Annotated in this window: 52 protein-coding genes and 1 tRNA gene (2 of these 53 only partly in view); 28 read left to right on the top strand and 25 right to left on the bottom strand. The window is 70.7% G+C overall.

The genetic code is table 11. From position 1 onward, the window contains the following. Both QOL69_RS11310 and QOL69_RS11305 read right to left on the bottom strand, forming a co-directional pair. Positions 1 to 362: the 5' portion of a type IV pilin N-terminal domain-containing protein gene (locus QOL69_RS11310; protein WP_283404239.1), read on the bottom strand. It extends 82 nt beyond the left edge of the window; the window shows 362 of its 444 coding nt (coding positions 1–362); its start codon is at positions 360 to 362; its stop codon lies off the left edge, out of view. Positions 363 to 462: 100 nt separating this feature from the next. Further along, positions 463 to 1,791, bottom strand: coding sequence for a DUF7094 domain-containing protein (locus tag QOL69_RS11305; RefSeq protein WP_283403243.1), 1,329 nt, complete (start codon positions 1,789 to 1,791; stop codon positions 463 to 465). Positions 1,792 to 1,990: 199 nt separating this feature from the next. On the opposite strand from QOL69_RS11305, the gene QOL69_RS11300 reads away from it, so the two are divergent. The 6 genes from QOL69_RS11300 to QOL69_RS11275 all read left to right on the top strand — a co-directional run bounded on the left by QOL69_RS11300 (position 1,991) and on the right by QOL69_RS11275 (position 7,382). Then, positions 1,991 to 3,277 (top strand): helix-turn-helix transcriptional regulator, encoded by a 1,287-nt coding sequence (locus tag QOL69_RS11300; RefSeq protein WP_283403242.1) that lies wholly within the window; start codon positions 1,991 to 1,993, stop codon positions 3,275 to 3,277. Between the two features lie 104 nt (positions 3,278 to 3,381). Beyond that, positions 3,382 to 4,170 carry an electron transfer flavoprotein subunit beta/FixA family protein gene (locus tag QOL69_RS11295; RefSeq protein WP_283403241.1) on the top strand — a complete coding sequence of 263 codons (789 nt, stop codon included), beginning with the start codon at positions 3,382 to 3,384 and terminating at the stop codon, positions 4,168 to 4,170. After that, positions 4,167 to 5,114 carry an electron transfer flavoprotein subunit alpha/FixB family protein gene (locus QOL69_RS11290; protein WP_283403240.1) on the top strand — a complete coding sequence of 316 codons (948 nt, stop codon included), beginning with the start codon at positions 4,167 to 4,169 and terminating at the stop codon, positions 5,112 to 5,114. The genes QOL69_RS11295 and QOL69_RS11290 overlap by 4 nt, the downstream gene beginning before the upstream one ends. Positions 5,115 to 5,239: 125 nt before the next feature. Beyond that, positions 5,240 to 6,226 (top strand): replication factor C small subunit, encoded by a 987-nt coding sequence (locus QOL69_RS11285; protein ID WP_283403239.1) that lies wholly within the window; start codon positions 5,240 to 5,242, stop codon positions 6,224 to 6,226. Positions 6,227 to 6,642: 416 nt separating this feature from the next. Beyond that, the gene (locus QOL69_RS11280; protein ID WP_283403238.1) at positions 6,643 to 7,173 is read left to right on the top strand and encodes a metallophosphoesterase; all 531 of its coding nucleotides are present in this window, start codon (positions 6,643 to 6,645) and stop codon (positions 7,171 to 7,173) included. Between the two features lie 86 nt (positions 7,174 to 7,259). Next, positions 7,260 to 7,382: a hypothetical protein gene (locus tag QOL69_RS11275; RefSeq protein ID WP_283403237.1), complete on the top strand. Its 123-nt coding sequence runs from the start codon at positions 7,260 to 7,262 to the stop codon at positions 7,380 to 7,382. A 17-nt stretch (positions 7,383 to 7,399) separates the two neighbouring features. Here the strand turns inward: QOL69_RS11275 and QOL69_RS11270 are convergent, their stop codons facing one another. The 3 genes from QOL69_RS11270 to QOL69_RS11260 form a co-directional block, all read right to left on the bottom strand. Continuing rightward, the gene (locus QOL69_RS11270; protein ID WP_283403236.1) at positions 7,400 to 8,197 is read right to left on the bottom strand and encodes a helix-turn-helix transcriptional regulator; all 798 of its coding nucleotides are present in this window, start codon (positions 8,195 to 8,197) and stop codon (positions 7,400 to 7,402) included. 90 nt (positions 8,198 to 8,287) lie between these two features. Continuing rightward, positions 8,288 to 8,536 (bottom strand): hypothetical protein, encoded by a 249-nt coding sequence (locus tag QOL69_RS11265; protein WP_048076968.1) that lies wholly within the window; start codon positions 8,534 to 8,536, stop codon positions 8,288 to 8,290. 351 nt (positions 8,537 to 8,887) lie between these two features. Then, positions 8,888 to 11,092, bottom strand: a complete 2,205-nt coding sequence (locus tag QOL69_RS11260; protein WP_283403235.1) for a caspase family protein — start codon at positions 11,090 to 11,092, stop codon at positions 8,888 to 8,890. A gap of 149 nt (positions 11,093 to 11,241) precedes the next feature. On the opposite strand from QOL69_RS11260, the gene QOL69_RS11255 reads away from it, so the two are divergent. The 3 genes from QOL69_RS11255 to QOL69_RS11245 all read left to right on the top strand — a co-directional run bounded on the left by QOL69_RS11255 (position 11,242) and on the right by QOL69_RS11245 (position 14,412). Continuing rightward, entirely contained in the window at positions 11,242 to 12,198 is a 957-nt protein-coding gene (locus QOL69_RS11255; protein WP_283403234.1) for a succinylglutamate desuccinylase/aspartoacylase family protein, read from the top strand. Further along, the gene (locus tag QOL69_RS11250; RefSeq protein WP_283403233.1) at positions 12,198 to 13,433 is read left to right on the top strand and encodes a pyridoxal-phosphate dependent enzyme; all 1,236 of its coding nucleotides are present in this window, start codon (positions 12,198 to 12,200) and stop codon (positions 13,431 to 13,433) included. Before QOL69_RS11255 ends, QOL69_RS11250 begins: the two co-directional genes overlap by 1 nt. A gap of 82 nt (positions 13,434 to 13,515) precedes the next feature. Then, positions 13,516 to 14,412: a ketopantoate reductase family protein gene (locus QOL69_RS11245; protein WP_283403232.1), complete on the top strand. Its 897-nt coding sequence runs from the start codon at positions 13,516 to 13,518 to the stop codon at positions 14,410 to 14,412. 102 nt (positions 14,413 to 14,514) lie between these two features. Here the strand turns inward: QOL69_RS11245 and QOL69_RS11240 are convergent, their stop codons facing one another. Beyond that, positions 14,515 to 14,736: a DUF7556 family protein gene (locus QOL69_RS11240; protein WP_283403231.1), complete on the bottom strand. Its 222-nt coding sequence runs from the start codon at positions 14,734 to 14,736 to the stop codon at positions 14,515 to 14,517. Positions 14,737 to 15,010: 274 nt separating this feature from the next. Between QOL69_RS11240 and QOL69_RS11235 the strand changes: the two genes are divergently transcribed. Genes QOL69_RS11235 through QOL69_RS11225 form a run of 3 tightly spaced genes read left to right on the top strand, consistent with a single transcriptional unit; the run spans position 15,011 to position 18,278 of the window. Continuing rightward, entirely contained in the window at positions 15,011 to 15,859 is an 849-nt protein-coding gene (locus QOL69_RS11235; protein ID WP_283403230.1) for a CBS domain-containing protein, read from the top strand. Continuing rightward, positions 15,860 to 17,650, top strand: coding sequence for a glycine--tRNA ligase (glyS, locus tag QOL69_RS11230; protein WP_283403229.1), 1,791 nt, complete (start codon positions 15,860 to 15,862; stop codon positions 17,648 to 17,650). Between the two features lie 4 nt (positions 17,651 to 17,654). After that, positions 17,655 to 18,278, top strand: a complete 624-nt coding sequence (locus tag QOL69_RS11225) for a dolichol kinase (protein WP_283403228.1) — start codon at positions 17,655 to 17,657, stop codon at positions 18,276 to 18,278. A gap of 94 nt (positions 18,279 to 18,372) precedes the next feature. Here the strand turns inward: QOL69_RS11225 and QOL69_RS11220 are convergent. Next, positions 18,373 to 18,457: transfer RNA gene (locus QOL69_RS11220), tRNA-Ser, on the bottom strand. A gap of 159 nt (positions 18,458 to 18,616) precedes the next feature. On the opposite strand from QOL69_RS11220, the gene QOL69_RS11215 reads away from it, so the two are divergent. Continuing rightward, complete coding sequence (locus tag QOL69_RS11215; RefSeq protein ID WP_283403227.1) at positions 18,617 to 19,579, top strand: AAA family ATPase; 963 nt, start codon at positions 18,617 to 18,619, stop codon at positions 19,577 to 19,579. Positions 19,580 to 19,600: 21 nt separating this feature from the next. On the opposite strand, the gene pyrE is transcribed toward QOL69_RS11215, so the two are convergent. Further along, positions 19,601 to 20,149, bottom strand: a complete 549-nt coding sequence (pyrE, locus tag QOL69_RS11210; protein WP_283403226.1) for an orotate phosphoribosyltransferase — start codon at positions 20,147 to 20,149, stop codon at positions 19,601 to 19,603. Between the two features lie 61 nt (positions 20,150 to 20,210). Then, positions 20,211 to 23,633, bottom strand: a complete 3,423-nt coding sequence (locus tag QOL69_RS11205) for a PAS domain-containing protein (protein WP_283403225.1) — start codon at positions 23,631 to 23,633, stop codon at positions 20,211 to 20,213. 244 nt (positions 23,634 to 23,877) lie between these two features. Between QOL69_RS11205 and gatB the strand changes: the two genes are divergently transcribed. The 7 genes from gatB (at position 23,878) to QOL69_RS11170 (ending at position 31,101) form a co-directional block, all read left to right on the top strand. Then, positions 23,878 to 25,365, top strand: coding sequence for an Asp-tRNA(Asn)/Glu-tRNA(Gln) amidotransferase subunit GatB (gene gatB, locus QOL69_RS11200; RefSeq protein ID WP_283403224.1), 1,488 nt, complete (start codon positions 23,878 to 23,880; stop codon positions 25,363 to 25,365). A 537-nt stretch (positions 25,366 to 25,902) separates the two neighbouring features. Continuing rightward, positions 25,903 to 26,223, top strand: a complete 321-nt coding sequence (locus tag QOL69_RS11195; RefSeq protein WP_283403223.1) for a hypothetical protein — start codon at positions 25,903 to 25,905, stop codon at positions 26,221 to 26,223. A 66-nt stretch (positions 26,224 to 26,289) separates the two neighbouring features. After that, complete coding sequence (locus QOL69_RS11190) at positions 26,290 to 26,505, top strand: ubiquitin-like small modifier protein SAMP2 (protein WP_283403222.1); 216 nt, start codon at positions 26,290 to 26,292, stop codon at positions 26,503 to 26,505. After that, complete coding sequence (locus tag QOL69_RS11185; RefSeq protein ID WP_283403221.1) at positions 26,502 to 27,020, top strand: GNAT family N-acetyltransferase; 519 nt, start codon at positions 26,502 to 26,504, stop codon at positions 27,018 to 27,020. The genes QOL69_RS11190 and QOL69_RS11185 overlap by 4 nt, the downstream gene beginning before the upstream one ends. Positions 27,021 to 27,104: 84 nt before the next feature. Next, positions 27,105 to 27,554, top strand: coding sequence for a hypothetical protein (locus tag QOL69_RS11180; RefSeq protein WP_283403220.1), 450 nt, complete (start codon positions 27,105 to 27,107; stop codon positions 27,552 to 27,554). Positions 27,555 to 27,670: 116 nt separating this feature from the next. Continuing rightward, complete coding sequence (locus QOL69_RS11175) at positions 27,671 to 28,453, top strand: 23S rRNA (uridine(2552)-2'-O)-methyltransferase (RefSeq protein WP_283403219.1); 783 nt, start codon at positions 27,671 to 27,673, stop codon at positions 28,451 to 28,453. A gap of 137 nt (positions 28,454 to 28,590) precedes the next feature. Beyond that, a complete protein-coding gene (locus QOL69_RS11170) occupies positions 28,591 to 31,101 on the top strand; it encodes an extracellular solute-binding protein (RefSeq protein ID WP_283403218.1) in 2,511 nt (836 codons plus the stop codon). A 208-nt stretch (positions 31,102 to 31,309) separates the two neighbouring features. Here the strand turns inward: QOL69_RS11170 and QOL69_RS11165 are convergent, their stop codons facing one another. The 6 genes from QOL69_RS11165 to QOL69_RS11140 form a co-directional block, all read right to left on the bottom strand. After that, the gene (locus QOL69_RS11165; protein WP_283403217.1) at positions 31,310 to 31,873 is read right to left on the bottom strand and encodes a dihydrofolate reductase; all 564 of its coding nucleotides are present in this window, start codon (positions 31,871 to 31,873) and stop codon (positions 31,310 to 31,312) included. 105 nt (positions 31,874 to 31,978) lie between these two features. Continuing rightward, on the bottom strand, positions 31,979 to 33,037 hold the full coding sequence (locus tag QOL69_RS11160) for an ornithine cyclodeaminase family protein (protein ID WP_283403216.1): 1,059 nt from the start codon (positions 33,035 to 33,037) through the stop codon (positions 31,979 to 31,981). 20 nt (positions 33,038 to 33,057) lie between these two features. Continuing rightward, on the bottom strand, positions 33,058 to 34,521 hold the full coding sequence (locus QOL69_RS11155; protein ID WP_283403215.1) for a glycerate kinase type-2 family protein: 1,464 nt from the start codon (positions 34,519 to 34,521) through the stop codon (positions 33,058 to 33,060). Positions 34,522 to 34,603: 82 nt separating this feature from the next. Beyond that, complete coding sequence (locus tag QOL69_RS11150; RefSeq protein WP_048078407.1) at positions 34,604 to 35,983, bottom strand: NCS2 family permease; 1,380 nt, start codon at positions 35,981 to 35,983, stop codon at positions 34,604 to 34,606. 126 nt (positions 35,984 to 36,109) lie between these two features. Continuing rightward, positions 36,110 to 36,823: a phosphoribosyltransferase family protein gene (locus QOL69_RS11145; protein WP_048078406.1), complete on the bottom strand. Its 714-nt coding sequence runs from the start codon at positions 36,821 to 36,823 to the stop codon at positions 36,110 to 36,112. Positions 36,824 to 36,897: 74 nt separating this feature from the next. After that, positions 36,898 to 37,347 (bottom strand): DUF7529 family protein, encoded by a 450-nt coding sequence (locus tag QOL69_RS11140; RefSeq protein WP_283403214.1) that lies wholly within the window; start codon positions 37,345 to 37,347, stop codon positions 36,898 to 36,900. A gap of 185 nt (positions 37,348 to 37,532) precedes the next feature. Between QOL69_RS11140 and QOL69_RS11135 the strand changes: the two genes are divergently transcribed. From QOL69_RS11135 to QOL69_RS11115, 5 genes are read left to right on the top strand one after another with little or no spacing between them, the layout of a single operon-like run. Continuing rightward, complete coding sequence (locus QOL69_RS11135) at positions 37,533 to 39,167, top strand: ABC transporter substrate-binding protein (protein ID WP_283403213.1); 1,635 nt, start codon at positions 37,533 to 37,535, stop codon at positions 39,165 to 39,167. A 30-nt stretch (positions 39,168 to 39,197) separates the two neighbouring features. Further along, on the top strand, positions 39,198 to 40,190 hold the full coding sequence (locus tag QOL69_RS11130; RefSeq protein ID WP_283403212.1) for an ABC transporter permease: 993 nt from the start codon (positions 39,198 to 39,200) through the stop codon (positions 40,188 to 40,190). A gap of 1 nt (position 40,191) precedes the next feature. Beyond that, complete coding sequence (locus tag QOL69_RS11125; RefSeq protein ID WP_283403211.1) at positions 40,192 to 41,211, top strand: ABC transporter permease; 1,020 nt, start codon at positions 40,192 to 40,194, stop codon at positions 41,209 to 41,211. Beyond that, positions 41,208 to 42,512: an ABC transporter ATP-binding protein gene (locus QOL69_RS11120; RefSeq protein ID WP_283403210.1), complete on the top strand. Its 1,305-nt coding sequence runs from the start codon at positions 41,208 to 41,210 to the stop codon at positions 42,510 to 42,512. Before QOL69_RS11125 ends, QOL69_RS11120 begins: the two co-directional genes overlap by 4 nt. After that, positions 42,509 to 43,558: an ABC transporter ATP-binding protein gene (locus QOL69_RS11115; protein ID WP_283403209.1), complete on the top strand. Its 1,050-nt coding sequence runs from the start codon at positions 42,509 to 42,511 to the stop codon at positions 43,556 to 43,558. The genes QOL69_RS11120 and QOL69_RS11115 overlap by 4 nt, the downstream gene beginning before the upstream one ends. A gap of 56 nt (positions 43,559 to 43,614) precedes the next feature. Here the strand turns inward: QOL69_RS11115 and QOL69_RS11110 are convergent, their stop codons facing one another. After that, on the bottom strand, positions 43,615 to 44,457 hold the full coding sequence (locus QOL69_RS11110) for a polyprenyl synthetase family protein (protein WP_283403208.1): 843 nt from the start codon (positions 44,455 to 44,457) through the stop codon (positions 43,615 to 43,617). 514 nt (positions 44,458 to 44,971) lie between these two features. Beyond that, positions 44,972 to 45,640, bottom strand: coding sequence for an NADPH-dependent F420 reductase (gene npdG, locus QOL69_RS11105; protein WP_283403207.1), 669 nt, complete (start codon positions 45,638 to 45,640; stop codon positions 44,972 to 44,974). A 122-nt stretch (positions 45,641 to 45,762) separates the two neighbouring features. On the opposite strand from npdG, the gene QOL69_RS11100 reads away from it, so the two are divergent. Continuing rightward, positions 45,763 to 46,068 carry a MazG-like family protein gene (locus QOL69_RS11100; protein ID WP_283403206.1) on the top strand — a complete coding sequence of 102 codons (306 nt, stop codon included), beginning with the start codon at positions 45,763 to 45,765 and terminating at the stop codon, positions 46,066 to 46,068. A 113-nt stretch (positions 46,069 to 46,181) separates the two neighbouring features. Continuing rightward, the gene (locus tag QOL69_RS11095; protein WP_195155827.1) at positions 46,182 to 46,352 is read left to right on the top strand and encodes a hypothetical protein; all 171 of its coding nucleotides are present in this window, start codon (positions 46,182 to 46,184) and stop codon (positions 46,350 to 46,352) included. Positions 46,353 to 46,446: 94 nt separating this feature from the next. On the opposite strand, the gene QOL69_RS11090 is transcribed toward QOL69_RS11095, so the two are convergent. The 3 genes from QOL69_RS11090 to QOL69_RS11080 form a co-directional block, all read right to left on the bottom strand. Next, positions 46,447 to 48,174 (bottom strand): methyl-accepting chemotaxis protein, encoded by a 1,728-nt coding sequence (locus tag QOL69_RS11090; RefSeq protein WP_283403205.1) that lies wholly within the window; start codon positions 48,172 to 48,174, stop codon positions 46,447 to 46,449. A 138-nt stretch (positions 48,175 to 48,312) separates the two neighbouring features. Beyond that, the gene (gene fdhF, locus QOL69_RS11085; RefSeq protein WP_283403204.1) at positions 48,313 to 50,424 is read right to left on the bottom strand and encodes a formate dehydrogenase subunit alpha; all 2,112 of its coding nucleotides are present in this window, start codon (positions 50,422 to 50,424) and stop codon (positions 48,313 to 48,315) included. A gap of 102 nt (positions 50,425 to 50,526) precedes the next feature. Beyond that, the gene (locus tag QOL69_RS11080) at positions 50,527 to 51,510 is read right to left on the bottom strand and encodes a hypothetical protein (RefSeq protein ID WP_283403203.1); all 984 of its coding nucleotides are present in this window, start codon (positions 51,508 to 51,510) and stop codon (positions 50,527 to 50,529) included. Positions 51,511 to 51,636: 126 nt separating this feature from the next. Here QOL69_RS11080 and QOL69_RS11075 point away from each other — a divergent pair, with 126 nt between their 5' ends. Next, positions 51,637 to 52,332 (top strand): helix-turn-helix domain-containing protein, encoded by a 696-nt coding sequence (locus tag QOL69_RS11075; RefSeq protein WP_283403202.1) that lies wholly within the window; start codon positions 51,637 to 51,639, stop codon positions 52,330 to 52,332. A 13-nt stretch (positions 52,333 to 52,345) separates the two neighbouring features. On the opposite strand, the gene trxA is transcribed toward QOL69_RS11075, so the two are convergent. The 5 genes in view from trxA to QOL69_RS11050 are tightly spaced (at most 46 nt apart) and all read right to left on the bottom strand, a layout consistent with a single transcriptional unit that may run on beyond the window. Beyond that, on the bottom strand, positions 52,346 to 52,834 hold the full coding sequence (gene trxA / locus QOL69_RS11070) for a thioredoxin (protein ID WP_283403201.1): 489 nt from the start codon (positions 52,832 to 52,834) through the stop codon (positions 52,346 to 52,348). A gap of 46 nt (positions 52,835 to 52,880) precedes the next feature. Next, the gene (locus tag QOL69_RS11065) at positions 52,881 to 54,464 is read right to left on the bottom strand and encodes a cobyric acid synthase (RefSeq protein WP_283403200.1); all 1,584 of its coding nucleotides are present in this window, start codon (positions 54,462 to 54,464) and stop codon (positions 52,881 to 52,883) included. A gap of 19 nt (positions 54,465 to 54,483) precedes the next feature. Further along, a complete protein-coding gene (locus tag QOL69_RS11060; RefSeq protein WP_283403199.1) occupies positions 54,484 to 55,239 on the bottom strand; it encodes a cob(I)yrinic acid a,c-diamide adenosyltransferase in 756 nt (251 codons plus the stop codon). Beyond that, complete coding sequence (locus tag QOL69_RS11055; protein WP_283403198.1) at positions 55,236 to 56,003, bottom strand: adenosylcobinamide amidohydrolase; 768 nt, start codon at positions 56,001 to 56,003, stop codon at positions 55,236 to 55,238. Before QOL69_RS11055 ends, QOL69_RS11060 begins: the two co-directional genes overlap by 4 nt. Beyond that, positions 55,996 to 56,242, bottom strand: the end of a protein-coding gene (locus QOL69_RS11050; protein ID WP_283403197.1) for an aminotransferase class I/II-fold pyridoxal phosphate-dependent enzyme. It continues 833 nt past the right edge of the window; 247 of the gene's 1,080 nt are visible here — the last part of the coding sequence; its start codon lies beyond the right edge, outside the window; it ends in the stop codon at positions 55,996 to 55,998. The genes QOL69_RS11055 and QOL69_RS11050 overlap by 8 nt, the downstream gene beginning before the upstream one ends.

The following is a 56,242-nucleotide window of genomic DNA, read 5'->3' as shown; positions in this document are numbered from 1 at the left end:
TCGAGCGTCGGGTCGTTGGTCCCGGCGACGCGGAACGTCGCCGTGTCGCCGGTCCGCCACGTGTCGTCGCTGGCGGCGTTGAACGGGCCGGTCGGTCCGGGGTGGAAGCCGGTCGCGGAGAAGAACGGGACCGGCGGCTGTTCGTCGAGCGGTTCGCCGTCGACGCGGACGCGGAGGGTCGCGGCCGCGACGTCGATCGGATCGCCGCCGCGGTGATAGATCGAGACGCGGTCGTCGGTCGCCGACAGCGACAGCACCGCCGACGGTGCCGGGTCGCTCGGCGCGTCGAGCGCCGCGGTCGCGACGCCGCCGGCCAGCACGACCGTGATCGCGATCAGCAGCACGCCCGCGACGGGGGCGATTCCGCGACCGTCGCGACGAACGACTGGTGACACGGCGGTGGTGGCGCGGGTTCGTACATAAGGAGTCGCACGCCGGGGAAGACTCAGTTCTGGAGGCCACTCACTCGTCGCCGATCGGTCTCGGCGTCGGGAGCGGGTCGATGTCGCCGACGACGACGACGCGGGGTTCGTCGACGACCGTGATGCGGTACGTCTCGGACGGGGAGAGCGTCCGGACGACGCCGGCCGCGTTCGTCGTGCCGATGGCCTGACTGTCGCCGTCGCCGATGGACTTGGTGACGGTGACGTTAGAGACGGGCTCGTCCGTCTCGTCGTCGAGGACGGTGACGGTCACCGGGCCGCCGGGGTAGGTCCGCTCGACGGTGACGTTGAACCCGTCGCCGCTCTCCGAGACCGACTCACTGTCGGGGAACGCGGCCAGGTCGATCCGTTGGTGTTCGACGAACACCCGCTCTGTCCCGCCGCTGACGAAGGTGCGGAGGGTGCCGAACTCGTGGGGGATCGTGATCCGCTGGACCGCGCCTGCGCCGAACGCGTCCGGCTCGCGGAGCGCCGTCGTCTCGGGGTACGCGGCCTCGGTCACTTCGATCGCCAGATCGTTCGAGATGGGGCCGCCGCCGCGGTCCCAGCGGTCCGTCCGAAAGACCTCGCGGACGTACTCGCCGTCGACGACGGTCGCGAGCACGACCGCTCCCTGACTCGACGCGACGCACATGTCGGTCGGGGGCGACTGCCCTCTGGCGGTCGCGAGCGCCTGCTCGCGGACGGGGCCCTCGTACACCTGTAGCGCCACCTGAAGCTCGTCGAGCCGACTCGGCGAGCTGAAGCCGTCCGTCGCCTCGGCGAGCGCGTCGATCTCGTCGAGCCGCTCGTCGTACTCGCGGGCGATCGCGGCCACGCGGACGAGTTCGTCGACCAGTTCGCGGTCGGACACCTCCCCGGCCGCGTGCGCGGCGAAGGCGTTCGCCTGCCGACTTTCGAGTGCGACCTCCGCGCGCTCGATCCGGTTGATCTCCGCGAGGATGTGCTGTTGCCGCTCGACGGTCGATTCAGCGCCTTCGATCCGACGAACGACGGCCGCGGTCTCCACCGCGGCGTCGGTGTCCGCGGTCACGAACCCGAGCGACGAACCGAGGTCGGGACCGCGCGCGTACGTGCTGACGCGCGTCTCCGCACCCGCCGGCGTCGACAGGGTGCGGAACGTGAGGTTCGCTCGGTCGACCTGCGGCGTCGACGTCTGCTCGGTGACGGGCGACGACGAACTGGCGACAGCGTCAGAACCGGCAAGAGCGGGCGAGTCGGCGACAGCGCCCAAACCGGGTGGAACGGCCGAACCGCCGGACGACGGGGCCGAGCCCGGCGCGGCGACGGTGGCGACCGGCCCCGCGAGCAGCAGGATCGCGACGGCGGCGGTGAGGAGGGCTCTCATCATCGGTCGGTTCACCCCGTGACACAAAAAATCCACCTACTGCGACCGGTCGTCCGGACGGTCCGCCGGGATGGACCGAACCGGGGACGGCGACCGGATCGACCGCGTCGGCGAACGCGGGGAGGGGGTCCGACAAGATTCCTGTCAAAAAACAGCGTATGGAAAGCGTTTTGCCCGGTGCGCGAGTGAGCGGAGACGTATGCGGAACCCCGCTCTTCGCGCGCTTCTGGTCGCGGCCGTCGCGCTCGCGTTGATCGCGAGCGCCGGCGCTGCGGTCGGCGGCGCGGTCACTGTCCCTTCCACCCTCGACGCGGCCGAAGCCCCGCCGAGCGCCGCCGTCGGCGACGACGCGCCGCGTTCCGCGGGGTCGCTCTCCGTCGAGCGCCGGGCGACGGCGCTTCGACAGCAGACCGACGACGCCATCACGTCGCCCTCGGCGACGCGGATCCGCCTCGAGTTGAACCCCGACCGCAGCGCCGACTGGACCGTCGCCGTGCGGTACTCGCTGGCGGACGGAAACGAGACGGCCGCGTTCGAGACCGCCGGCGATCGGTTCCGGGACGGCGATATCGGCCCGAGCGCCGACCTGTTCGAGGGGTTCCGTCGCGAGGCGAACCGCAACGTCGGCCGGTCGATGTCGATCGGGGACGTCGACCGCAAGGTCGTCGTCCACGAGGACCCGGAAGAGTTCGACGTCGCGACCGAGGAGGCGGTCGCGGTCGGCGAACTGCGGCTGACGTTCACGTGGACGGCGTTTCTCGCGCAGGACGGCGAGAACCTCGTCCTCGGCGACGCGTTGACGACGCCGGGCAACGAGACGTGGCTGCGCAGCCTCGAATCGAGCCAGACGCTGGAGGTGGCGACGCCCGAGGGATACACCGTCACCGGAACGCCGAGCACGGCCGTGACACGGCTCTCCGACGGCGACGTGATCATCGAAGGCCCCCAGACGTTCGACGGGGGCGAGCCGGTGGCGATCGTCTACGGGCCCGCAGGGTCGCCGCCGTGGGAGATGGTTGTGGCCGCGATCCTGCTCGCGGCGACCCTCGTCGCCGGGAGCGTCGTGGGATACCGCCGGATCAACGCCGCGGAGGCCGAAGCCGGCGAACCGGTCGCGAACGGCGACGAACGGGAGGCGAGAGCGGAGGCCCGAGGTCCCGTCACCGGTCCGAACGGGGGCGGCGGACCCGAGACGGACGCCGGGGGATCCGCCGATACCGACGGGAGCGAGGACGGGACGGACCTCTCGCTGCTGTCGGACGAGGAGCGCGTCGAGCGGCTCCTCGACGAGAACGGCGGTCGGATGCGGCAGGCCGACATCGTCGCCGAGACCGGGTGGTCGGACGCGAAGGTGTCGCAGTTGCTGTCGGCGATGGCCGACGAGGGCCGCGTCGAGAAGCTCCGGCTGGGCCGCGAGAACCTCATCTCGCTGCCGGACGGCGAGGACAGCGAGGGCGGTGACGAGGCCGAACGCGTCGACGACTGAGCGGCCCGACCGGAGACTGGAGTCCGACCGACCGCGACGAAAACCGATTGTCCGCCGTCGACCGTTCCGAAAACCATTACAGGGCGAGCGCCGCAGTATCGATCATGAAGGTTCTGGTGACCGTCAAGGAGGTCGCGGAGGCTGACGACGACTTCGCGATCGAGGGGACCGACATCGCCGAGTCCGACCTCGAATACGACCTCAACGAGTGGGACGACTACGCCGTCGAGGCCGCCGTCCAGTTGGCCGAGAGCGGGATCGCGGACGAGGTCGTCGCCGTCACCGTCGGCCCGGAGCGCGCCGAGGAGACGATCCGGATGGCGCTCGCGAAGGGCGCGGACCGGGCGGTCCGGGTCTGGGACGACGCGCTGGAGGGCTCGTTCCCGGACGTCGCCTCGAAGGTCGACCTGTTCGAGGCCGTCGTCGCGGAAGAGGAGCCGGACCTGATCCTCGGCGGCGTTCAGGCGGCCGACACCGGGTTCGGCGCGACCGGCGTCGCGCTCGCCGAGCGGATCGGCTTCGAGCACGCCGCGGTCGTCAACCACCTCGACGTCGACGCGGACGCGGGCGTCGCGCACGTCCACCGCGAGCTGGAGGGCGGCGTCGAGGAGCTGACCGACGTCGACCTCCCGGCGGTGTTGACGGTCCAGACCGGACTCAACGAGCCGCGGTACGCCAGCCTCCGCGGGATACGACAGGCGCAGCGCAAGGAGATCGCCGCGAAGGATCTGGCCGATCTCGGTCTGACCGCCGCCGACGTCGAGAGCGCGCTGACGATCACCGAGATGTACGAACCGGAAAGCGAGTCTGACGCGGAGATCATCGAGGGCGACGCGGGGGAGTCCGCGGGCCGCCTTGCGGAGGTCCTGCGGGAGAAGGGGGTGGGCGCGTGATGAGCGTGCTCGTCGTCGCCGAACACCGTCGCGGAGACCTGCGGGACGTCTCGTACGAGGCGATCACCGCCGGGAGAGCGCTCGCGGACGAGCGCGGGAGCGACCTCCACGTGGCCGTGATCGGCGGCGACGTCGACGCGTTCGCGGCGGACCTGAACCGCGAGGGCGTCGACGCGGTCCACGCCGTCGACGACGGCGAGGAGTTCGACCACAACGCCTACCAGACGGCGGCCGCGGAGCTCGCCGACCGGCTCGACGCCGGCGCGGTGGTGCTGCCGAACTCCGTCAACGGGCTCGACTACGCGCCCGCGCTCGCCGAGGATCTCGGCGTCACGCTCGTGACCGACGCGGTCGGGATCGACTACGAGGACGGACTCACCGTCACCCGCGAGATGTACGGCTCGAAGGTCGAGACGACCGTCGACGTCGCCGGCGACCGGTTCGTGCTCACGGTCCGCGGCGGCGAGTGGCCGCCCGCGGAGGGGGTCGGCGACGCGACCGTCGAGACGGCCGAGATCGACTTCCCAGAGTCGGGAGCCCGCGTCACGGGGTTCGAGGAGGTCGGCGGGGGCGACGTCGACATCGCGGACGCCGACGTGCTCGTGTCCGTCGGTCGCGGCATCGAAGAGGAGGAGAACTTGGAGCTGGTTGAGGAGCTCGCGGAGGCGCTCGGGGCGACGCTGTCGGCCTCCCGACCGATCGTCGACAACGGCTGGCTGCCGAAGAACCGGCAGGTCGGCCAGTCGGGGAAGGTCGTCACGCCGGACGTGTACCTCGCGATCGGCATCTCCGGCGCGGTCCAACACGTCGCCGGCATGAAGGGATCGGACACGATAATCGCGATCAACACCGACCCGAACGCGCCCATTTTCGACATCGCCGACTACGGGATCGTCGGCGACCTCTTCGACGTGGTGCCCGCGCTGATCGACGAGTTCGCCTGAGCGGCAGGTTCGCCTGATCGACGGGTTCGCCTGATCGAGAAGTTCACTTGAGGCGGCTCGGGGACCAACCCGACCACGCCCCGTTCTCGGTTCGTTTATCACCCCGCCGACCCTCGGATCCGGCAATGAGCGAGGGCGACGAGCAGACGGCCGCGACCGCCACCGGCCGGGAGATCTGGATCGAGAAGTACCGGCCGCAGACGCTCGACGACATCCACGGACAGGAGGAGATCGTCGAGCGACTCCAGAGCTACATCGCGCAGGACGACGTCCCCCACCTATTATTTTCAGGCCCAGCAGGCATCGGAAAAACCACCGCAGCCACCGCCATCGCCCGCGAAATCTACGGCGAGGACAACTGGCGCGGGAACTTCCTCGAACTCAACGCCTCTGACCAACGCGGAATCGACGTGGTCCGCGACCGGATCAAGGGGTTCGCGCGCTCGTCGTTCGGCGGCGACTTCCGGATCGTGTTCCTCGACGAGGCCGACAGCCTCACTGATGACGCACAGTCAGCGCTCCGCCGGACGATGGAGCAGTTCTCCGACAACACGCGGTTCATCCTCTCGTGTAACTACTCGTCGAAGATCATCGACCCGATCCAGTCCCGCTGTGCCGTCTTCCGGTTCTCGCCGCTCTCGGACGAGGCGGTCGGCGGGATGGTCCGCGAGATCGCGGCGGCGGAGGAGATCGAGGTGACCGACGCGGGCGTCGACGCCCTCGTGTACGCGGCCGACGGCGACATGCGCCGCGCGATCAACTCCCTTCAGGCCGCGGCGACGACCGGCGACATCGTCGACGAGGAGGCGGTGTACGCGATCACGGCGACGGCGCGTCCGGAGGAGATCGAATCGATGGTGACCGACGCGCTGAACGGCGACTTCGCGCGGGCGCGGTCGACCCTCGACACGCTGCTCACGGAGACGGGGATGGCCGGCGGCGACGTGATCGACCAGCTCCACCGCTCCGTCTGGGAGTTCGAATTGAGCGAGCGCGAGGCGGTGCGGCTGATGGAGCGCATCGGCGAGGCCGACTACCGGATCGCCGAGGGCGCGAACGAGCAGGTCCAGTTGGAGTCGCTTCTGGCCGCGCTATCCTTAGACGAGGAGTAGTGGCGCGGTTCGCGGACGGTACGTCGAGTTCTTTCGTGTTCTGGTAGTGTCGAATACAGGTGAGGGTGCTGCCGAAGCCCCAGCCGCTCGATACTACGGAACCGACTTGATGACTGAGACCGCCGAAGCCCCAGCCGCGAGGACGACGCACGCTCGGTGCGCTCCTCACTCGCTCGCTATCGCTCCCTCGTTGCGGTGCTTCCGTCGCCTGCGTCGTCCTCGCGGCTGCCCCTTCGAGTCCCACCTCGCACAGCACCGCCCCGCACCTCACACCTACCCAGCCTCGTCGGTCGCCGTCGCTTCGCTTCGGCGACCGACTCCATCGCGCGGCGCTCCTCGCGCCTTTAAAAAGGCGCTCGGAGGCGCGCGCCACCGCAACGGGTAGTAGTTAAATCCCGTCGGCGTCGACCGTCGCTATGCTCGTCGTCGTCTCTGACACGCACGCCCGCGAGGAGTCGAAGCTTCAGGGTCGGACCGCGGAGGCGGTCCGCGAGGCCGACCTCGTGATCCACGCGGGCGACTTCTACCGAGAACCGGTGTTCGACGCCTTTCAGTCGGCCGCCGGCAGCCTCCGGGCCGTCTACGGCAACAACGACGACGCGGCGATCCGCGACCGCGTCCCCGAGGTGCGGACCGTCGAGTACGCCGGGGTCCGCTTCGCGGTCACGCACCGACACCGCAGCGGCGACACGGGCCTCGTCATGCTCGGTCGGGGCCGCGACGCGGACGCCGTGATCTGCGGCCACAGCCATCGCCCCCGGTTCGACGACTCCGGCGGGCTACCGATACTGAATCCGGGAAGCCACGCGCAGCCGCGCGGCAACCGCCCGGCGCACGCGGAACTCACCCCATCGGACGACGAGGCGGGGAGCTTGGACGGGCGGCTGGTGACGCCGGCGGGTGAGACCTTCGAGACGTTCCAGGTCGCGGGCGGAAACGCAGAATAACCGAAGCGCATCCCGAGCCGGCGGGCGGATACGTTATGCCTATGGGTAATTTTTAGGGTATCGGTCGTCTACCACCGACTGTACCCATGAGCGCCACAACGCCTTCCATCGCCATCGACCATCCGACGGTCGTCCCCGCGAACTTCGACCCGGACGGTTCCGCCACGGACGACGCGACGGGCGACGAGACCGCGAGCGACGACGCGTAGCGGCCGGCTCGTCCCTCTCAGGCGCGCTCGACCACCGAGGAGAGGCGCGTCGCGTCGTCTCGGAGCGACGCGAACGCGTCGTCGACCCAGCCGACGACCGTCTCGTCGGTCGATTCGAGTACGCACCGCGGGTTGTTCCGCTCGTCGTACGCGGTCACGCAGGCGACCTCGCTGTACCGGAAGAGCCCGTACTCGACCGGCTCCGCGCTCACGTACACCTCGGCGTCGTCGTCGTCCAACGCGCGGTCGGTCGCCGGTCCGAACTCCGCGACCGAGGTGTCGACCACGTCGCGGTCGATGATCAGTTCGACGCTCGCGCCGTCGTCCAGCGCCGCGGCGGCGGCGTCGTTGAACTGCTGGATGACGACCGGAGAGACCGCCCGGATGTCGGCACCGTGACTCTCGCGGAGCAGTTCCGTGAGCCGGTCGACGGCCGCAAGCGGGTTCCGGTCGGACGCGACGGAGAGGTCGCTGTCGGGGATTCCCGCGGGCGGGAAGTCCACGCCGACGCGCTCGACGGCCGCGGCGAACCGCCCGTAGCGCTCCCCGCGTTCGACCTCCGTCAGCAGCGCCTCGTAGGCGTCGTGGACGCGCGCTCCGGTCGGCGTCACCCGGTAGGCGGCGTCGCGTTTCACCACCCAGTCGCGCTCGCGGAATCCCGCGAGGATCCGCTGGACGGTCGTTCGCGTCGCGTCGACCGCGTCGGTCAGCGCCGCCGGGCGTCGCGGCTCCTCGCGTAACGCCCGGAGTATCGCGACCCGAACGGGCGAGCCGGCGAGATACTGTGCGCCGTCGTGTCCCTCCTCGGCCGTCATCGTATGATCCGTGTGTACGGGTACCGACCTGTTAATCGTACCGCGTCGCAGCGCGGGACCGAAGCGGCGGCTCCGACCCGGAAAACGGCGTCAGTCCCGGTACCGGAACGACACGACGGTGCCGACGGTGTCCTCGCCGGCGATGCGCTCCGTGGTCACGGTCACGGCCGCGAGGGCGTCCGCCCCGAGCGCCTCCTCGATCACCGCCCGGAGCGCGTCGGGGTCGGCCCCTTCCTCGATCACCGGCACGCGCACCTGTCGACGGTTGACCGCGACGTCGCCGAGGTCGTACTCCGTGTGTTCGAACGCCTCTCGGATCGCGGCTTCGATGTCGGTCATGGCGGTTCGCCCTCCGCGCTCGGCGGTGAAAAAACGGGGTCCTCGGCCGGACCGACGAGCGGGTTCGCGACGATTCGCGACCCTTCGATCCTCTCGTGTCAGACCGATCTCACGACTCTCAGTTGCCAGAGATGTTTAATACATAGTTAATATAGTTCAAATATCTCTATTGTTTTGCCGCAGAACAAGCTCAGATATTTATTTATCCTGATACTTCTGTTGTATGCACGAAAGTGTCGCGGACTACGTGGCAGAGCACCCGAAAATGGCCGGCGTCCTGTTCACCGCACTGCTGCTGTTGACACAGGCAGCGCCCGCGGCGGCGAATGCTGCCGTTTGTAACCCTGGCCCTTAATTAAACGAAATAGTATCCGTCCAAGATAACCTTTCATTCATAAATATTGGTAATGTTTCCAATTCCAAAAAATTCTGGAAATCATTCTTTGCGACGTTGAAGGCCTCAATTTCAGCCGGTACGTAGTAATTTGAAGAGACTGTTTCCAAATTGAGCGTGCTTAATGTACCAACCCCATACGGACCATTCGGATAAATATTTGTTGATATATTTACTTGTTTATTTTGTCTTTTAGCATTTATCACCACCGCTCCTCCACTCCGACTCTGACAGATCGTCGTCGCCCCGTCACCCACCACGATGTACTGGTGCCCCGTGATCAGTTCACGTTTCGCGACGTGAAGCGCGGTGCGGAGGTTGAACCCGCTGTTCATCAGGCGAGCGATGATCCGGCCGAGTTTCGTCGCGGGCGAGTTCGCTACGTCGGAGAGCGTGACGATGCCGCCGCGGGAGCCGCGGTGGACCAGGGCCTCGCCCTGCCGGTACGACTGACAGGCGTTGAGTAAGAAGGCGCTGACGCCGATTTCGAGGTCCTCGTCGGTCAGATCGAGGTAGCTGTCGGCGCACTGCATTCCACGGTCGTCGACGTGACCGATGTAGTGGAGGAAGTCGACATCGGACGCGAGCGCCTCGCGCATCTCGCCGCGGTCGAGGTCGTGTCGCACCTCGATGTCGAACTGGACCATGTCGCGGAGTCCGTACAGGTCGGCGACGTCGCCCTCCTCGCGCATCTGCTCGTCGTTACAGACGACGAGGACGGAGATCCGCGACTGCTCGACCTGCCCGGCTTCGAGCCGGCGGTGGTACGCGTCGAGGGTGGCCTTGTTCGCGTCGAGAGGGACGCCGTCGCCGACCCACGCGTGTTCGACGGTGTCGACCGGCTCCGGGCGCACGAAGTCGGCGTCGGCCGCCACCGCGCCGCGGTCCGCCGACGCGTCCGCGCCCCGAACCGGGTCGACGTTCGGGACCGGGTCGGCGTCCGGGGTCGCCTCCGCGCTCGCCCCGCCGCGGACGAACTCGCCGCCGCCGAACTCGTCGACCGCGCTTACTGGATGGTCGGAGCCGTTCGGACCGGGCGGAACGCTCGCCGCCGGCGCATCGTCGGCCGACGCTCGCAGGAACCCGACGCCGATGCCGCCGTCCTCGTCGGCCGGCGTCACCGTCTCGGGCGAGCGGACGATCGACAGCTCCCCGGCGACGAACGGGAGCATCTCCACGTTCTCGGGGTCGGGACGGACGTCGGTCGTCAGCGTCCACTGCGGCAGCTCCGGCTCGACCGCCTCGAAGGGAACGTCGAGGTACTCGCCGAGCCGCTCCGCGAGCGGGAGGTCGTACAGCCGCTTCCAGTCGAGGTCGAGGTCGGTCGTCTCGCGCTCGTGGAGGTCGACCGGGTAAAACCCCTCCGTACGGGTCAGACAGTCCATGTGGAACGACTGCCTGAGCACCTCCGCGGTCCGCGCCTCGAAGCCCGGTTCGAGCGGGTACGTCCAGCCGTCGCCCTCGATTCGCGGGGCGTCGCCGGGGACGACCTCGGCCGCGAAGTAGTACGCCAGCGAGACGACCGGGTACAGGTATCGATACTCGGGCGGAACGACGATCCGGACCCCGCTGTCGACCGGCTCGACCCGCTCGGGAACGCGGAACTCCTCGCCCGGTTCGATGAGCGGCGGATGCCCCCGCAGCGTCGGGAACGACCGCTCCGGGCTGGTCGTCTGGAGCGCGGACCCGAGCAGCGAGACGGCGTCCATCAGCGACTCCGGGTCCGTCGGGGTGGTGATGGTCCCCGCGGGGGTCTGGTGAAGCGACCGGAACCCGAGCGCGACCGTCTCGGGCGTGTCGAGGTCGATCCGCGTCGTCCGGTCGGTCGTCGAGACGGAGAACCCGGACTCGAAGGCGAAGTACAGCTTCGTCGGGGCCGGGTTGATCCCGACGTGGTACGTCCCGTCCGGCATCGCGTAACAGTCCCCGTGCGTGAGGAGCGTCCCGTCGCCGGCCCGCGTCTCGACGACCGCGACGCGCGGGATCTCGATCGATCCGGTCTCGACCGCGACGCTAGCGTCCACGGGGAAGTAGTGGTCAGACCCCGGGCGGGGGCGCGGGTCGACGGGGCGGTCGGTGTACACCTCGAACTGCGTGTTCTCGATGTGGTCCGTGACGGTGATGCCGTCGGTCTCACGCAGCGGGTCGATGTCGATGCTCATGGGGACTCGCCGCGACGGTCATCGGAACGCGAGGACCGACGCCGCGGCGGTGCGTGCCACTCCGTAGTGTGATAGCGGCGATAAAGCTTGTGTCGGTCGGATCGCCGCGGACCGAACGGATAAAGTCCCGCCCGCCCCACCTTCGCGTAATGATAACGCTGGGAACGGCCCGCGCCTCTCCGGGCGAGACGGACACGGGCCGTCTCGAGGTGGGAGAGATGCGGGACGGGAGTCCCGTCCGGCTGCCGGTCGCCGCGATCAACGGCGCGGCCGAGGGGCCGACGCTGTACGTTCAGGCGGTGAGCGACGGCGACGAGCTGAACGGGTTGGGCGTCGTCAACCGCGTCGTTCCGCGGATCGATCCGGCGGAGCTGTCCGGGTCGGTCCTCGTCGTCGGCATCGTGAACCACTTCGCGTTCCAGGCCGCGGAACACCGAAACCCGGTCGACGACCGGAAGATGAACCGCGGCTACCCGGGCGACGCGGACGGGACGACGAGCGAGCGGATCGCCCACGAGACGTTTCAGGTCGCCTCCCGCGCCGACTACATCTTGGACCTCCATCAGGGGTCGACGAGCCGGATGATAAACGAGAGCCGCGTGCGCTGCGGCGTCCGCCACCGGCTCCACGGGGACTGCCTAGAGCTCGCGAAGGTCTTCGGCTGCGGGCACGTCCTCGATATCAAGGGACCGGACGGCCAGCTCGCGCGGGCCGGCCCGGAACACGGTATCCCCACTATCGACCCGGAGCTCGGCGGCTGCGTCGGCTGGGACGAGGAGTCCATCCAGTACGGCGTCGAGGGCGTGTTCAACGTGCTCCGCCACTACGGGTTCCTCGACGGCGACGCACCCCTCGAATCGCAGACGCGCGCCCGCGGCTTCGACCAGTACGGCTCGCCCGCCGGCGGGCTGGTCCGCTTCGAGCGCGAGCTGGGCGAGCGCGTCACCGCCGGCGACGTGCTGTTCGAGGTGACCGACACCTTCGGGGCCTTGGAGGGCCGCGTGACGGCCGACGCGGACGGGATATTCTGGCGCACGCGCCGGCTCCCGCAGGTGGCGCAGGGGGAGTACGTCTGCTCGGTCGGCACCAACGTCGACGAGTACTGATGGGGACCCCCGACCCGGCCGAACGGGAGCCGCGTTCTCCCCGTCGACTGCGCTGTCCCGACTGCGGCGAGACGTACCGCGACCGGTGGCGCTGCCGGTGCGGCGCACCCCTCTCGTTCGCCGACGCGCCCAGCCCGGAGGGGGCCGCGCCCGACCCCGCGTCGTTCGACGCGCGCGACGGCCTCTGGGCGTTCGGCGACCTGATGGCCGTCGGCGACGACCCCGGCGATCGGGTGACGCTCGGCGAGGGGATGACCCCGCTCGTCGACGCCGACGGGGAGCGCGACCGCGCGCGAGGTGCCGACGGGAGCCGCGACCCCTCGCGAGACGGTGAGGGCGACGCCGACCCGTGGAACGCGTCGTTCAAGCTGGAGTACGTCTTCCCGACCGGCTCGTTCAAGGACCGCGGCGCGACCGCGACGCTGACCCGGGCCCGCGAGCTGGGCGTCGAGCGCGTCGTCGAGGACTCCTCCGGGAACGCGGGTGCCGCGATCGCGACCTACGCCGCCCGGGCCGGAATCGGGGCCGAGATCTACGTCCCGGCCGACGCGAAGGAGTCGAAGATCCGCGCGATCCGCCGCGCTGGAGCCGACGCGGTCCGGATCGAGGGGAGCCGGCAGGACGTAACGGACGCGTGCGTGAACGCGGTCGAGGGCGGATCCGCTCTCGCAGACGACGGTTCCGACGCGTGGTACGCCAGCCACGCGTGGAATCCGGCGTTCTTCGAGGGGACCGCCACCGCGGCGTACGAAATCGCGCTCCAGCGCGGCTGGGACGCCCCCGACGCCGTCGTGACGCCGCTCGGTCACGGGACGCTCTTTCTCGGCGTCTACCGCGGGTTCCGACGGCTCGAACGGGCCGGCTGGATCGACGCCGTTCCCCGGCTCTACGGCGCGCAGGCGGCCGGCGTCGCGCCGATCGTCCGGGCGCTTCACGGCCCGGAGGCGGCGGACCCGACCGGGGCGGTCAACGAGGCGGCCGACGGGATCCAGATCGCCGAGCCGGTGCGCGAGGCGGAGATCCGTGCGGCGATCGACGCGACCGACGGCGACGCGCTCGCGGTCACGGAGGCGACCGCGACGCGCGAGCTCGACCGCCTCCACGCCGCCGGCTTCTACACCGAGCCGACCTGCGCGGTCGCGCCCGCCGCGCTGCGGACCCTCCGCGAGCGCGGCGAGATCGGTCCCGACGAGGACGTCGTCGTGCCGCTGACCGGAAGCGGGCTGAAGGGCTGAGTCGGGCGGGACAGACGGTCCGGGACCGCTCGGCTGCGCGCCACCGGCATCCCTTTTCTGTGGGCGTGCCCATACACCGCGTATGGAGGTGCTCGTCTACGGTGCCGGCGCGCTCGGGAGCCTCGTGGGCGGGCTGTTAGCGCGCGAACACGACGTGACGCTCGTCGGGCGCGACCCGCACATGCGGCGGATTCGGGAGGACGGGCTCCGGATCGACGGCGAGGTCGACGTCCGGGTCGCGCCGCGCGCGCTCACCGACGGGACGCACCGCGCCGCCGACCTCGCCTTAGTCACGACCAAGGCGTACGACACCGACGCGGCCGCCCGGGCGCTCGCGACCGGCGAGTACGAGGCGGTCTGCTCGCTCCAGAACGGGCTCACCGAAGAGCGGCTGGTCGCCGCGCTCGACGCGACGGTCCTCGCCGGCACCGCGAGCTACGGAGCCCGGTTCGCGGAGCCGGGCCGCGTCACCTGTACCGGTATCGGCGAGGTCGTCGTCGGCGCGCTCTCGGGCGGTCCCAGCCCGCAGGCCGCCCGGGTCGGGGCCACCTTCGACGCGGCCGGCATCGAGACGGTCGTCGCCGAGGACATGCCGGTGCGCCGCTTCGAGAAGCTCGCGGTCAACGCCGGGATCAACGGTCCCTCGGCGCTCGCGCGGACGGAGAACGGCCCGACGCTCGACGGTCCCGCCGGCGCGGTCGCCCGCGAGGCCGCCCGCGAGACGGCCCGCGTCGCCCGCGCGATGGGGATCGATCTGCCAGACGGACGGGCGGTCGACGCGGTCGAGCGCGTCGCCGACGACACCGCCGCCAACCGGTCGTCGATGCGCGAGGACGTGACGAACGAGCGCCGCACCGAGGTCGACGCCATCTACGGCGCGGTCACCGACCGAGCGGACCGGCACGGCGTGTCGGTACCGACCTGCCGGACGGTCGGGTCGCTGATCCGCGGCTGGGAGGCGGACCGCGGGCTCCGGTAGGTCGAAGTCCGGACACGAGAACGGGAGCGACGCCTCGAAAACGGGTGCGAAAAGGAACGAAACGGGAACGAACGCGGGCGGCGCGTTATCGTCGGGGCGCGCTCAACACCACTCTTCGAGGACGGTCGCGTCGGTCTCGTCGACCGACACCCACGCGTCCTCCCGCGAGACGTCCGCGATGACGAGCTCCGGTCGCGACGACGAGGAGTCGACGGACGCCATCACGTCCGGCGCGTCGGGCGCGTCGAGCGTCGGGTCCGTCGGCAGCGCCGTCCGGCGGCGGTCGGGGTCCGGGTCGTCCCAAGGAGTGGAACTCCGTGACATGGTTGTGAATTGTTCACAGTACGTATAAGAGTTACGAACCCCGGCAGGATCGGCCGTCGAATCGGAGATTCCGGCGACTGCCCACCGACGTATCCGTCGGATATCCGTCGCGCTGGCGACGATCCGCTCGAACGTGTCGGCTTTCTCATCGACCTGCTGCCGCGTCCGAGGTCGACGCTCCACCTCCGCGTACCACCGACACCCCTCCGCGCGTCGTCGACTCCTCTCCGCGCACCTTCGCAGTATACAAGAGGTGTCACGCTGAAAGGCGGGCATGAACGTCGCAGACGCCATGACGCCGCGCTCGGAGCTCGTCGTCGTCGAGATTCCCGGGAGCCGGAACGACGTGCTGGAGTACATTCAGGACCACGGCTTCTCGTCGGTGCCGGTCGTGAAGGACGTCGACGGCGACGAGGTGTACCGCGGGCTCGTCACGCGCGACGACCTGATCGACCAGCCGGACGAAGACCAGCTCGCGCTGCTGATGCGCGAGGTTCCGACCGCGGCGGCCGACGACGACATCGTCGACGCCGCCCGGACGATGGTCGCCGAGGAGTCCCGCCGCCTCCCCGTGGTCGACGGCGACGAGCTCGTCGGCATCCTCACCGTCACCGACGTGGTGCGGGCCATCGCCCGCGGCGAGGTCGACGGCGAGACCCGCGTGGGCGAGCTGGCGACGCGCGAGATCAACGCGACACACACCGAGACGCCGCTGCCGGTCGCCGAGCGGGAGATCGCGCTCTCCGGCGTCCCGTACGCGGTCGTCCTCGACGACGCGGCCGCGATCGCCGGGATGCTCACCGAGGTCGACATCCTCGAAGTCGCCCGCGTCGTCGAGGGCGAGGCGAGCACGGGCGACTCGATCGCGGAGGAGGACTCCGAGTGGTCGTGGGAGGGGATCAAAGCGACCGGCGCGCGCTACCTCCCGACCCGGAACGTCGAGATCCCCGCGGAGGCGGTCCGCCACTTCATGACCGACGACCTCGTCACCGTCAACGCCACGCGGACGGCCAAGGAGGTCGCACAGGAGCTCATCAGCAACGACATCGAGCAGGTCCCGCTCGTCTCCGGCACGGATCTGGACGGCATCGTCCGGGACGTCGACCTGCTGGAGGGGCTGTAGATGGCCGCCGACGCGCTCGCCGAACTCGCGAAGCGTCGGGGGTTCTTCTTCGGGTCGAACGGCGCGTACGGCGGCACGGCCGGCTTCTACACGTTCGGGCCGCAGGGGGCCGCCCTCAAGCGAAACGTCGAGGACGCGTGGCGCGACCGGTTCACCATCCGCGAGGGGAACCGCGAGATCGAGGCCCCGACGGTGATGCCAGAGGCGGTCTTCGAGGCCTCCGGCCACCTGGAGGGGTTCGACGACATGCTCGTCGAGTGCCCCGAGTGCGGCGAGTCCCACCGCGCCGACCACCTCGTCGAAGCGGTCACGGAGATCGAAGACGCCGAGGCGCTGCCCGGCGAGGAGGTCGCCGAACTCATCGCCGACAACGACATCGCCTGCCCCGCCTGCGGCACGCCGCTCGCCGGCGAGCCGGTGGAGGCGTTCAACCTCATGTTCGCGACCGACATCGGTCCGGGCGACGCGCAGCCGGGCTACCTCCGGCCGGAGACCGCACAGGGGATCTTCGTGGAGTTCCCGCGGCTGAAGGAGTACGCCCGCGGGAACCTCCCGTTCGGGATCACCCAGATCGGTCCCGCCTACCGCAACGAGATCTCGCCGCGCGGCGGCCTGCTTCGCCTCCGGGAGTTCACGCAGGCCGAACTGGAGCAGTTCATCGACCCCGAGGAGGACGAGCCGCCGCTGGATCGGGTTCGGGACGTGGAAGTGCGGCTCTACCCCGCGACCGAACAGGAAGCCGAGGACGGCGACTACCTCGACACGACGGTCGGTGAGGCGGTCGAGGAGGGCGTCATCGGCTCCCCGTGGGTCGGCTACTACCTCGGCGTCGCGCAGGAGTGGTACGAGCGTGTCGGCGTCGACACCGATCGCTTCCGGTTCCGTCAGCACCTCGCCGGCGAGCGCGCCCACTACGCAGCCGACTGCTGGGACGCCGAGAGCGAGGTCGACGGCGACTGGATCGAGATCGCGGGCTTCGCGTACCGCGGCGACTACGACCTCTCGAAACACGACGAACACGGCGACGACTCCTTCACCGTCTTCAAGCGCTACGACGAGCCGAAGACGGTCGAGCGCGCGACGGTCGACCCCGACATGTCGGTCCTCGGTCCGGAGTTCGGCGGCGACGCCGCCGCGGTCGCCGAGGCGCTCGAAGCGCTCGCCGAGCGCGACCCGGACGCCTTCGACGGCGAGACCGTATCCGTTGACGTGAACGGAGAGCGCTGCGAGGTCGACATCGACGTGGCGAACTTCGCGGTCGAGGAGGTGACCGAGAGCGGCGAGCACATCACCCCGCACGTCGTCGAGCCGTCGTTCGGCGTCGGCCGGACCGTCCAGACGGTCCTCGCGCACGCCTACGAGACCGACGAGGTCGACGGCGAGGAGCGGACGTACCTCTCGCTGAAACCCGAGGTCGCGCCGCAGGACGCCGCCGTCTTCCCGCTGGTGACGAACGACGAGCGCCTGACGGGTCTCGCCGACGAGGTCGCGGCCGACCTCCGGGCGGCCGGGCTGGCGGTCGCGTACGACGACTCCGGCTCGATCGGCCGCCGCTACCGCCGACAGGACGAGGTCGGCACCCCCTTTTGCGTCACCGTCGACCGCGACGGGATCGAGGGCGAGGGCCCGGACACCGTCACGCTCCGCGAGCGCGACTCCGCGGCGCAGGTCCGGATCCCGGTCGCCGACCTCGCGGACGAGCTGACCGCGCTGCGCGAGGGCGAACCGTTCGCGTCGGTCGCAGACCGGTACGACGCGGTCGACACCGACGTCGAGACCGCGGGGAACTGAGGGCGTGCCCCTCCCGGCCGCGGCGTGGCGCGAGCGCGTGGAGTTCGAGCGCCGGCTGGTCCACGCGAGCGGCACGCTGTACCCGGTCCCGTACCTGTTGGGCTGGATCTCGTGGGAGGCGACCGGGCGGTTGATGGTTCTCAGTGTCGCGGTCGCGGCGATCCTCGAGGCGCTGCGGCTCACCGACTCGGTCGGCCCGCTCGACCCGCTGTACGACGCGCTCGTCCGCGAGTACGAGGCCGACGGTGTCGCGGGCTACGCGCTGTACCAAGTGGGGATGGCGGCGACCGCGCTCGCCTTCGCGCCGGTGTTCGCCGTGCCCGCGATGTGGATGCTCTCGATCGGCGACCCGATAAGCGGCGGGCTCGGCGAGAACGCGGCGACGGAGCCGAAGCGGCTCTCCGTGGTCGCGGCGATGGTGTTCGTCTGCTTCGGGATCGCCGTCCCGTACGCGATCCCCGAGTTCGGTCCCGACCCCGGCGTGATCGTCGCCTTGGCGGGCGCGATTCCGGCTGCGGTCGCCGACGGCCTCCCGCCGCTCATCCGCGGCGTGGCCGTCGACGACAACCTCACCATCCCCCCGGCGGCCGCGAGCGGAATGTTCCTCGCGGCCGCGCTGATCGCGTAGCGCCTGCTCGGGCACGCTTCACTGCCGGGCGCGGCGACGCCGCGGATTGTGGAACATGACGACGCCGCCGCTCACCGAACGAGACTGCGAGAAGCGCCGAGGCGGAGATTTGAACTCCGGTGTCCGAATGGACAGTAGATTTCGAATCTACCGCCTTGGCCAGGCTAGGCTACCTCGGCTCGTCTCCACGTTCGCCGGTTCCGCTGTTATGCGTTTCGATCGGGCCCGCGACGCGTCCCGTCCCTCCGGCCGACCGTCTCGCGGTCCCGGACTCTTGATCACGGCCTCGCCGCCCTCGTCCCGGCAACATTTTTCGCCCCGGCTCCCGTGCGGTCGGTATGGATGTCCCCGAAGCGGCCGACGCCTGCGCCCGCGTCGTCGACGAGGTCGGCGGCGCGGTCGTGGCCGACCGCGAGTTCTTAGAGCGCGTCACGCTCGGTATCCTCGCCCGCGGCCACGTCCTCTTAGAAGACGTGCCCGGGACCGGAAAGACCCTCTCGGCGCGCTCGTTCGCGACCGCGCTCGGCTTGGAGTTCTCGCGGGTCCAGTTCACCCCCGACCTCCTCCCCGCCGACGTGACCGGGACCAACGTGTTCGACGAGCGCGACGGCTCCTTCGCCTTCTCGCCCGGACCGATCTTCGCGAACGTCGTCCTCGCCGACGAGATCAACCGCGCCCCGCCGAAGACGCAGGCGGCGCTGCTGGAGGCGATGGAGGAGGGACAGGTGACCGTCGACGGCGAGACCCACGACCTCCCCTCGCCGTTCTACGTCATCGCGACGCAGAACCCCGTCGAGAGCGAGGGCGCGTTCCCGCTCCCGGAGGCGCAGCTCGACCGGTTCACCATCAAGACCTCGATCGGCTACCCGGACGAGGACGGCGAGCTGGAGCTGCTGCGGCGGCGCGCCGGCCGCGTCGAGCAGTCGCCCACCGTCGACCGCGTGCTCGATCCCGACGCCGTGACGGCGCTGCGGGAGGTGCCCGAGTCCGTCCGCGTCGACGACGACCTCCTGCGCTACGCGGCGTCGCTCGCGCGGGCGACCCGGGAGGACCGCCGCGTCGAGGCCGGGGTCTCCCCCCGCGGCACCCAGCGCCTCTTCGAGACGGCGCGGGCGGCCGCGGTCGTCGCCGGCCGGGAGTTCGTCACGCCGGACGACGTGAAGCGGGTCGCGGAGCCGACGCTCGCCCACCGGCTCGTGTTGACGCCGGACGCGGCCGTCAACGACGTGGACGAGCGCGACGTGATCGCCGACGTGCTCGACCGGGTCGCGGTGCCGACGGTCGACGCGCCCGAGGCGTGAGGCCGGCCGAGGAACCCGACTTTACTCCTCGTCGCGCTCGTCGAGCAGCTCCGTCGCCGTGAGCAGCGACTCCAGTTCGACGTCGTGGTCGGCGAGCAGTTCCCGCGCGCCCTCCTCGCGGTCGACGACGACCAGCACGCGGCCCACCGTTGCGCCCGCCTCGCGGAGCGCCTCGACGGCGTCGACCGCGGACTGCCCGGTCGTGGCGATGTCCTCGATCACGACCACCTCCTCGCCCTCGTCGAGCCGGCCCTCGATGCGGTTACCGGTGCCGTACTCCTTCGCCTGCTTTCGCGCGATGACGTACGGGCGGCCCAGCTCCGCCGCGGTCACCGCCACGAGCGGGACCGCGCCCAACGCGACGCCCGCGAGCTTCGCGTCCGTCTCGGCGAGCCGGTCCGCGAACGCCTCGGCGACGAGGGTCAGCGCGTCCGGGTCCGTCTCGAACAGGTACTTGTCGACGTAGTAGTCGCTCGTCCCGCCGTGTGACAGTTTGAACTCGCCGAACCGGACGGCGTCGGCCGCGGTGAGCGCCGCGATCAGCTCCGATCGTCGGTCGTCGTCGGTCATACGCCGAGAAGGGCCGCCGCCGACCATAAACGGGTCGGAACGAGCGGGAACCGCGGTCCGCCTACCGCTCCGCGCCGCCCCGCCCCGCCGCCGGGAGGACGAGCGTCACGGTCGCCCCCCCGTCGCCGAGTCCGGGACCGAATCGGATGTCGCCGCCGTACGCCTCCACGACCCACGCGGCGATCCACAGGCCGACGCCGGTATTGTGCCGGAGCTGGGTCACCTCGCGGTCCTCGGCGATCACCTCTCGGACCGCGCTCGGGATACCCGGCCCGTCGTCGGCGACGCTCACCCGCATGACCCCGGCATCCGGGTTGCGCTCGGCGGTCACCGCCACGTGCGGCGCGTCGCCGCCGTGTTCGACCGCGTTCTCGACGAGGTGGTCGACCGCGATCGCGAGGCGGTCGTCGCCGCGGACCGTGGTCCCCCTCGGAATGTCCGCGGTGATGCGCGCGTCCGGGCACTCGCTCGCGTGGCGCTCGATGACCTCCTCGACGACCCCGGCAACCTCGATCGCCTCGGGGTCGGTCACATACCCCTTCTCGATGACCCGCCGGAGGGTGGCGGCCCCCTCGGCGACGCCGCTCAGCCGCTTTCCGGTGGTCTCGATCCGCCGGGCGTACTCGCGGATCCGGTCGTCGTCGGTCCGCTCCCCGATCTCCTCGGCGAAGCCGAACACGACGTTCAGCTCGTTGCGCAGGTTGTGTCTGAGGATCCGGTTGACGATCCGGACGTACCGCTCGCGGCGCTTCCGGTCGGTGATGTCGGTGTAGATGCCGAACGCGCGCCGCCCCTCGTCGGTCTCGTAGCTGAACCCGAGGAAGAGGAACTCGCGCGGCCCGTCGACGGTCCGCCGCCTAATCTCCTCGGTCGCGAACCCGCGCTCGCGGACCAGCGCGTCGAGCGAGCGCCCCTCCGCCCGCCCGCTCCCCAGCTGTTCGTCGTCGATGTCGAGCGCCGCGACCGTCCGCCCGCGGAGGGCCAACTCGTCAACGCCGAACTGCGACTCGAACGCGGCGTTGAGCCCGTCGATCACCGTCTCGTCGTCTTCGAGGACGACCTCCATCACCGGGTCCGGGATCCGGTCGAACAGCCGTCGGAAGCGGTCGCGCTCGGCGGACAACTCGGTTCGCGTCCGCCGGAGGTCCGTCGTGTCCGACAGCGACGCGACGACCCCACCGGCGTGTCCGGCGCGGCTCGACAGCGCCGACAGGCGCAACTCGCCGTGCCGGACACGCCGGTCGCCGTCGCCATCGCGGATCAGCGACACGTTCCGTGTCGGATCGCTCCCGCGCTCGCCGCCCGCCGTCCCGGCGGCGAGCGCGTCGACCGCCTCCGCCACCCGGTCCGCGTCGCCGCCCGAGACGAGGTCCGCGAGCCGCCGTCCGACGAGGCCGTCGTCGGGGGTTTCCGACGCGGGATCACCGCTCTCGATCCACGCGGCGAACGGGCCCGTCGCGTACGTGACGACGCCGTCCTCGTCGAGCACGCATACCATGTCGTCGACGTTCTTCAGCGCGTCCTCGTAGGTGCGGAGCCGTCCCCGGCGCTCGTTGGCGTCCATCGCGGCGACCGCGTTCGTCGCCAGCAGTTCGAGGACGGTGACGTCCCTCTCGTCGAAGCTCTCCGGCTCCGTGGAGCCGACGACGAACACGCCGTGGTCGCCGAGCGGGACGGCGACGGTCGAGCGCATCCCGTGGTAGTCGCGCTCCTCGTCGTCGGCTAGGTCGCCGCTCGTCACGAGGTCGTCGACGAGCCGAGTCTCCCCATACTCGAAGGCCCGCCCGGTGATCCCCTTGCCGGGCCGCCGCGGGCGGCGGCTGGCCGCGAACCGGTCGCCGACCCCACCGTTCGTGGCGGCGAGGCGGAGGCGGTTCGCGTCGGCGTCGAACAGCCGCACGCCGCTTATCCCGTAGCCGAGCACCTCGTCCGCGGCCGCGACCAGCCGCTCCGCGACCGCCTCGCGGTCGCCGGTCCGCTGTAGCTCCTCGACCGTGCCGAGCAGGCGTTCGAGGGTCCGCTCGCGGCGCTTTCGCTCCGTGACGTCGGCGAAGAAGACCGACAGCCCGTTCGGAGACGGGTACGCGGTCACGTCGCTCCACACGTCCAGCGACTCGTGGTAGTTCTCGAAGGAGACGACCTCCTGTTCCGCCATCGCCCGTCGGTAGTGCCGCTCGTGCTCGGGGCCGAGCGCGGCCGGGAACTCCTCGCGGACGTCGGCTCCGACCAGCTCGGCCGGCTCGCGGCCGAGGAGGGACGCCGCCCGCTCGTTGACGTACGTGAACCGCCACTCGGCGTCGAGCGCGAAGAACCCGTCGTCGATCCGGTCGAGCGTCTCCTCGAACCGCTCGACCGCGGCTTCCCGCTGTTCTCCCGCCAGTCGGCGCTCGATCGCTCGGCCGAGCCACTCGGCGAGCAGTTCGACGAACAGCTCCTCCGAGGCGTCGAACGGGCGGTCGCGCGACTCGGGGTCGAGGAAACAGATCGTGCCGAAGACCTCCTCGTCGACGAGGACTCGCCCGCCGACGTAGCTGCCGACCCCGAACCGCTCGTAGGCGGGGTGGTCGGCCAGTCCCGCGGCCTCGGGATCGGTGACCGAGAACACGCCGTCGCGCTCCGCGGCGGTACCGCTCCGGTCCGAGCCGCTCCGCGGTTCGCGCTCGCCGTCGCGGTCGTCTGCGTCGCCGCCCGGGACCGCCCCGCGCACCGTCTCTCGGCAGTACGTCAGCTCCAGCGGGACCATACCGTCGGCGTCGAGGTCGTCCGCCGCGAGCGAGTCCACGAGTCCGACCGGGTCCCGGTACCGCCGGAGCCCGATCCGGTCGCCGTCGATCCGGGAGGCGTAGCCGATCGACAGGCCGAGGTGGTCGCGGCCGAGGTCGAGCAGCGCGTCGACCGTCGCGTCGAACTCCGTGGACCGGTCCGAGATGATCCGCACGAACGGTTCGAGGAACTCGCGGTCCGGTTCCGATTTTCCGGACCCGTCGTGCTCCGGCTCCGCCTCCTCGGATTCGACGCGGTCGCCCCCGTCGGCGTCGGGCTCGTTCCCTCGCTCGGCCCTCCTGATCCGGTCCGCGAGCGTCTCGCCGTCGGCCGCGAGCCGCCGCCCGGAAACGTACTCGATCCCGAGCCGGCTCGCGTCGATGGCGGCGTCGGGGCGGTCGCGGACGGTGTACGCGAGGACTCGCGCGTCCGGGTACCGCTCCCGGACCGCCTCGATTTCGACCGGCGCGGCCGCGAGACCGGCGACGCGCTCGCCGGCGTCGGTTCCGTCGTTCCGGCCGGTTCGGTCGCTCTCGTTACCCCCGGCGCGTCCGTCGGATCCGACGGAGTCCGCCACCCGAACGACGACGGCGCTCGTTGCCTCGTCGCGGCCGGTTTCGGAACGCGTAACCTCTCCGACCGTTCGCGTCCCGTTCGGGAGCGTCCCCCACGCGGCGTCGACCGGCTCGCCGACGTGGACGATCGTCCCCTCAGGCGTCATCTCCGTCGTTTACCCATCGTTTCGCGCGGGCGGTCGGCCGTCTCTCGGCGGGCCCCCGCAACCGGAACGTCGGCCGCGCCCGCCCGTCCGATCCTATCACCTTTCCGACTACGAACGGCGTCGTAATAATCGTTCGCTCGCGTTCTCACAGGAGATATCCACGTTCCCGACCGTCCCGCCGCCCGCTCCGCCCGCGCCGCTCGTCCCGACACGATTTAGGCGGCCCGCTCACAACGGGCCGGTAATGAGTACGCAGGCCGCGACGGCGGACCGGACAGTCGTGATCGGGCTGGAGGTCCACGTCCAGCTCGAGACCGACACGAAGATCTTCTGCGGCTGCTCGACGGAGCCGGCAGCCGACGAGGAGCCGAACACGCGCACCTGCCCCACCTGCCTCGGGCTGCCGGGCGCGCTGCCGGTCCTCAACGAGGCCGCCGTCGAGGCCGCCGTGAAGGTCGGGAAGGCGATCGACGCCGACGTCCCCGAGACGACGACCTTCCACCGGAAGAACTACTACTACCCCGACCTCCCGAAGAACTTCCAGCTCACCCAGTACGACGCCCCGATCTGCCAGTCCGGGGAGCTGGAGGTCCGCGTCGACGACGAGACGCGCACCATCGGGATCACCCGCGCGCACCTCGAAGAGGACCCCGGCAGCCTCCAGCACGCCGGCGGCTCCATCGAGTCGGCGACGCACACCCTCGTGAACTACAACCGCGCCGGGACGCCCCTGATGGAGATCGTCACGGAGCCGGACTTCCGCTCGCCCGCGGAGACGCGGGCCTTCCTCGCGAAGCTCGAAGAGGTTCTCGAATACCTCGGCGTCTTCGACCCGACCCGCGACGGGAGCCTCCGCGTCGACGCCAACGTCTCGCTCGTCCCGGACGAACACGTCGCCGACGACGGGACGATCGCGGACGAGGCCCTCGAAGGCGTGAACCGCGCCGAGGTGAAGAACATCTCCAGCCACAAGGGCGCGGAGCAGGCGCTCGCCTACGAGGTCACCCGGCAGGAGAACGTGCTCCGGCGCGGCCGCGAGATCGAACAGGAGACGCGCCACTGGGACGAGGCGCGCGGCGTCACCGTCTCGATGCGCTCGAAGGAGGCCGAGAAGGACTACCGCTACTTCCGGGAGGCCGACCTCCCCGCCTTGGAGGTCTCCGACTGGAAGGCGCAGATCGCGATCCCGGAGCTGCCCGACGCGCGCCGCGAGCGCTTCCGCGAGGAGTACGGGCTCGACCGCGAGTCCGCCTCGAAGCTCACCTCCACGAAGGCGGTCGCCGACTTCTTCGAGGACGTGGCCGAGTCGTTCGACCCCGGTCTCGCCGCGACGTGGGTCGCCGACAACCTGCTCGGCGAGCTCAACTACCGCGAGATGTCGATTACGGACGTCGAGGACCGCCTCGACGAGTTCACCCGCCTGATCGAGCTCGTCGCCGACGAGGAGCTGACCGTCAAGAACGCGGAGGAGGTCGTCCTCCGCGAGATGCTCGACGAGGGCGACGACCCCGAGACGGTCATCGACCGCGAGGGCCTCGGGAAGGCCGAGAGCGGCGAGGTCGAGGCCGCCGTCGCGGCCGCCATCGACGAGAATCCCGACGCCGTGAGCGACTACCACGACGGCGACGAGGGCGCGATCAACTTCCTCGTCGGGCAGGTGATGCAGGCCACCGGCGGCAGCGCCGACCCCGGACAGGTGAACGGCCTGCTCCGCGAGGAGTTGGACGGCTGAGCCGGTCGAGCGTCGAACGACAGCGGGGACAAGCCGCTTTTTTCTGCCGTCAATTCGGTATTTAACTGGACGCGAGCGGTGGCGACGCTTACTTATAAAGAACCATGCGGTGGCGCGCCCCGGTGAGCGGTCGCCACCGGCGACCGCGAAGCAGCACCGCGCGAGGGAGTCGCTGGCGGCCGTCGCTTCGCTCCGGCCGCCAGCGACGAGGCTGGGGAGGCGTGAGGTGTGGTTGCGGTGCTGTGCGGGGCGGGACTCGAAGGGGCAGTCGGGAGGTAGGCGCAGGCGACGTAAGCACCGCAGGAGCGAGTGAAATGAGCGACGAGGAGCGCAGCGAGCGTGCGCCTACCTCCCGGCTGGGGCTTCGGCGGTGTTCGTGTCGATCAGCGATTTATAAACGGATCTACTCTCATATCGCCTCCCGGCTGGGGCTTCGGCAGAGTTCGTGTCGCTCAACCATTTATTAGGCATCTCTTGCTCCAATTCACTCGCTCCCGCCGGACACCTTTATTTCAACTCCGCAACGTAGCCGCGCACATGGCCCTCGCTTCCACCCTCCCGTACGCCTTCCCGATCGGAGTGTGTCTCCTGCTCGCGTGGGCGATCCGGTTCCGCGGCGCGGTCGGCCTGATCGCCGGCTACGACGGGGACCTCCCGCCCGAGCGCGAGGCGGAACTCGCCCGCGACGCGGCGGTCATCCTCGTCATCGCGGCGGCCGCTGTCGGACTCCTCGCCGTCGACGCGTGGACCGACGCGGTCCCCCGGTCCGGCGCGCTGGTGACCGCTGCCGTCGTCGTCCCGACGGCGTGGTTCCTCTGGAAGTGGAACGCGGGCGAGCCGCGCTCGACGAGGCGGTGACCGGACCGCGCTCAACGCCGTAATCCGAACCGTGCGATTGACGCCCGCCCGCCCGCTACCGCGCCCATGGACGTGACCGTCGAGGTCGTCGGCGAGGGGACCGACGAGTACAGCCTCGCCGCCGACGCGACGTACGACGACCTGATCCGCGCCGCGGGCTACCACCCGCAGGAGGCGTCGGCGCTGGTCGACGGCTCGCCGGTCCCGGGCGACCGCGTCGTCGACGCCGAGTCGGTCAAGATCCTGCGGCTGATCAAGGGCGGGGCGGGCGGTCTCCCGTGACCGGAAAACGCGACCCACCGGACGACGACGCTGTCGACCCGCCCGCCGACGTGACCGTCAGCCCCGCGACCGCCGACGACCGGCTCGACGTCCTCCGTATCCTCGACGCGGCGATGCTGGAGACCGACGCCGACGCCGTCGACGACCGGATCGCGGCCGGCGACGCCCTCGTCGCCCGCTCGGAGCGGACCGGTGGGGTCGTCGGCGCGCTCGTCGCCACGCGTCCCGACCTCGCTCGACTCCACGTCGACGCCGTCGCGGTCAGACGCGCGCGCCGCGGCCGCGGCATCGGTTCGGCGCTCGTCGCGGCCGCGGTCCGCCGGGGGAAGAGCGATGACGCGGTCGAGGTCGTCACCGCGGCGTTCGACCCGGAACTGCGTCCGTTCTACGCCGACCTCGGCTTTGCGATCCGACCGGCCGACCGCGACCGCAACGACGACGCTAACAGCGACCGCGACCGCAACGACGACCGCCTGATCGGGCGGGTGTCGACGGCGGACAGCGGGTGCCGCTGAACCCGACGCAAGCGGCGTGTCCGACTTGCGGCTGACTGAGCTTTTTCACCGTGTGGGACGTGTACACATACCTCTCCCACGACCATGCCCTCTGAGCCCGATACTCCCGATGCGCCCGGTGGTACCGACGTCGAAACGGCGGACTCGGCCGACGAGTCGCGACGCCGGTCGACCGCCTCCGTCGGCTCTCAGGTGAGCGATTCCGGCCAAACCGTCGGTGTCGGCCGCCTCGACGACGACCGCCGCCCGGGCTATCACGACCGCGTCCGCGTCGCCGCGCTCGCCGCCGAAGTCGAGCGACTGGAGGCGGAGCGCGACCGCCTCGCCGACCGGGTGACCGCCCTCGAACGAGCGGTCGAGTCGGAGGCGCAGCGGCGACAGCAGGTGATCGACAACTACGAGCGCGTCGTCGCGGACCGGTCGGAGCCGGACGCCGCGTCCGACGCGAATGGGGCCGCGTCGACGGGGCCGCTCGCCGCCGTCGCCTCCGGGATCGAGCGCGTCGCGGCGTGGCTGCGCCGCGCGGACGGGTGAGCGCCGGGACGCACATTCGATGTCCATTTCCGGTTCGACCCCATCGATTCGGGCATGAGCGCCGATTCGTCCGCCGTTTCGACGGGGGTTCAGCACCGAACCACGGTGAGCCACAGATGAGCGGGAAAGACGACTACTACAACCGGTCCAAACAGCAGGGGTACCGCGCCCGCTCCGCCTACAAGCTGAAACAGATCGACGAGGAGGCGGCCCTGTTCGACCGCGGCGACACCGTGGTCGATCTGGGGGCCGCGCCCGGCGGGTGGCTTCAGGTCGCCGCCGAGGAGGTGGGTGAGGGCGGCACCGTCGTCGGCGTCGACCTCCAGCGTATCGACGAGTTCGACGACCACGACATCGAGACGATCCGCGGCGACATGACCGAAGAGCGGACCCGCCACTATCTGCGGGAGGCGGTCGACGAGGGCGGCGCGGACGCCGTCGTGAGCGACATGGCACCCAACATGACCGGCGAGTACAATCTCGATCACGCCCGGTCGGTCCACCTCGCGCGGCAGGCGTTCGAGGCCGCCGACGAACTGCTCGCGTCCGGCGGCGACTTCGTCGTGAAGGTGTTCCAGGGCGAGGACCTCGACGCCTTCCGCGACGACGTGAGCGAGGCGTTCCAGTACGTCCGCACCGTCTCGCCGGACGCCTCGCGGGACGCCTCCTCGGAGGTGTACCTCGTCGGGAAGGGGTACACGCGGTCGCCGGTCGCCGAGGGCGACCAGGTCGAGGTGACCGTCGAGGAGGAGGGCGACGAGGGCGACGGCATCGCCTACGTCGACGGCTACACCCTCTTCGTCGACGGCGACGTCGGCGAGACGCTCACCGTCGAGGTGACTGACGTTAAGCCGCGGTTCGCCTTCGCGGAGCGCGTCGACGCGGACGAGACGAACTGAGCCGGACGGACGGCCCGCCTCGAAGCCATCCGTCGATTTTTTGGACTCGAACGCAGGGGACCGCGCTCGTCAGACGGCTATCAATCCGAATAATCTGACTCTGAGACTTATGTACTCCTGCGGGCGAGTGGCGACAGATGAACGGCGACGACGCGAGTGACCGGTCCGATCGGGGTCCCGCCGACCGGGACCGTTCGACGGCATCGATCGACTCGGACGCGGCTCTCGACGGCGGGGTCGCGTCCGGCAAAACGACGGCTGCTTCCCGAACCGCTTCCGACGACGAGGTCCCGGTCGCGGCCTTTCGCGAGGTCGCGGCGCGGCTCGCCGACGGCGACCTCGGGGCCCGGTTCCCGGCCGAGGAGACCGACGGCGAGGCGGCGGCGCTCGCGGCGACGCTCAACGAGTTCGTCGACGGCGTCGCGGAGACGGTGTCCGCGGTCGACGGCTTCGGCGACGAGGTCGCGGGCGCGACCGAACACGTCCGGTCGAACGTCGACCGCGCGAAGGCCCAGAGCGACGAGGTGTACGCCGCGGTCGACGACATCGAGGCGGCGGCGACCCGCCAGCGCGACGACATCGCGGCCGCGACGAGCGAGCTTCAGACCGTCTCGGCGGCCACCGAGGAGGTCGCCGCCTCCGCCGACCAGGTGGCCGCCACCGCGGCCGACGTCGCCGAGCGGACCGACGAGGGAACCGACGCCGCGAGCGCGGCCATCGAGGAGCTCCGCGTGGTCGACGAGCGGACGGAGACCGCCCTCGACCGCGTCGAGACGCTCGAATCGGAGGTCGCGGCGATCGAGGACATCACCGACCTGATCCAGGACATCGCCGACGAGACGAACATCCTCGCGTTGAACGCCTCGATCGAAGCCGCCCGCGCGGGCGAGGCGGGGGCCGGCTTCGAGGTGGTCGCCGAGGAGGTCAAGAGCCTCGCGGAGGAGGCCCGGGACGCGACGGGCGAGATCGAGTCGTCGATCCGCTCGGTGCGCGAGGAGACGGACGCGACCGTCGACGAGATGGCCGAGATGCGCGAGCGCGCCGACGAGGGGATAACCACCGCCGAGGAGGCGCTGGAGGCGTTCGCCGACCTCGCCGCCGACGTCGAGGAGACGACGAGCGGGGTCGAGGAGATCCGCGACGCCACCGACGACCAGGCGACCTCGATCGAGGCGGTCGTCGACGCGGTCGAGTCGGTCGGCGACCTCGCCGAGGAGACGGCCGCGGACGCGGGCGACGCCACCGCGATCGCGCACGCGCAGAAGACGTCGCTGACCGAGGTGGCCGCCGGCGCGTCGACGCTCGCCGACCGGACCGGGACCTTGGACGACGCGCTCGACGCGTACGACGCCGACGGGACCGACGACGAGGACGCGGTCGTCCTCGACTTCTGGCACGCGTTCGGCGGACGCAAGGCGCGGCTCCTCGACAAGTTCGCCGCCGAGTTCGCCGCCGAGACCGACGGGATCGCGGTCCGGCCCGCGTCGAAGGGGAGCTACCGCGGCGTGTTCGAGGCGACGCTCGCGGCGGCCGACAGGGGCGACCCGCCGGCGATCGCGCACCTCTACGAGATCGGCACCCAGCGCGCGCTCGACAGCGGGGCGTTCACCCCGATCGAGCGCCTCCTCGACGCCGACGTCGGAGGCGTCGGCGGCTCCGGCGGCGCGGGCGGTCCGGGGTCCGGCTTCTCTCCCGACGACCTGCTCACTCCCGTGGCCAACTACTACCGGACCGACGGCGTCCTCCACTCGATGCCGTTCAACGCGTCGACGCCCGTGCTGTACTACGACCGCGCGGCGTTCGAGCGCGCCGGGCTGGACCCCGACGACCCCCCCGAGACGTTCGACGAGGTCCGCCGCTGTGCCGAGCGGCTCGTCGAGAGCGGCGCGACCGAGACGGGGATCACCTTCGCGACCTACTCGTGGTTCGTCGAGCAGTGGTTCGCCGAGGCCGGCGAGCCGCTCGTCGACGCCGACAACGGGCGGGGCGGCACGCCGACCGAGAGCCGGTTCGACGGGCCGGTCGGCGAGCGGATATACAACTGGATCGCCGACATGGCGGCCGACGGCCTGTACCACGACCCCGGAATCGAGGCCCGCGGACAGGCCCGCGAGGCGTTCCACGACGGGCGCGCCGGGATGCTCATCGGGTCGACGTCCTCGATGGTCGGCGTCCGAGAGGGGGCCTCGTTCCCGGTCGGCGTCGGCTACTTCCCGGTCGCAGACGAGCGCCACGGCGTCGTCGTCGGCGGCGGGTCGCTATGGGTCGCGGACGGCGCGTCGACCGCCGAGCAGCGCGCCGCGGCGGCGTTCCTCGGCTGGCTCGCGGCACCGGAGCGGCAGGCGCGCTGGCACCGCGAGACCGGCTACTTCCCGGTCCACGAGGGCGCGATCGACCGGCTCGACCGCGACGGCTGGTTCGACGAGAACCCGGGCTACCGCACCGCGGTGAACCAGCTCCTCGACGCGGAGGACGACGTCGCCACGACGGGCGCGCGGATCGGCCCGTTCGACACGGTCCGGACCCTCGTCGCCGAGGCGTCCGTCGACGCCCGCGAACACGGGGTCGACGACGCGCTCGACCGGCTCGCCGACAGCACCGCGCTCCAGCTCGAACGGTACACCGACGAGCGCGCCGACGGGTCGTAGTCTCGGACGGCGGCGCTTTGCCGGCAGATCGGGCGTCGCGCGGCGCTCCCGACGGATCTTCTCCCCAGCGCCTGCGACGGAGCTCGATTCAGCGCCTGCGACGGAGCTCGATTCAGCGCCTGCGACGGAGCTCGATTCAGCGCCTGCGACGGAGCTCGATTCAGCGCCTGCGACGGAGCTCGATTCAGCGCCTGCGACGGAGCTCGGTTCAGCGCCCCCGCCGGACCCACTCGCGCAGCGTGAACCGGTCGTAGTCGGTCTCCGCTGCGACCTCCCACTCGCTTTCGTCCCACTCGGGATACTGCGTGTCGCCGTCATAGGTGCCGTCGACGTGGCTGAGTACCATCCCGTCGAGGTGCGGCTGGAACAGCTCGTAGATCGCGCCGCCCCCGAGGACATAGACCGCGTCGTCGCCCTCGCTCGCCCCCGCGACGGGCTCCGGCGCGGGCCCGGTCTCGGCGGGGACCTGCTCCCGCTCGACGGCGGCGTCCGCGACGATGTCGCGCGCCAGCGCAAGTGCCTCCTCGACCCCGCCGGCGACGACCGCCGTCGGAACGTCGACGGCCTCGACGCTGCGGCTCACGACGATCTGCCGGCTCCCGGGGAGGTCGTCACGCATCGAGTCGAACGTGCGCCGACCTAAGACGACGGGCGACCCCGCGACGCGTTCGCGGTACTGCCTGACGTCCGCCTCGATGTGCGGCCACGGCACCTCGCCGTCCTTCCCGATCACCCGGTTCTCCGCGAGCGCGGCGACGCTGACGAGTCTCACGGCCTCAGTAAGGCGGCCTCAGTGAAAAGTCGCGCGTCGGGCGTCGTATGCGGGTCCGCGCGTCGGGCGTCGAACCCGACCGTTAGAATCGGGTCTCGACCGGACTCAGTCGTCCAGTCCGAGCAGGTCGAACGGGTAGCCGTTGTCCAGTTCGTCGGCGCGCTCGTAGACGACCCGGGCGGCCGCGACGTCCTGGATCGCGAGCCCGGTCGAGTCGAAGACGCTGACGCCGGACACCCCGTCGGCGTCCGCGGGCGTGCCGGGCGTGCCGGGACGCCCCGCCCGTCGGCCGACGACGATCTCACCGATCTCGCCGTAGATGTCGTCGTCGGTGAGCGTCCCCGCGGCGTAGGGGACGTTGATCTCGCCGGAGTGAGTACACTGCTCGTGGTCGTCGATGACGACCGTGGCGTCCAAGAGGAGCTCGTCCGCCAGCTCGTGTTTCCCCTCCGCGTCCGCGCCCATCGCGTTGATGTGCGTGTGCTCGCCCACGTCGTCGGGACCGACGATCGGGTCCTCGACCGGCGTCACCGTCGAGAGGATATCGCAGTGGCCGGCCTCCGAGATCGACCCCGCGCGCACGTCGAACCGGTCCTCGAAGTGGTCGACGAAGTCGGCGACGCGCTCCTCGTCGAGGTCGCTCACGACGACCTCCTCGACGTCCCGCACCGCCGCGATCGCTTCGAGCTGCGTGTACGACTGGACGCCCGCGCCGACGATCCCGAGCGAGGTCGCGTCGGGGACGGCGAGGTGGTCGGTCGCGACCGCGGCGGCCGCCCCCGTCCGCTTCATCGTCAGCGTCGTCCCGTCGAGTATCGCCAGCGGGAACGCCGTCTCCGGGTCCGAGTAGATCATCGTCCCCATCACGGTCGGGAGGTCGTGGTCGGCCGGGTTGTCGGTGTGGACGTTCACCCACTTGATCCCGGCGGCGTCCCACCCGTCGCCGGTCGCCGTCTCCTCGGCGACGTCCTCCTCGCGCACGTCGAGGTAGGCCGGCATCGACCGGAAGTCGCCGTTGTACTCGGGCAGGTCGATGTACGACTTCGCCGGCATCTTGGCGTCGCCGCGCTCGTAGGCCGTGAACGCGCCGCGGACCGCGTCGATCACGCGGTCCATCTCCGCGTTCGCCTCCACGTCGTCCGCGTTGAGAAGCAGCGTCTGCATGTCGCAGAATTTGCCGGCCGCTACTTAGTCCCTTCCGAACTCGCTCCGTCGGACGATATCACGACCGCGCGCAGGTCGTTGACGTTCGTCCCGGTCGGACCGGTCCGGAGCAGCGCGCCGGCGTCGTCGAGCGCCGGATACGCGTCGTGCGCGTCGAGCGCCCTCGCGGCACTCTCGCGGTCCAGCCGATCGCTTTCGCCGCTTTCGCCGCGGTCGCCTCCGCCGTTGCCGGCCACAAGCCGCTCGTCGACCAGCGCGCCCGCGGCGTCGGTCGACCCGTCGATCCCGTCGGTGTCGACGCTCGCGACGGCGACGCCCTCGCCGTCCGGTCCCGCCCCCGCGAGTTCGAGCGCCGCCGACAGCGCGAACTCCCCGTTCGGCCCGCCGCGTCCGGGGTCGTCGCCGAGCGTCACCGTCACCTCGCCCGCCGAGAGGACGACCGCGGGCGGTTCGACCGGCTCGCCGGCCGCCCGGCACTCCTCGGCGACCGCCGCGTGCGTCTTCGCCGCCTCCCGGGCCTCGCCGCGCACCCGCGAGGAGAGCACGAGCGGCTCGTACCCCCGCGCCGCCGCGACCTCGCGAGCGGCGTTCAGCGCCGTGCGCGCGCTCGCGACGACCCGGACCGCGACGCCGTCGAAGGCCGGATCCCCCGGTTTCGGAGTCTCCGCGACCTCGCCCGCGACGCCCCGGTCGAGCCGTTTTTCGACGGCCGGCGGAACCTCGACCCCGCGCCGGTCGAGGACGCCGAGCGCGTCCGCGTACGTCGTCGGATCGGGCGAGAGGGGGCCACTCGCGATCACGCTCGGATCGTCTCCGGTCACGTCGCTGATCGCGAGTCCGAGCGCGTCGGCGGGCGCGGCGGCCCGGGCCAGCCCGCCGCCCTTCACCGCCGAGAGGTGCTTTCGGACCGCGTTGATCTCGGCTATCGTCGCGCCGCTGGCCAGCAGTGCGTCGGTCGTCTCGCGCAGGTCGTCGAGACCGACTCCCGCCGCGGGCGCGGCAAGCAGCGCGCTCCCGCCCCCCGTTATCAGTCCGATCACGAGGTCCGACTCGCCGGCGTCGGCCGCGACCGACCGCACCCGCCGGGCGCTCTCGACGCCCGCCTCGCTCGGGATCGGGTGGTCGCCGGGCAGCACCGCGATCCGTTCGGTCTCGACCGGGTCGTCGGTGACGACCGCGCCGCCGTCGATCCGGTCGCCGAGCAGTCGCTCGACCGCGGCCGCGAAGTGGCCCGCCGCGTTGCCCGCCCCGACGACCACCACGCGGTCGTACGCGTCGAGGTCGCGGCTCGCGGTCTCGCCGTCGACGGTCGTGACGACGAGCCGGCCGTCCTCCACGGAGAGCGCGTCCGCGACGATCCCGGCCGGATGTGCCGCCTCGATCCCGGCGGTGACGCAGTCGAGCGCGAGTTCGCGCGCCGGGTCGCTCGCGTGTCGGTCGCGGTCGGCGACGGTGACGGAGAAGTCGGCTGAGCGGTCGGTCATGTGTCGGGCCTCGCCCCCGGATTCAGCCCGACGCCTCAAGAGCGCACCGGCGACGCAGCGAGCGGACGCCGCCGCGGTCGCCTCAGAGAATGACGCCGCGCGTCGAGAGCACGTAGTAGGCGGCCAAAAGCGCCGCGATGGCGTACTGACCGAGGGCGACCTCGTCGGCCTCGCCGACGGCGACTTTGATGATCGGGTACGCGACGATGCCGGCCGCCAGTCCGTCGGCGATGGAGTAGGCGAACGGCATCACGGTGACCGTGAGCCCCGCGGAGACGGCCCACGCGGGGTCCGCCCAGTCGACCTCGGTGAGTCCCTGGAGCATCATCACGCCGACCACGATCAGCGCGACGAAGGAGGCGTACGCGGGGATCGCGGCCACCACGGGGATCACGACGAGGGACGCGACGAACAGCAGCGCGACCACCAGGGCGGTCAGTCCGGTTCGGCCGCCCTCCTCGACGCCGGTCGACGACTCGATGTACGTCGTCACCGTGGAGGTGCCGAGCACCGCGCCGGCGGTGGTGCCGACCGCGTCCGCCATCAGCGGCCGGTCCATGTCCGGGAGGTCGCCGTCCTCGTCGAGGAAGTCGCCGAACTGCGAGACGCCGATGAGCGTCCCGGCGGTGTCGAAGAAGTCGACGAAGAAGAAGGTGAACACCACGAGCACGAACGTGAGCGGATCGATCCCGGAGAGCCCGTCGAGGAACGCGCCCGCGAGCGGCGTGATGTCGTACTGCGGGGACGGCAGCGAGGTCGGCGTGATCGTCCCGCGGTCGAAGAGGCCGGCGAGGGTGAGCCCCCAGCCGACCAGCGACGTGGTCACGATCCCGAGGACGATAGCCCCGGTGACGTTACGCGCCCACAGCACGAACGTCAACACGAGGCCGAGCACGCCCAGTATCGCCCACGGGTTCCCGAAGATCCCGCCGAGCGTGACCAGCGTCGCGTCGTCGGGGACGACGATCTGGAGCTCTTGGAGTCCAATAAACAGCAGGAACAGCCCGATACCTGCCCCGACCGACCGCTTCACCGGCTCCGGGAACAGCCGAATGACGTACTCGCGTGCGCCGACCGCGGTCAGGATCATGAACAGGACGCCCTCGGCGAACACCGCGGCGAGCGCCGTCTGCCAGGGGATGCCGAGGCCCAACACGACCGTGTACGCGAAGAAGGCGTTGAGCCCGAGCCCCGGCGCGAGCCCGAACGGCCGGTTGGCGTACAGCGCCATCACCGCCGTCGCGAGCGCCGCCGAGAGGATCGTCGCGATGGCGATCATCTGGAACACCTCGCCCTGTCCGTACCCCTCGATCTGGATCGCCTCCGAGAGGATCGCGGGGTTCACGACGATGATGTACGACATCGCCAAAAACGTCGTGAGCCCGGCGATCAGCTCGGTGCGGACGTCCGACCCGTGCGACTCCACGTCGAACCGCTCGGCCAGCGTGTCTGTAAGCCCCATTGAACGCGTGGAGGTTCCCGCGGATCGGGTGATAAGCCTTGCTGAACGAGTCGCAGTATGATCCAGACATATGGATCAGAAAGGCGTCTGTACCGTCTTTCGACAGCCGAGTATGCGCGAACGTGGCTACTCGAACGTCGTCAGCGCGCCGACCGGCGCGTCGGTGATCGCTCGCGCGCGGTCCATCCCCTCGTCGCCGACCGCGATGAGCGTGAACACGCCGGTGACGTCGGCGTCGCCTTGGAGGGCGATATCGAGGAGGAGCTCCTGCGTCTCGCCCGAGCGGATCAGGTCGTCGACGACGAGGACGGTGTCGCCGGCGTCGATGGCGCTCGCCGGGAGGTAGTAGGTGAGTTCGATCCCGGAGGCGAGCCGCTGGCGCGACTCGATGAACTCCTCGACCGCGGTCTCCTTCGACTTCTTGGCGTACGCGAGCCGCGCGTCGAAGAAGGAGGCCATCGCCGCGCCCAGCGTGATCCCGTCGGTCGCGGCGGTCAGGACCACGTCCGGCGACTCGAACTCGAACGTCTCCGCGGCGACCGGTGCGACCAAGTCGAGGAACGACTGGTCGAAGACGACGCCGGAGTTGTCGACGTACCCCTCGTCGTCGAACTCGACGCGCGCGACGAGTTCGTCGGCGAGCGCCTCGCGCCCGACCGACTCGACGACCTCGCTCGCGCGGTCGGTGCCGGGCAGCACGTGCCCGTTCACGTACCGGTTCAGGTCGCCCGCGGGCAGTCCCGTCACCTCGGACAGCTCCTCGTACGTTCGCGTCTCCTTCAGCATCCGCAACACGGCGACCGCCTGTAGCTGGAGGGCCGCCTTCTCTGCGCGATTCATACAGATGATCGTGATCGCACAACTATGAATACGTCGAAGTCAGACGCCGGTACCGATACCCACGTGCGTGGTTCTCACGACTCGGGCGCGTCGAAGAACACCGCGGGGTCGTCGATCGCGATCTCGGCGTGATCGCGGTCGTCGAGGGGGCGCAGCCGAACCGTGAGCGCTCCCGACGCCTCGGCGGCCGCGCGCAGCGAGGAGAGGTCGTCGTTCCGGAGGTATGTCGGCACGCAGAGGGCCACCTGCGCCGCCTCGCCGGTCGCGACCACCAGTCGGTACGCGACGCCCCCCGCGCCCCCCGCGTACACGTCGACGCCGTCGATCGCGGCGTCCTCGACCGCCGACAGCGCCGTCTCGAACTCCGAGCCCGGCAGCAACACGTCTATCCGGGCGGCGTCGACGACGGGGTTCACGTCGCCGGGGTGGGCCGCCAAGACGTTCCACCCCCGTTCCTCGTAGGCGTCCGCCGTCGACTCCGCGTCGCTCACCACGTCGTCCCACCGGGCTCCGGGGTCGCGCATGTCGACGGCATTCGGTCCCGAACGTACATACTCGTCGGTCTCCGACTATCCCCGATTACCGGTGATATGAGCCGGCAACAGGGTCGAACAAGCGATTCTCGTGTCAGCGGATCGCCAGCAGACGGGAGCGATGGCCGCTCTCTCGGTGCGATAGGTTCATAACGTTCCCTTGTCTGTGACACTCTATGCCTACTGACAACGACGATCACATCGATAGGCGGACGGTGCTCAAGTACGCCGGAACGGCCGGTGCGGTCGGTCTCGCTGGCTGTTCCGGAAACGGCGGCGACGGCGGGGACGGCGGCGACGGCTCCGACGGGGGCGACGGGATGGACGGCGACGACGGCTCCGACGGAGAGGACGGATCGGACGGCGGCGACGCCTTCGAACTCGGCGTCACCATGGGGCAGATGGACTCCGGGCTCGACCCGCAGGACCACGCCGAGACCAACACCGAGATCATCGTCGGACAGGCGTACGAAGGCCTTCTCGACCGCGACAAGCAGGGCGGCATCATCGCCGGTCTCGCGAACGAGTGGGAGCGGACCGACGACGGCAGCGTCCGGTTCGTGCTCCGCGACGGTCTCACCTTCCACAACGGCGACGAGGTCACTCCCGAGGACGTCCGGTACAGCATCCGCCGGATCGTCTTCGAGGACGTCGGCATCGTCAGCCCGCAGTCGAACGACCTCGGCGTGGTCGACGAGGTGACGGCCGGCGACGGCGAAGTGACCGTCTCCTTCGAGGGGTACAACCCCATCGCCTTCCAGCTGTTCGCGACGAACGGCGAGATCGTCCAGCAGTCGTGGGTCGAGGAGAACGGCGGCGACTACATTAACCGCAACGCCAACGGGACCGGCCCGTTCCGCGTCACCGAGTACAACTCCGGTACCGAGGTCCTCTACGAGCCGAACGAGGAGTACTGGGACGGCGCGCCGGCGGTCGACGAGCTCAGGATGAGCGCCTCCAGCGAGTCGAGCACGCGGGTCAACCAGCTGCTCGCCGAGGAGACCGACATCGTGACGAACGTTCCCCCGAACGAGGTCTCCCGGGTGAACAACTCCGACGTCGCGACGATCAACTCCGTGGCGAGCGCCCGGATCATCTTCCTCCAGATGCGGTACGACGTGGAGCCGTTCTCCAGCCAGCAGTTCCGGCAGGCGCTGAACCACGCGGTCGACGTCGAGAGCATCATCGAGAACGTGCTCAACGGCTTCGGCAACATCACCGGCCAGCCGACCCTCGAAGGGCACGTCGGCTACAACCCCGACATCGACCCGTACCCGTACGACCCCGACGAGGCCGAGCGGCTCGTCGAGGAGTCCGGCCACGCGGGCGTCGAGATCACCCTGGAGACGCCGATCGGTCGGTACCTCCGAGACGTTCAGATCGCGCAGGCGGCGGCCAGCCAGATCGACTCGCTGCCGAACGTCTCCTGTGAGGTCGAACAGCGGGAGTTCTCCTCGCTCGTTCAGGACGTCACCGCGCCGGACATCGAGGACCGTCCGCATTTCAACCTCCTCGGGTGGGGGAACGCCGAGTTCGACGGGAGCCAGACGCTGACGCCGCTACTCTCTTCGAGCGGCGCGCTGACGGTCTTGGAGAACGACGAGATGGACGGCCTGCTCGAAGACGCCGAGGCCACCGAGGACCCCGACGAGCGCGTCGAGATCCTTCAGGAGGCGAACCAGCTCGCCCACGACCTGGCACCGTGGGTGTTTATGCACCAGCAGTTCAGCGTCTACGGCGTCTCGAACGATATCTCGTGGGAGCCGCGGGCCGACGAGTTCATCGACCCCGACACCGCCACGCAACAGTAACGCCGCCGCCACCTCTCCACACCGTTAGTAATGTCATTCGGCAGATTCGTACTCAAAAGAAGCCTCCAAGGGGTCGGCGTCGTCTGGGGCGTCATCACGGTCGTGTTCGCGCTCCGGTTCGTCACGCCCGGCAGCCCGATCAACGCGGTCGCGCCGCTCGACGCCACCCAGGAGACGCGGCAGGCCATCGCCGCCGAGCTCGGCCTCAACCAACCGCTGTACATCCAGTACGGCCAGTACGTCTTCGACCTGCTTCAGGGCGACATGGGCCGGTCGTACATCAAGGGGCAGGAGGTCACGACGCTCGTGTTCGAACGGCTCCCCGCGACCGTCGAACTCGCGCTCGCCGCCAGCGTCGTCGCGATCGTGCTGGCGATCCCGCTCGGCGTCATCAGCGCCACGAACCGGAACGAGCCGGTCGACTACGGCGCGACGCTTTTATCGCTCGGCGGCATCTCCACCCCGAACTTCTGGCTCGGGATCATGCTCATCCTGATCTTCGCCGTGGAGTTCGACGTGTTCAACACGAGCGGCCGCGGCGTCGACGTCGGCGACGTCGCGCTGTCGGTGATAAGCGCCGAGCCGTTCGTCGGGACGCTGCTCGCGTGGCTCGCGTACATCACGCTGCCCGCGATCGCCTTGGGCACCTACTTCATGGCGCTCATCACCCGACTGACCCGGTCGGGGATGTTGGACGAACTCAGCAAGGGCTACGTACAGGCCGCGCGGGCCAAGGGGCTTCCCCGGACGCTGATCCGGTACAAGCACGCGCTTCGGAACACGCTCATCCCAGTGATCACCGTCCTCGGCTTACAGCTCGGGACGCTGATCGGGGGTGCCGTGATCACGGAGGCGGTGTTCTCGTGGCCCGGCCTCGGCACGCTGGTCATCGAGAGCATCAACCAGCGCGACTGGCCGGCGCTTCAGGGGAGCCTCATCGTTATCGGGACGAGCTTCGTCCTCGTGAACATCCTCGTCGACGTGGTGTACGCGTATCTCGACCCGGAGGTAGTGAACGACTAACATGATATCTTCACGCGTCATTCGAAATCTCAAAAAGGAGTTCAGAGGGAGCGGGCTCGCAAAGCTCGGGCTGGCGCTGGTGGTCCTCATCACGTTGACCGCCGTGTTCGCCCCCTTCGTCGCGCCCCACGACCCGACCGAACAGCGGCTCGACCAGAGCGAGCTACCGCCGATCGGCTTCTCGGAAACCACCGAACGGACCTCCTCGCAGATGGTCGACGGCGAGATCCGGACGGTCACCGAGACCGTCGAGATCACACCCGACCCGCGGTTCGTCTTCGGCACCGACGGGCTCGGCCGCGACATGTTCTCGCGGGTGGTGTACGGCGCTCGGACGTCGCTCGTCGTTGGCGTCCTCGGGACCCTGCTCGCGGCCTCCATCGGCGTCCCCGTCGGCCTGCTCGCCGGCTATCACCGCGGGCGCGTCGACGACGCGCTGATGCGGATCGCGGACGTCAGCCTCGCGTTTCCGTCGCTCGTGCTGGCGGTCGCACTGATCGGACTGTGGGGCCGCGCGGCGGTCGACGTCCCCGATCCGTTCGTCGTCGCCGGGCTCGCCCCGGGGATGCCCGAGAGCTTCGTGTTGCCGATAACGGTGGTGATCGTCGTCGGGCTCGTCAACTGGGTGTGGTTCGCCCGCGTCGCCCGGGGGGAGGCGCTCTCCTTACGCGGGCAGGAGTACGTGAAGGCATCTCGTGCGCTGGGTGCCGACGACAACACGATCATCCTCCGGCACGTCCTGCCGAACGCGGTGACGCCGATCATCGTCCTCGGGACGGTGCAGGTGGCGGCGATAATCCTCTTGGAGAGCTCGCTGTCGTTCCTCGGCTTCTCCGGGACGACGCTGTCGTGGGGCTTCGACATCTCGCAGGGGCGCGACTACATCTCCTCGGGCCAGTGGTGGATCGCCTCGATCCCCGGCCTCGCGATCATGCTGTCGGTGATCGGAATCAACCTGCTCGGCGACTGGCTCCGTGACGCCTTGGACCCCGGCATCGAGGGCGAAGGGGGTGCCGCATGAGCGACGCCCCCCGCGTCGACGACGCCGAGGAGGCGGTCGACCCCCGAGCGACCGGCGACGCGACCCCGGCCGGGACGCCCGGTCCCGACGACGTGCTCGCGGTTCGTGACCTCTCGACCCGATTCTTCACCGAGGAGGGGCAGATCAACGCGGTGGAGTCCGTCTCCTTCGACCTCCGCGAGGACGAGATCCTCGGCGTCGTCGGCGAGTCCGGCTCCGGCAAGTCGGTGACGGCGCTGTCGCTCGTCGACCTCGTCGAGACGCCCGGCCGGATCACTTCGGGGGAGGTGTGGTATCGCGACCCCGACCTCGCAGACGAGTTCCGCGATACGGACGCGGTACAGGTCGACGGGGACCACGTCGACCTCCGCACCGTTCCCCAGAGCGTCCGCCGGTCGCTGCGCGGTCCCTCCTTCAGCGTCATCTTCCAGGACCCGATGAGCAGCTTCAACCCCTCGATCACCGTCGGCGAGCAGATCGCCGAGGCGGTCGAGGTCCAGCGCCGGGCGCGGGCGAACCCCCGCTCGACGCGCTCGCGCACCCAGGGGTACGGACTCGGGAAGTACTTACTCGACGGGATCGTTCCCGGCCGCGACTACACGAGCGACGAGAGCATGGACCGGGCCGTCGAACTGCTCGGGCAGGTGGGGATCCCGGACCCCGAGGAGCGCGTCGACGAGTATCCCGGCCAGTTCTCCGGCGGCATGCTCCAGCGCGCGATGATCGCGCAGGCGCTCGCCGGCGAACCCGACGTGCTGATCGCCGACGAGCCGACGACCGCGCTCGACGTGACGATCCAGGCGCAGATCCTGACCCTCCTGCGCGAGATTCAGGCGGAGCGCGGGATGAGCATCGTACTCATCACGCACGACCTTGGCGTGATCGCCGAGATGTGCGACCGCGTCTGCGTGATGTACGCGGGCGAGGTCGTCGAGCGCGGCACGCTCGACTCCGTGTTCAACGAGACCGTCCACCCGTACACGCAGGGCCTACTCGGATCGATCCCGGACGTGGACGACCCGCGGGCGCGACTCGAACCGATCGGGGGGAACGTCCCGAGCCTGATCGACGCCGAGATGGACGACCGGTGTTACTTCGCCGATCGGTGTCCGAAGGCGATGGAAGCGTGCCTCGATAAGCCGGCCGAGTTGACGGTCGACGCCGCCGCCGACCACGGCGCGAAGTGCGTCCTCGCGGCCCGCGAGTACGACCCGGCCGACGCGCTCCCGGACGATCACTTCGAGGGCGACTCCGGCGACCCCGACGACGCGGCCGCGGCCGACGGAGGTGTGCGCGAATGAGCGACCCGCTGCTCTCCGTCGACGGGCTGAAGAAGTACTACGCGGACGACCAGTCGCTCGTCGACCGCCTGCTCGGCGAGGAGTCGGAGAGCGTGAAGGCCGTCGACGGCGTCTCCTTCGACGTGCGGGAGGGCGAGACGCTGGGGCTGGTCGGCGAGTCCGGCTGCGGGAAGTCGACGACGGGCGAGACGGTGTTGCGCCTGCGCGAACCGACCGCCGGCGAGGTCACGTTCGACGGGGCGGACCTCCGTGAAATGACCGACAGCGAGCTGACGCAGTTCCGGCGGCGGGCGCAGATCGTGTTCCAAGACCCGTTCTCCAGTCTCGACCCCCGGATGACCACCGGTGATATCGTCACCGAGGGGCTCCGGATCCACGACATCGCCGACCGGGACCAGCGCCGCGAGACGGCCCGCGACCTGCTCGAACGCGTCGGGCTCTCCGCCGATCAGGTCGACCGCTACCCCCACGAGTTCTCCGGCGGACAGCGCCAGCGGATCGGGATCGCCCGGGCGCTCGCCTTGGACCCCGATTTCGTCGTCTTGGACGAGCCAGTGTCGGCGCTCGACGTGAGCGTTCAGGCGCAGATCCTGAACCTCCTCGACGACCTTCAGGAGGACTTCGGGCTGACGTTCCTCTTCATCGCGCACAACCTCGGCGTGGTCCGGCACGTCTGTGACCGCGTCGCGGTGATGTACCTCGGCGAGATCGTCGAGGTCGGGCCGGTCGAGGAGATATTCGACGACCCCGCACACCCGTACACGAAGGCGCTCCTGTCGAGCGTTCCCCGTGCGACCACGGAGGAGCGCGACGAGGCGTTCGACACCCTTCAGGGAGACGTCCCCTCGCCGCGGAACCCGCCTTCGGGCTGCCGGTTCCACACGCGCTGTCCGCAGGCGCGCGCGGCCTGCCGGGAGTCGACGCCGCCGGCGTACGACGTGGGCGACGGCCGGACGGCGGCCTGCTTCCGGTCGGACGACGACCACGCGTACTGGGACAGCGAGCCGATCGGCGAGAACGCCCGCGAGGAGCCGGCGGACGACTGAGTCGGTCGCCTCCAGCGGTCGTCGTCGCAGACCTCTCTACCGCTCGAAAACCACTCCTATCGCTCGCGGACGACGACGAACTCCGCCAGATCCCGGAGGTACTCGATCGCCTCGGTCTCCGGCGGGTCGGCGTCGTCGAGGGCGGCGAGCGCGCGCTCGGACTCCGCTCTGGCGCGCTCGTTGATCTCCTCCGGCGACAGCGACGTGACTTGGAGGACGCTCGGGCGGTCCATCTCGGCGTCCTGCCCCGTCGGCTTGCCGAGGTCGTCGGCGTCGGCGGTGGCGTCTAACACGTCGTCGCGCATCTGGAAGGCGACCCCGACGCGCTCGGCGTACTCCCCGAACGAGTCGATCGCGTGCGGCTCCGCGCCGCCCGCGACCGCGCCGAGTTCGGCGGCGGCGCGGAACAGCGCGCCCGTCTTCCGGCGCGCAAGCTCCATGTACTCCTCCTCGTTCGTCGGGCGCGCCGCCAGCTCCGTCGCCTCGCCCTCGCCGAGTTCGACCATCGCCTCGGCGACGGTGCGCATCGCGCGCGGGTCGGTCGAGAAGAGCGCGAACGCCTCGCCGAGCAGGCCGTCGCTGGCGATGATCGCCGGGCCGTAGCCGAACTCCGCCCACGCGGCGGCGGTGCCGCGGCGGACCTCGGAGCGGTCGATGATGTCGTCGACCACGAGCGAGGCGTTGTGGACGAACTCGATGCCGGCCGCGAAGTCGACCGCCTCCTCGGGGTCGCCGTCGAACGCCTCGCAGGCGAGGACGGTCACCGCCGGCCGGACGCGCTTGCCCCCCGCGAGGACGACGTGGCCGACCTCGTCGGACAGCTCGTCGGGCTCGACGTCGTCGATGACCGACTCGATCCGGTCTTCGACTAACCCGACCCGACGCTGCAAGTACTCCATCTACCGTGCGGAGGGGACCCCCGCGCAAAGGCCTAACGGAACGGCCGCCGAGGGGCGATATTCCAGCCGAGAAACCCGCCACGGTTTATAAATCTACGGCGGTGCGGTCGGCGCGTGCCTGCGAGCGTGCCGCCGAAGGCGGCCGCGAGCCAGCACGCGCGAGGGAGTCGCGAGCGAAGCGAGCGACGAGGCTGGGGAGGCGTGAGGTGCTGTGCGGTGCTGTGCCGGGCAGGACTCGAAGGGGCAGTCGCGAGGGCGAAGCACGGCGCAGTAAGGACCGCAGGAGCGAGCGCAGCGAGCGACGAGGACCGCAACAAGCCGCGCGAGCCGTCGCGACTGGGGCTTCGGAGGCAGTCGTGTCGATCACTCATTTATAAACGGAACCAACGCAGTACAGCCGAGCGACTGGGGCTTCGGTGGTCTTCATCACCGAGTTCGTCGTCATGTATCGAGCGACTTTGGCCTCGGCGCTGTCCGAACCGATTAGCGATCCACAGTCGACAGGGGAGCCGTATTACTGGAACCGGACGCCCAAGTCGTGAAGCCCGTCGTTGTTCTGGGCGACGTTGATGAGAAGCGGCGTCAACCCCTCGATTTCGGGTGCGTTGGCGATCCCGCCGGCGTCGAGCGCGCGCAACCCCTCGATCCCCTCGGCGACGTCGGCCACCGTCCGCTTCGCGTCGTCGTCGTCGCCGATCACGAGCGTGTCGATCCCGAGGTCGGCGTCGAGGTTCGCGAGCCGCGCGGCGGCGAGGTTGTGGAACGCGCCGACGACCGCGACCCCCTCGGGTGCCGCGTCGGCGACGATTTTCGTCACCGACCCCGCGCCCGGCTTGTGGTAGTGGAAGCCCTCCTCGTCGCGTTTCATTCCGGTGGCGGGCGAGACGAGCACGTCGCCGGACTCCAGCGACTCCGCGACCGCCTCGACGGTGTCTCCGACGTGGTACGGCGGGACCGCGAGGACGACGATCCGGGCGTCGGCGGCGACCGCGGCGTTCTCGCCGCCGGTCACCGCGGCGTCGAGGCCGCGGCTCTCCAGTTCGGTGGAGTACTCCTCGGCCTTGTTCTCCGCCTTCTCGGCGTCCCGCGAGCCGATCGCGACCCGGTGGGGCGTGTCCGCCGCCAGCCGGAGCGCGAGCCCCTCGCCGATGTCTCCCGTGCCGCCCAAGATGGCGATTCTCATACGATCGAGTCGTGCGCTCGCACCTTCAGCGTTGCGTGACCGGCCGTCCTCGCCACGGTCGAAGCCGACGGTCCCGCCGCCGGAGCGAGAGGTTCTTGTCCGACCGCGCGGAGGCGACACGCATGAACGACCAGCACCGCGTCGCCGCGTTCGTCGAGGAGCACGGACTGGAGACCGACCTCGCGTACCGCGCCCTCGACTTGGAGAGCGAGGTCGGCGAGATCGCGAAGGAGGTGGCGACCTCGACCGACTACGGACGCAACCCGGACGCCGCCGCGATCGCGACCGACGAGATCGGCGACGCGCTGTTCGCGCTGCTCGCGCTCGCCGAGACCGCCGACGTCGACGCCGGCGAGGCGCTCGACGCGTCGCTGGCGAAGTACGAGGCGCGGATCGAGTCGTCCGGCGACGCCGGCTCAGGGCGATAGGACGCTCTCGTGCCCGCTGCCCCCGGCCGATACCCCTCGCGCGCTCGCCGGCCCCGACCGACGGCGACGCCCGCGAGGCGTCGGTTCAAGTGCGTCGCCCGCCTACTGCGCCCGTGACTGATACCCCGTCGCTCGCGCTCCGCTACGTCGTCTGCGACGCCTGCGAGACGGTGTTCGCGCTGCCGGACGACCCCGACGAGCCGGACGTCTGCGGTCGGTGCGGTCGTCGGCCGCTGCGCGAACTCCCCGACGTTCGGGGGTCGGACGCGTACTTCTCTCCCTGAATTCGGTCTGCGAGCCGTGGGGTGCCGTTGTCAGATCGGCTCGACTGCCTCCGATCCGACTGCCTCCGGCTCGACTGCCTCCGGGCCGACCGCCTCACAACAGGTCGTCTCTGTCCATCTCTCCGGCCGCGAGCGCCCGTAGTTCCTCGTCGGAGAGTCGCTCGATCACGAACTCCGGGATACCCTCGGGGACACCCGCCGGGGCCTCCCGGCTGCCCTCCGTTCCTTCGGCGGGTCTTCCGCCGTCCGTCCGAGACGCCACGTGGGGGCCACCGCCGTCTCCGCCGTCCACGGCCAACCGGCGCACGGTGTGTTCCAGCGCTTCGACCGCCTCCGACTGGCGCTCGCTTTCGGCCGCCAGCTCCTGCATCTCCTCGGTGATTTCGTTCGACTGTTCGACCACGCCGTCTATCGTCGCCGCGATATCCTCGGCGGCGGCGGCCTGCTCGTCGGTCACGTCGGAGACCTCGTCGATCCCGTTCGCCGTCTCCGTCACCGCCTCGGCGATGGCGGAGAGGCTCTCCGTCGCGTCGGCGACGCGCTCGCTCCCGTCGTCGACCCGCTGGGTCGTCTCCGAGAGGCTCTCGACCGTCTCCTCGGTGTCGGTGCGGATCCCGTCGACCATCGACTCGATGTCGCTCGCGTGCCGCTGTGACTCCTCCGCGAGCGACTTGATCTCGTCGGCGACGACCCCGAACCCCGCCCCGGCGTCGCCCGCCCGGGCCGCTTCGATCGAGGCGTTCAACGCGAGCAGGTTCGTCTGGTCCGCGATCCCGTTGATCGCGTCGACGAACTCGTCGATCTCCTCGACGCGGTCTTGGAGCGCCTCGACGTCGTCGGCCACCTCGTCGACGGCGGCACCGATATCCGCCATGGCCGCCGCGGCGTCGTCGGCCGCCGCCCGGCCGTCGTCGGCCATCTCTTCCGCCCGGCTGCTCGTGCGCTCCACCTCCTCGGCGGTCGACGCCACCTCTTCGACGGTCGCCGAGAGATTCGCCACTTCCGAGGAGACCTCGGCCACCCGTCGTGACTGGTCTTCGGACGCGTCGCCGACCGCGGCGGCGCTGTCGGCGACGTCTCCCACCGACTCGCGGAGATCGCCGATCGGCTCTTGGACCTCCTTTTCCACCTCGGCCATCAGCCGCTCGTTCCGCTCGACCGCCTCGGAGAGCCTCTCGCTGTACGAGTGGATGTACGTGTCCGTCACGACCTGCATGTCGAGGTTGACGATCCGGAGGACGGAGAGGATGTCCTCGATCGCGTCGTCGACCTCCGCCTCGACCGCCGCCGCGGTCTCGTCATCGATCCCTCCGCCCGCGACGTCGTCGGCCAGTCGGGCGGTGAGCGAATCGACGAGCCGGTCGCCGATAAGCGGGAGGATGAGGTCGTAGTACACGCCGTACTGACCGAGGTAGTGTTTCATCGGCATCTCCAGCATGTCGTGGAGCTTCCCGATCCGCGCTCGGTCCTCGAAGTACTCCGGGCCGTAGTCCCCCTCGGCGAGCGTCACGAGGTACGCCGACTGCGTCCGCTTGAGCTGCTCGATCCCCTTTTCAGACCGCTCGATCACGTCGACGGTCTGGTCGTAGCCGGTGAGGTTGTCGTAGAAGTCGTCCGCGATCTGTTCAGCGTTCTCCGCGAACGCGTCCTCGTACCGGTTCAGTCGGCGCTCGTCCTCCTCGTCGAACCCGACGAACTCCTTCCGCCACGCGATCTCGTCGGCGTCGAGTCCGATCTCCTCGACCAGTTCGGCGACGTCGAGTCCGTCGTTCAAACCGCCCTGCCCGAAGTCGTCCCGACTGTACTCTCCCAGTGAAGCCATACTGGCGCGTCCCCGCCCGGGTTATAAAAGAAGCAATACCCACATCTCACGAATGATACTGGAACGCGCGCCGTTGAACGAGATCCGTTGTCCCCGTCGGACGGGGAATCCGTCGCCGATCGCGGCGGCGGCGACCTCTCAGTCGTCCCCGGCGGCCGCGTCGCTCTCGCCGGTCGCCTCGGCCTCGGCGTTGGCGGTCGGCTCGACCGTGACCGCCGAGTGTTTGAACTCGGGGATCTTCGCCGCCGGGTCGAGCGCGTCGCCCGTGACGGCGTTCGCGAGCGGCTCCGCGTAGTGGAACGTACAGAACGTCACGCCCTCCCGGACCGCCGGGGTGACGTCGGCCGCGACCGTCACGCTCCCGCGCTCGTTCGAGACGGTCACCCGGTCGCCGTCCTCGATCCCGCGCTCGGCGGCGTCGTCGGGGTGTATCTGGAGGACGTCCTCCCCGCGCATCGCCATCAAGCGGTCCGAGCGCCGGCTGAGCGCCCCGCTGTTGAAGTGCTGGAGAACCCGCCCGGTCGTCAGGGTCAGCTCGGCCGCGTCGAGGTCGTCCGCGGGCGGGACGGGGTCAACGACCGCGAGGGGCGCGGTGCGCTCGCCGGTCCCGAACGTCTCCACGTGTAACACGTCAGTCCCGGTCCCCGCCTCGGCGTCGAACGGCCACCGCTGGTAGCCGTCGCCGATCCCCTCGTGGCTCATCCCCTCGTAGATGGGGGCGACCCGCGTCAGCTCGTCGAACGCGTCCGCCGGGCCGTCGTACGCGAACGCGTCGGGGCGGTCGGTCAGGCGACGGCCGAGTTCGGTCAACACGTCGAAGTCGCGCCGGGCGTCGCCCGGGAGGTCGGCGTTCGGCCGCATCCGCATCACGCGCCGGTCGGTGTTCGTCACGGTGCCGGACTTCTCCGCCCACGCGCTCCCCGGTAACACCACGTCGGCGTGCGCGGCGGTCCGCGTCTCGAAGAGGTCGATGACGACACAGAAGTCGAGCTCGTCGAACGCGGACGCGACCGCGGTCGCGTTCGGCTCGGTGACCGCGGGGTTCTCGCCGAAGACGACCGCCGCGCGCACCTCGTCGCCGAACCGGTGGGTCGCCTCGACCTCGGTGAGTCCGGGCTCCGCCGGCGGCTCGACGCCCCACTCGTCGGCGACGCGCTCGCGGGCGTCCGGGTCCGTCACCGACTCGTAGCCGGGGAGCACGCCGGGGAGGCCGCCGACATCGCTCGCCCCCTGAACGTTGTTCTGGCCGCGAAGCGGGTTTACGCCCGTCCCCGGTCTCCCGACGTTGCCGGTCAGTAGCGCGAGGTTGAGCAGGGCGTGGACGTTGTCGGTGCCGCAGCGGTGCTGGCTCGTCCCCATCCCGGTGATCACCGCCGCGCGGTCGGCCTCGCCGTACGCCCGGGCCGCCTCGCGGACCGTCTCGGGGTCGACCCCGGCCGCCTCGGCGTTGGCCGCGACGTCGACGTCGGCGAGGTGTTCGCGCAGCCGGTCGAAGCCGGTCGTCCGCTCCGCGAGGAACGCCTCGTCGACGAGCTCCTCCTCGATCAGGACGGCGGCGATCGCGTTCAGTAACTCGATGTCGGTGCCGGGCCGCAGCGGGAGGTGGACGTCGGCCGCCTCGGTCGTGTCGTTCGCGCGCGGGTCGACGTGGACGAGCGTCGCGCCGTCGTGGACCGCCGGGAGGACGTACGACCGGAACGCGACGGGGTGTTGCTCGGCCGGGTTCGCCCCGTTGACGAAGACGCAGTCCGTCTCTCCCAGATCGTCGAGCGTGTTCGTCATCGCGCCCGCGCCGAGCCGCTCGCTCATCGCGGCGACCGTCGAGGCGTGACAGAGCCGCGCGCAGTTGTCCACGTTGTTCGTGCCGAGGACGCGCGCGAGCTTCTGGAGGACGTAGTTCTCCTCGTTCGTGCAGTTCGAGGAGGCGAAGAACTGGACGGCGTCGGCCCCGTGTTCGTCGACCACCGCGCCGATCCCGCTCGCGACGCGGTCGAGCGCCTCCTCCCACGGGGCGGTGACGAAGTTCCCGTTGTGCCTGACGAGCGGCCTCGTCAGGCGGTCCTCGTGGTCGACGACGTCGAACGCGGCCGCCCCCTTCGGACAGATCTCGCCGCGACCGTTCACCGGCCCCTCGACGCCCGTCGCGCTCCCGCGGCCGGCGTACTCGATGCTACAGCCGACCCCGCAGAACGGACAGACGGTGGGGTTCGACTCGAATCGCCGCTCGGACGTCTCGCTCGTGTCCGTCATCGGATCCGCGTACGCCCTCGACGACCCTCCCGATGTGACCGGAGTTGCGTGGTGTTTTAAACGTCCCGCGCCCGGTCGACGGCCTCCGAACGACGGCGGCGGTCACCCCGTCACGGCGTCGCCGTCGACCGGGACGAGGACGCTGCCGAGCGACAGGAGCCCGGCGGTCAGGAGACAGGCGGCGAACGCGATCGTCCCCAGCTTTCCGCCGAAGCCGACGAAGTACGGCGACGCGCCGACGAACGCGGTCCCCGCGACCCCGCCGGCCAGCAGCATCGCTCCGGTGCCGGGGATCCGCTCCGGCGTCGCCATCCCCGCGAACGAGGCGCAGAAGGCGACCGCCGCGACCGCGTCGCCGGCGGAGAAAAGCGGCGGGCAGACGATCCCGGCGACGAGGCCGACGACGGCGGAGCCGACGACCGGCCCGTGGTCGAGCCGGACGGAGAGGATGAAGGTGGCGAGCGCGGCGAGCGCCGCCGCGCCGACGAGCCCCGCCGCGACGGTCGGCTCCGGGACCGTCTCCGTTCCGGGGGCCAGCCCGCCGAACGCCGCCACCGACAGGCAGCCGACGAACGCCGTCGTCCCGAGCTTCCCGCCGAAGCCGTTGAACGCGCGCTTGGCGAGCACGAAGACGCCGCCCGCGACGAGGCCGGCGGCGACCACCGACCCGGGGTCCGCGCCGGCCGCCGGGGTCGCCATCCCGACGAACGAGCCGCAGTACGCGGGGGCGGCGTACGTCTCCGTCAAGAGGGACGCGCAGAGCCCGACGAGCGCGGACGCCACGACCGGCCCGACGCCGACCCGGACCGAGAGGAGGAAGGTGAGGGGCGCTCCGACGGCGACGGCGGCCGCGTTGCCGAGGTCGACCCGGGTGACGCCGAACCCGTCCGTCTTCAGGGCGTCGCGGGTCTCTCTCACGGCGACGTAGCCGAGGCTCACTCCGGCGACGGCGAGCGCGACCGCCCCGACGAGCGGGTCGGCTCCGCCGCCGCTCCCGAACGCCAGCCCGGCGGCCGCCGCGACGGTCATTCCGGCCCCGGCACCGGCCAGGGGGATCGCTCCGAAGGCGTGGATCGCTCGGTTCACGGCCGCGACTCCGCGGCGCGGACCGATACCGATCGACCCACAGTATTGCGGGTGTTCTCGGAGGGGTGCCGATCGCCCCGTTCGCCGGGGGCAGGCCTTTGTGTCCGTCGTCCCAACCCCGACGCGATGGGAACCGAAACGGACTCGGCGACCGGCGGCTCCGAAGCCACGCCCGACGGCGTCCGCGCGGGCGTCGCGATCCACGGGACCGGCAACTGCCCGGTCGTCGCCGCGTCGAACGCCCACGACGGCCCGATCACGGGCGTCAACTGGACGCACGCGGGCGGCACGCACACCGAGGAGTTCCGCGCCAGCGACCCGGACGCGGTCGACGAGGCGGACAGCGTCCCGGCGGCCGAATCGGTGGTCGACCTCGGCAGCGAGCGGGTGTACCGCTACGACCGCCCGCGCGACGGGACGTGCGCCTGCCGGGTCATCGAGGAGCTGGACTGTCCGATCGCCGACGCGCGCGCCGAGGACGGCGTCCTCCTCCTGACGCTTCACCTCCCCGACCTCGAACGCCTCCGCGACATCGTCTCGGCGCTCGACGGCGTGGTCGACCGCGTCGAGGTTCGCTACCTCGTCCACGGCGCGGCGCGCGGCGACGCGGCGTCGGACCGGACCCTCGTCGACCGCGGCCGACTCACCGACCGCCAGTGCGAGGTGTTGCGGACCGCCTACCGCATGGGCTACTTCGAGCGCCCCCGCGACGCCAACGCGAGCGCGGTCGCCGACGCGCTCGACATCGCCCCCTCGACGTTCGCCGAACACCTCGCGGCGGCACAGCGGAAGCTGTTGGAGGAGACGCTCGCCGCCGACTGACCCGCCCTCCCGGTCAGGGAGCGTACCGCTCGATCGCCGATTCGAGCGTCGCCCGATCCTGTGCGCCGACGAACCGGTCGGCGACCTCGCCGTCCGCGTACACCACGAGCGTCGGAATGCTGCGAGCCCCCAGCTGCTGGGCTATCTCCGGGTTCGCGTCCACGTCGACCTTCGCGACCGCGGCGTCGGTCTCGGCCGCGAGCGCCTCGATCGTGGGCTCCATCATCTGGCAGGGACCGCACCAGTCGGCGTAACAGTCCACGAGGACGACGTCGTGCTCGTCGACCGCCCGCTGGAGTTCGTCCGTTCCGTTCACGTGGATCGGCTCGCTCGGAGCCCCCGATCCGCCGCTGTCGCCCGAATCGGTCCCGGCGGTCTCGGTAAGCGACTCCCCGTCGTCGAGCCGCGCTTCGAGTTCCCGTCGCTTCCGCTCCCGGATGCGCTCGCGCTCCGTCTTCGCGCCGTCGCCCGCCGAGTCGTTCGCATCGGCTGCGTCGCTCATACAACAGTATTGGGTACATGAGACAATATACCTTCCGCCTCCGGATCTAGTCGTCGACCCGCTCTGGCGACCCGAGGAGATCGCCGAGCCCGGCCGCGCGCAGGTCGACGTGGTCCGCGACGAGGTCGGCCGCGCGGTCGTACGGCGAGCGGTCGACCGCCGCGGCGTCCGGGCGCGTCCGGCCCGCGCTCGCGAAGGCCGCCTCGACGAACGCGTCGCGCACGCCCTCCGTCTCGAAGAGCCCGTGGAGGTACGTCCCGAGGGTCCGGTCGGTGGCGACGCTCTCCGCGCCGAGCGGCTCGGTCGCGGTCGGCGTCGACTCCCCCCGTTTCCCGTCGAGGAGCCGCGTTCGCCCGGCGCGGATCTCGTAGCCCGTCGCCTCGCCCTCAGCGCCCGCGATCGGTCCGACGCCGTCGACCGCGCACGTCACGCGCTCGACGCGCTTGTCCGTCGAAAACCCCGTCTCGACCGGGAGCAGACCGACTCCCGGGACCGTCTCGCGGTCGCCCGTCCCCTCGACGCCGGCGTCGACGAGGCGCTCGCCGAGGATCTGGTAACCGCCGCAGACGCCGACGACGGGCCCGTCGAACGCGCGCAACGCCGCGTCGAAGCCGGCCTCGCGGAGCGCGAGCAGGTCGTCGACGGTGTTTTTCGACCCCGGGAGGACGACCGCGTCGACCCCGTCGAGCGCGGCGTCGAGCGGGAGGTAGACGACGCGCACCCCCGGCTCGCGCGCCAGCGGCTCCAGATCGGTGAAGTTGGAGATACGCGGGAGCCGCGGGACCCCGATCCGGACGGCCTCGTCGTCGGGGACGCCGTCGTCCGCGCCGAGGACCCCCTCGCTGTCAGCGCTCGTGCCGTCCGGCAGCGAGAGGCTGTCCTCCGCCGGTAGCCCCGGATCGTCGTGCGGGACGACGCCGACGATGGGGACGCCGGTCCGGTCTTCGATCTCGTCGATACCGGGTTCGAGAATCTCGGGGTCGCCGCGGAACTTCGTAATCACCGCGCCGGCGACGCGCTCGCGGAGGTCGTCGGGGAGCAGTTCGAGGGTCCCGTAGAGGCTCGCGAACGCGCCGCCGCGCTCGATGTCGACCGCGATCAGGATCCGCGCGTCCGCGAACCGCGCGCACTCGACGTTCGCGAGGTCGCGGTCGTGAAGGTTGATCTCGGCGACGCTGCCCGCGCCCTCCGCGACGATCACGTCGTGGTCGGCCGCCAGCCGCTCGTGGGCGGTGACCGCGGCGTCGCGCGCCTCCTCCCAGTACTCGTCGTAGTACGCCGACGCCGGGGCGTTCGCGACCGCCTCGCCGTCGACGACGATCTGGCTCTCGCCGCCGCCGCGGGGTTTGAGCAGCACGGGGTTCGTGTCCGTCGTCGGCACGGTCTCCGCCGCTCGCGCCTGAACGTGCTGGGAAACGCCGATCTCCCCCCACTCGCCGTCCGGCGTCAGCGCCACCCGGGCGTTGTTGCTCATGTTCTGTGCCTTGTACGGCGCGACGGAGACGCCGCGGCGCGCGAGCAGGCGGCAGAGCCCGGCCGCCAGCGTGCTCTTGCCGACGTGGCTCGCCGTGCCCGCGATCAGGACGGTGTCGGCGTCGCGGTCGGTCGCCGACGAGGCGTCGTCGCTCATCCGGCTCTCCCCGCCACCGTCAGAACTCCGTCCCCTTGCGGGCGCGCTGCCCGTCGTCGAACGGGTGCGCCACCTTCCGGACGTTCGTGATCAGGTCGGCGACCCCGTCGAGGTAGTCGGGCGCGGCGTGGCTTCCGGTGAGGACGAGTTCGAGCCGCTCCGGCTTCGACTCCGCGAGCGCGACCACGTCGTCCGGGTCGACGAGACCGTGGTCGACCGCGTACAACAGCTCGTCTACGATTAGCATGTGGACGCCGCCCTCCGGGTCGCCGTCGAGCGCGAGCGGTTCGGTCAGGTCCGCCTCGCCGGCCGCCGCGACGAGGGCCTCCGCGCGCTCGAAGGCGGCGGTCGCCTTCGCCTCGTGTTCGTCGTCGGCCGACCCGTCGAGCAACCCGTGCCAGCCGTAGTGGCCGGCGTTCTCGTAGGAGAACCCCGGCACGGCCGCGATCGCGTTGTACTCGCCCCTGACGCCCTCGACGCTGTCCGCGCCCCCCTTCATGAACTGGAGCATGTGGACGCGGTAGCCGTGCCCCGCGGCCCGGAACCCCATCCCCATCGCGGCCGTGGTCTTCCCCTTGCCGTCGCCCCACCACGCCTGAACGAGCCCGAACTCCTCGGGCGCGGCCGGTTCGATCGGCTGGGGTTCGGGCGATTCGCCGCCGCCCGGGGTGCGGACAGTGGGATCGCCGCGCTCGTCGTCGGCCGCCGTTTCGTCGTCGATGTCGTCGCGCGATACGTCGTCTCCGTTCTCGGTGTCGTCGTGGTTCGTGGTCATGGGTCAAAAACCTCCGCCCGCTCGTCGGTGACGACGCCGTGTTCGGCGTCGGCCGCCGGGCCGGGCACGTCGCCGTCCGGGTACCGCGACCGCAGGCTCGCGCGGACCGCGTCCCGGACGCAGGCGCGGGCCGCCGCGCCGACCGCCGTGGCGCTCCCGGAGAACTCGGCCGGCTCGCCGCCCGGGTCGTCGGCGACGGCGACGGCGTCGCTCGTCGTCCCCGGAACCCCCGCCGTCGCGAGCAGCGTCGCCGCCTTCGCCTCGGCCGCGACCGCGACGAGGTTCGCTGCCGCCCCGGGCGCGAGCCGCCGCGTCGCGCCGACGATCAGGTTGACCGTGCCGGGTCGTCGAGGCGGTTCCCCGGTCGACGCCTCGGCGTCCCGCTCCGGATCGCCGGCGTCGCCCTCGCGGTCCACCTCGGGGTCTACCGGCAGCATCGCGGGGTTCGAGAGCCCGACCGTCGCGTACGCGACGACCGGTCCGAGCCGCGCGCCCCGGGCGTGGTCCATCGAGACGCCCGTGAACAGCGTCGGCGGGGCGTCGCCGTCGGACGCCGGATCGGCTCCCGCGTCGCCGCCGAACCCCGCCCGCGCCAGCCGCTCGTCGCGGTAGGCCGCGAGGTCGGTCCGGTCGAACCCCTCCGGGACCGTGACGTTGTACGCGGCCGCCCCCCGCGACCGCCCCCCGTCCCAGCCGGTCGAGAGCCAGCGCGTCTCCGGGCGGTACAGCCGGAGGACGCCCTCGCTGACGGTCGCGTCAAACACCGGCGTCCGCACCCCCGTTCCCGTCGCCTCCGCCCGCTCCGTCGCCTCCGCCCTTCCCGTCGCCCGCGTCGAGCGCCGCGAGGAGCCGGTCGTTCTCGGCCGGCCGGCGGACCGCGACCCGGACGTGCGAGTCGAGGCCGCGGAAGGTCCGCGCGTCCCGGACCGCGACGCCGCGCTCCCGGGCGCGCTCGATCACGCGGTCGACGTCCCGGTCGCCGACATCGAGCAGGAGGAACGGC

Origin of the sequence: Halorubrum sp. DM2, from assembly GCF_901686465.1 — an archaeon.
Classification (GTDB): Archaea; Halobacteriota; Halobacteria; order Halobacteriales; family Haloferacaceae; genus Halorubrum.
Note: the sequence above shows the minus strand (reverse complement) of the source record. Positions and strands in the feature narration are given on the sequence as shown.

Bases quoted from the DNA above. Each gene is read 5' to 3' on its own strand.
- QOL69_RS11305 (WP_283403243.1), bottom strand. From the start codon at position 1,791: ATGAGAGCCCTCCTCACCGCCGCCGTCGCGATCCTGCTGCTCGCGGGG.
- QOL69_RS11300 (WP_283403242.1), top strand. From the start codon at position 1,991: ATGCGGAACCCCGCTCTTCGCGCGCTTCTGGTCGCGGCCGTCGCGCTC.
- QOL69_RS11295 (WP_283403241.1), top strand. From the start codon at position 3,382: ATGAAGGTTCTGGTGACCGTCAAGGAGGTCGCGGAGGCTGACGACGAC.
- QOL69_RS11285 (WP_283403239.1), top strand. From the start codon at position 5,240: ATGAGCGAGGGCGACGAGCAGACGGCCGCGACCGCCACCGGCCGGGAG.
- QOL69_RS11280 (WP_283403238.1), top strand. From the start codon at position 6,643: ATGCTCGTCGTCGTCTCTGACACGCACGCCCGCGAGGAGTCGAAGCTT.
- QOL69_RS11275 (WP_283403237.1), top strand. From the start codon at position 7,260: ATGAGCGCCACAACGCCTTCCATCGCCATCGACCATCCGACGGTCGTC.
- QOL69_RS11270 (WP_283403236.1), bottom strand. From the start codon at position 8,197: ATGACGGCCGAGGAGGGACACGACGGCGCACAGTATCTCGCCGGCTCG.
- QOL69_RS11265 (WP_048076968.1), bottom strand. From the start codon at position 8,536: ATGACCGACATCGAAGCCGCGATCCGAGAGGCGTTCGAACACACGGAG.
- QOL69_RS11260 (WP_283403235.1), bottom strand. From the start codon at position 11,092: ATGAGCATCGACATCGACCCGCTGCGTGAGACCGACGGCATCACCGTC.
- QOL69_RS11255 (WP_283403234.1), top strand. From the start codon at position 11,242: ATGATAACGCTGGGAACGGCCCGCGCCTCTCCGGGCGAGACGGACACG.
- QOL69_RS11250 (WP_283403233.1), top strand. From the start codon at position 12,198: ATGGGGACCCCCGACCCGGCCGAACGGGAGCCGCGTTCTCCCCGTCGA.
- QOL69_RS11245 (WP_283403232.1), top strand. From the start codon at position 13,516: ATGGAGGTGCTCGTCTACGGTGCCGGCGCGCTCGGGAGCCTCGTGGGC.
- QOL69_RS11240 (WP_283403231.1), bottom strand. From the start codon at position 14,736: ATGTCACGGAGTTCCACTCCTTGGGACGACCCGGACCCCGACCGCCGC.
- QOL69_RS11235 (WP_283403230.1), top strand. From the start codon at position 15,011: ATGAACGTCGCAGACGCCATGACGCCGCGCTCGGAGCTCGTCGTCGTC.
- glyS (WP_283403229.1), top strand. From the start codon at position 15,860: ATGGCCGCCGACGCGCTCGCCGAACTCGCGAAGCGTCGGGGGTTCTTC.
- QOL69_RS11215 (WP_283403227.1), top strand. From the start codon at position 18,617: ATGGATGTCCCCGAAGCGGCCGACGCCTGCGCCCGCGTCGTCGACGAG.
- pyrE (WP_283403226.1), bottom strand. From the start codon at position 20,149: ATGACCGACGACGACCGACGATCGGAGCTGATCGCGGCGCTCACCGCG.
- QOL69_RS11205 (WP_283403225.1), bottom strand. From the start codon at position 23,633: ATGACGCCTGAGGGGACGATCGTCCACGTCGGCGAGCCGGTCGACGCC.
- gatB (WP_283403224.1), top strand. From the start codon at position 23,878: ATGAGTACGCAGGCCGCGACGGCGGACCGGACAGTCGTGATCGGGCTG.
- QOL69_RS11195 (WP_283403223.1), top strand. From the start codon at position 25,903: ATGGCCCTCGCTTCCACCCTCCCGTACGCCTTCCCGATCGGAGTGTGT.
- QOL69_RS11190 (WP_283403222.1), top strand. From the start codon at position 26,290: ATGGACGTGACCGTCGAGGTCGTCGGCGAGGGGACCGACGAGTACAGC.
- QOL69_RS11180 (WP_283403220.1), top strand. From the start codon at position 27,105: ATGCCCTCTGAGCCCGATACTCCCGATGCGCCCGGTGGTACCGACGTC.
- QOL69_RS11175 (WP_283403219.1), top strand. From the start codon at position 27,671: ATGAGCGGGAAAGACGACTACTACAACCGGTCCAAACAGCAGGGGTAC.
- QOL69_RS11170 (WP_283403218.1), top strand. From the start codon at position 28,591: ATGAACGGCGACGACGCGAGTGACCGGTCCGATCGGGGTCCCGCCGAC.
- QOL69_RS11160 (WP_283403216.1), bottom strand. From the start codon at position 33,037: ATGCAGACGCTGCTTCTCAACGCGGACGACGTGGAGGCGAACGCGGAG.
- QOL69_RS11155 (WP_283403215.1), bottom strand. From the start codon at position 34,521: ATGACCGACCGCTCAGCCGACTTCTCCGTCACCGTCGCCGACCGCGAC.
- QOL69_RS11150 (WP_048078407.1), bottom strand. From the start codon at position 35,983: ATGGGGCTTACAGACACGCTGGCCGAGCGGTTCGACGTGGAGTCGCAC.
- QOL69_RS11145 (WP_048078406.1), bottom strand. From the start codon at position 36,823: ATGAATCGCGCAGAGAAGGCGGCCCTCCAGCTACAGGCGGTCGCCGTG.
- QOL69_RS11140 (WP_283403214.1), bottom strand. From the start codon at position 37,347: ATGCGCGACCCCGGAGCCCGGTGGGACGACGTGGTGAGCGACGCGGAG.
- QOL69_RS11135 (WP_283403213.1), top strand. From the start codon at position 37,533: ATGCCTACTGACAACGACGATCACATCGATAGGCGGACGGTGCTCAAG.
- QOL69_RS11130 (WP_283403212.1), top strand. From the start codon at position 39,198: ATGTCATTCGGCAGATTCGTACTCAAAAGAAGCCTCCAAGGGGTCGGC.
- QOL69_RS11125 (WP_283403211.1), top strand. From the start codon at position 40,192: ATGATATCTTCACGCGTCATTCGAAATCTCAAAAAGGAGTTCAGAGGG.
- QOL69_RS11120 (WP_283403210.1), top strand. From the start codon at position 41,208: ATGAGCGACGCCCCCCGCGTCGACGACGCCGAGGAGGCGGTCGACCCC.
- QOL69_RS11115 (WP_283403209.1), top strand. From the start codon at position 42,509: ATGAGCGACCCGCTGCTCTCCGTCGACGGGCTGAAGAAGTACTACGCG.
- QOL69_RS11110 (WP_283403208.1), bottom strand. From the start codon at position 44,457: ATGGAGTACTTGCAGCGTCGGGTCGGGTTAGTCGAAGACCGGATCGAG.
- npdG (WP_283403207.1), bottom strand. From the start codon at position 45,640: ATGAGAATCGCCATCTTGGGCGGCACGGGAGACATCGGCGAGGGGCTC.
- QOL69_RS11100 (WP_283403206.1), top strand. From the start codon at position 45,763: ATGAACGACCAGCACCGCGTCGCCGCGTTCGTCGAGGAGCACGGACTG.
- QOL69_RS11090 (WP_283403205.1), bottom strand. From the start codon at position 48,174: ATGGCTTCACTGGGAGAGTACAGTCGGGACGACTTCGGGCAGGGCGGT.
- fdhF (WP_283403204.1), bottom strand. From the start codon at position 50,424: ATGACGGACACGAGCGAGACGTCCGAGCGGCGATTCGAGTCGAACCCC.
- QOL69_RS11075 (WP_283403202.1), top strand. From the start codon at position 51,637: ATGGGAACCGAAACGGACTCGGCGACCGGCGGCTCCGAAGCCACGCCC.
- trxA (WP_283403201.1), bottom strand. From the start codon at position 52,834: ATGAGCGACGCAGCCGATGCGAACGACTCGGCGGGCGACGGCGCGAAG.
- QOL69_RS11065 (WP_283403200.1), bottom strand. From the start codon at position 54,464: ATGAGCGACGACGCCTCGTCGGCGACCGACCGCGACGCCGACACCGTC.
- QOL69_RS11060 (WP_283403199.1), bottom strand. From the start codon at position 55,239: ATGACCACGAACCACGACGACACCGAGAACGGAGACGACGTATCGCGC.